62 protein-coding genes, 1 tRNA gene and 1 pseudogene (1 of these 64 cut by a window edge) are annotated in these 56290 nt (G+C 56.1%); 14 read left to right on the forward strand and 50 right to left on the reverse strand.

Annotation, left to right across the window (positions count from 1 at the left end):
* From V1T76_RS08500 to V1T76_RS29040, 30 genes and pseudogenes are all read right to left on the reverse strand, one after another.
* Positions 1-659: calcium-binding protein (locus V1T76_RS08500; RefSeq protein WP_442970099.1), on the reverse strand; the 659-nt coding region annotated here is incomplete at its 3' end.
* 246 nt (positions 660-905) lie between these two features.
* Positions 906-1175, reverse strand: a complete 270-nt coding sequence (locus V1T76_RS08505) for a hypothetical protein (RefSeq protein ID WP_330560234.1) — start codon at positions 1173-1175, stop codon at positions 906-908.
* Positions 1176-1213: 38 nt separating this feature from the next.
* The gene (locus tag V1T76_RS08510; protein ID WP_330560235.1) at positions 1214-1426 is read right to left on the reverse strand and encodes a hypothetical protein; all 213 of its coding nucleotides are present in this window, start codon (positions 1424-1426) and stop codon (positions 1214-1216) included.
* A gap of 21 nt (positions 1427-1447) precedes the next feature.
* Positions 1448-1927: a hypothetical protein gene (locus V1T76_RS08515; protein ID WP_330560236.1), complete on the reverse strand. Its 480-nt coding sequence runs from the start codon at positions 1925-1927 to the stop codon at positions 1448-1450.
* Between the two features lie 274 nt (positions 1928-2201).
* A complete protein-coding gene (locus tag V1T76_RS08520) occupies positions 2202-2639 on the reverse strand; it encodes a hypothetical protein (protein WP_330560237.1) in 438 nt (145 codons plus the stop codon).
* Positions 2636-3463, reverse strand: a complete 828-nt coding sequence (locus tag V1T76_RS08525) for a hypothetical protein (RefSeq protein ID WP_330560238.1) — start codon at positions 3461-3463, stop codon at positions 2636-2638. The genes V1T76_RS08520 and V1T76_RS08525 overlap by 4 nt, the downstream gene beginning before the upstream one ends.
* Positions 3460-8013, reverse strand: a complete 4554-nt coding sequence (locus tag V1T76_RS08530; protein ID WP_330560239.1) for a host specificity factor TipJ family phage tail protein — start codon at positions 8011-8013, stop codon at positions 3460-3462. The genes V1T76_RS08525 and V1T76_RS08530 overlap by 4 nt, the downstream gene beginning before the upstream one ends.
* Positions 7986-8402, reverse strand: a complete 417-nt coding sequence (locus V1T76_RS08535; RefSeq protein WP_330560240.1) for a hypothetical protein — start codon at positions 8400-8402, stop codon at positions 7986-7988. Before V1T76_RS08535 ends, V1T76_RS08530 begins: the two co-directional genes overlap by 28 nt.
* Complete coding sequence (locus tag V1T76_RS08540) at positions 8399-8920, reverse strand: DUF1833 family protein (RefSeq protein WP_330560241.1); 522 nt, start codon at positions 8918-8920, stop codon at positions 8399-8401. Before V1T76_RS08540 ends, V1T76_RS08535 begins: the two co-directional genes overlap by 4 nt.
* Positions 8917-9285, reverse strand: a complete 369-nt coding sequence (locus V1T76_RS08545) for a hypothetical protein (protein WP_330560242.1) — start codon at positions 9283-9285, stop codon at positions 8917-8919. The genes V1T76_RS08540 and V1T76_RS08545 overlap by 4 nt, the downstream gene beginning before the upstream one ends.
* A 3-nt stretch (positions 9286-9288) precedes the next feature.
* Positions 9289-11694: a hypothetical protein gene (locus V1T76_RS08550; RefSeq protein ID WP_330560243.1), complete on the reverse strand. Its 2406-nt coding sequence runs from the start codon at positions 11692-11694 to the stop codon at positions 9289-9291.
* Positions 11684-11881: a hypothetical protein gene (locus V1T76_RS08555; protein WP_330560244.1), complete on the reverse strand. Its 198-nt coding sequence runs from the start codon at positions 11879-11881 to the stop codon at positions 11684-11686. The genes V1T76_RS08550 and V1T76_RS08555 overlap by 11 nt, the downstream gene beginning before the upstream one ends.
* Positions 11882-11997: 116 nt before the next feature.
* Positions 11998-12444 carry a hypothetical protein gene (locus V1T76_RS08560; RefSeq protein ID WP_330560245.1) on the reverse strand — a complete coding sequence of 149 codons (447 nt, stop codon included), beginning with the start codon at positions 12442-12444 and terminating at the stop codon, positions 11998-12000.
* A gap of 1 nt (position 12445) precedes the next feature.
* Complete coding sequence (locus tag V1T76_RS08565; protein WP_330560246.1) at positions 12446-13414, reverse strand: phage tail tube protein; 969 nt, start codon at positions 13412-13414, stop codon at positions 12446-12448.
* 15 nt (positions 13415-13429) lie between these two features.
* On the reverse strand, positions 13430-13612 hold the full coding sequence (locus V1T76_RS08570; protein ID WP_330560247.1) for a hypothetical protein: 183 nt from the start codon (positions 13610-13612) through the stop codon (positions 13430-13432).
* Between the two features lie 13 nt (positions 13613-13625).
* Positions 13626-14075, reverse strand: a complete 450-nt coding sequence (locus V1T76_RS08575; protein ID WP_330560248.1) for a hypothetical protein — start codon at positions 14073-14075, stop codon at positions 13626-13628.
* Complete coding sequence (locus V1T76_RS08580) at positions 14075-14746, reverse strand: DUF6441 family protein (protein ID WP_330560249.1); 672 nt, start codon at positions 14744-14746, stop codon at positions 14075-14077. Before V1T76_RS08580 ends, V1T76_RS08575 begins: the two co-directional genes overlap by 1 nt.
* Positions 14746-15069 carry a head-tail joining protein gene (locus V1T76_RS08585; RefSeq protein WP_330560250.1) on the reverse strand — a complete coding sequence of 108 codons (324 nt, stop codon included), beginning with the start codon at positions 15067-15069 and terminating at the stop codon, positions 14746-14748. The genes V1T76_RS08580 and V1T76_RS08585 overlap by 1 nt, the downstream gene beginning before the upstream one ends.
* 5 nt (positions 15070-15074) lie before the next feature.
* The gene (locus V1T76_RS08590) at positions 15075-16124 is read right to left on the reverse strand and encodes a major capsid protein (protein WP_330560251.1); all 1050 of its coding nucleotides are present in this window, start codon (positions 16122-16124) and stop codon (positions 15075-15077) included.
* 88 nt (positions 16125-16212) lie between these two features.
* Positions 16213-16920 carry a head decoration protein gene (locus V1T76_RS08595; RefSeq protein ID WP_330560252.1) on the reverse strand — a complete coding sequence of 236 codons (708 nt, stop codon included), beginning with the start codon at positions 16918-16920 and terminating at the stop codon, positions 16213-16215.
* Positions 16921-17006: 86 nt separating this feature from the next.
* Entirely contained in the window at positions 17007-18311 is a 1305-nt protein-coding gene (locus V1T76_RS08600) for a S49 family peptidase (protein ID WP_330560253.1), read from the reverse strand.
* A gap of 10 nt (positions 18312-18321) precedes the next feature.
* On the reverse strand, positions 18322-18564 hold the full coding sequence (locus tag V1T76_RS08605) for a hypothetical protein (protein WP_330560254.1): 243 nt from the start codon (positions 18562-18564) through the stop codon (positions 18322-18324).
* Positions 18564-20111: a phage portal protein gene (locus tag V1T76_RS08610; RefSeq protein WP_330560255.1), complete on the reverse strand. Its 1548-nt coding sequence runs from the start codon at positions 20109-20111 to the stop codon at positions 18564-18566. The genes V1T76_RS08605 and V1T76_RS08610 overlap by 1 nt, the downstream gene beginning before the upstream one ends.
* A 56-nt stretch (positions 20112-20167) precedes the next feature.
* The gene (locus V1T76_RS08615) at positions 20168-22117 is read right to left on the reverse strand and encodes a phage terminase large subunit family protein (RefSeq protein WP_330560256.1); all 1950 of its coding nucleotides are present in this window, start codon (positions 22115-22117) and stop codon (positions 20168-20170) included.
* On the reverse strand, positions 22114-22794 hold the full coding sequence (locus V1T76_RS08620) for a hypothetical protein (RefSeq protein ID WP_330560257.1): 681 nt from the start codon (positions 22792-22794) through the stop codon (positions 22114-22116). The genes V1T76_RS08615 and V1T76_RS08620 overlap by 4 nt, the downstream gene beginning before the upstream one ends.
* 155 nt (positions 22795-22949) lie before the next feature.
* On the reverse strand, positions 22950-23150 hold the full coding sequence (locus V1T76_RS08625; protein WP_330560258.1) for a hypothetical protein: 201 nt from the start codon (positions 23148-23150) through the stop codon (positions 22950-22952).
* Between the two features lie 90 nt (positions 23151-23240).
* Positions 23241-24032, reverse strand: a complete 792-nt coding sequence (locus V1T76_RS08630; protein WP_330560259.1) for a hypothetical protein — start codon at positions 24030-24032, stop codon at positions 23241-23243.
* Positions 24033-24366: 334 nt separating this feature from the next.
* On the reverse strand, positions 24367-26028 hold the full coding sequence (locus V1T76_RS08635) for a primase-helicase family protein (protein ID WP_330560260.1): 1662 nt from the start codon (positions 26026-26028) through the stop codon (positions 24367-24369).
* Complete coding sequence (locus V1T76_RS08640) at positions 26025-26966, reverse strand: DUF7146 domain-containing protein (RefSeq protein ID WP_442970110.1); 942 nt, start codon at positions 26964-26966, stop codon at positions 26025-26027. The genes V1T76_RS08635 and V1T76_RS08640 overlap by 4 nt, the downstream gene beginning before the upstream one ends.
* Positions 26966-27173 (reverse strand): annotated as a pseudogene (locus tag V1T76_RS29040) (CHC2 zinc finger domain-containing protein); the annotation flags it as partial. The gene V1T76_RS08640 and the pseudogene V1T76_RS29040, both read right to left, overlap by 1 nt.
* A gap of 104 nt (positions 27174-27277) precedes the next feature.
* Between V1T76_RS29040 and V1T76_RS08645 the strand changes: the two are divergent.
* Positions 27278-28399, forward strand: coding sequence for a pentapeptide repeat-containing protein (locus V1T76_RS08645; protein WP_330560262.1), 1122 nt, complete (start codon positions 27278-27280; stop codon positions 28397-28399).
* 215 nt (positions 28400-28614) lie between these two features.
* Here the strand turns inward: V1T76_RS08645 and V1T76_RS08650 are convergent, their stop codons facing one another.
* The 4 genes from V1T76_RS08650 to V1T76_RS08670 all read right to left on the reverse strand — a co-directional run bounded on the left by V1T76_RS08650 (position 28615) and on the right by V1T76_RS08670 (position 30518).
* Complete coding sequence (locus V1T76_RS08650) at positions 28615-28833, reverse strand: hypothetical protein (protein ID WP_330560263.1); 219 nt, start codon at positions 28831-28833, stop codon at positions 28615-28617.
* Positions 28830-29324, reverse strand: a complete 495-nt coding sequence (locus tag V1T76_RS08655) for a hypothetical protein (RefSeq protein ID WP_330560264.1) — start codon at positions 29322-29324, stop codon at positions 28830-28832. The genes V1T76_RS08650 and V1T76_RS08655 overlap by 4 nt, the downstream gene beginning before the upstream one ends.
* A 28-nt stretch (positions 29325-29352) precedes the next feature.
* The gene (locus V1T76_RS08660; RefSeq protein ID WP_330560265.1) at positions 29353-29835 is read right to left on the reverse strand and encodes a hypothetical protein; all 483 of its coding nucleotides are present in this window, start codon (positions 29833-29835) and stop codon (positions 29353-29355) included.
* A 509-nt stretch (positions 29836-30344) separates the two neighbouring features.
* Positions 30345-30518 carry a hypothetical protein gene (locus V1T76_RS08670; RefSeq protein WP_330560267.1) on the reverse strand — a complete coding sequence of 58 codons (174 nt, stop codon included), beginning with the start codon at positions 30516-30518 and terminating at the stop codon, positions 30345-30347.
* A 284-nt stretch (positions 30519-30802) separates the two neighbouring features.
* On the opposite strand from V1T76_RS08670, the gene V1T76_RS08675 reads away from it, so the two are divergent.
* Positions 30803-31000 carry a hypothetical protein gene (locus tag V1T76_RS08675; protein WP_330560268.1) on the forward strand — a complete coding sequence of 66 codons (198 nt, stop codon included), beginning with the start codon at positions 30803-30805 and terminating at the stop codon, positions 30998-31000.
* Between the two features lie 113 nt (positions 31001-31113).
* Here the strand turns inward: V1T76_RS08675 and V1T76_RS08680 are convergent, their stop codons facing one another.
* From V1T76_RS08680 to V1T76_RS08695, 4 genes are read right to left on the reverse strand one after another with little or no spacing between them, the layout of a single operon-like run.
* Positions 31114-32007 (reverse strand): IS1 family transposase, encoded by an 894-nt coding sequence (locus tag V1T76_RS08680; protein ID WP_330560269.1) that lies wholly within the window; start codon positions 32005-32007, stop codon positions 31114-31116.
* Positions 32008-32050: 43 nt separating this feature from the next.
* Complete coding sequence (locus V1T76_RS08685; protein WP_330560270.1) at positions 32051-32410, reverse strand: hypothetical protein; 360 nt, start codon at positions 32408-32410, stop codon at positions 32051-32053.
* Complete coding sequence (locus tag V1T76_RS08690; RefSeq protein WP_330560271.1) at positions 32397-32909, reverse strand: Panacea domain-containing protein; 513 nt, start codon at positions 32907-32909, stop codon at positions 32397-32399. The genes V1T76_RS08685 and V1T76_RS08690 overlap by 14 nt, the downstream gene beginning before the upstream one ends.
* Positions 32909-33127: an RNA-binding protein gene (locus V1T76_RS08695; RefSeq protein ID WP_330560272.1), complete on the reverse strand. Its 219-nt coding sequence runs from the start codon at positions 33125-33127 to the stop codon at positions 32909-32911. The genes V1T76_RS08690 and V1T76_RS08695 overlap by 1 nt, the downstream gene beginning before the upstream one ends.
* A gap of 965 nt (positions 33128-34092) precedes the next feature.
* Here V1T76_RS08695 and V1T76_RS08700 point away from each other — a divergent pair.
* The 6 genes from V1T76_RS08700 to V1T76_RS08720 all read left to right on the forward strand — a co-directional run bounded on the left by V1T76_RS08700 (position 34093) and on the right by V1T76_RS08720 (position 40191).
* Positions 34093-34401: a DUF2312 domain-containing protein gene (locus V1T76_RS08700; RefSeq protein ID WP_330560273.1), complete on the forward strand. Its 309-nt coding sequence runs from the start codon at positions 34093-34095 to the stop codon at positions 34399-34401.
* Positions 34401-34664, forward strand: coding sequence for a hypothetical protein (locus tag V1T76_RS08705; RefSeq protein ID WP_330560274.1), 264 nt, complete (start codon positions 34401-34403; stop codon positions 34662-34664). The genes V1T76_RS08700 and V1T76_RS08705 overlap by 1 nt, the downstream gene beginning before the upstream one ends.
* The gene (locus V1T76_RS08710; protein ID WP_330560275.1) at positions 34661-35287 is read left to right on the forward strand and encodes a hypothetical protein; all 627 of its coding nucleotides are present in this window, start codon (positions 34661-34663) and stop codon (positions 35285-35287) included. The genes V1T76_RS08705 and V1T76_RS08710 overlap by 4 nt, the downstream gene beginning before the upstream one ends.
* A 232-nt stretch (positions 35288-35519) precedes the next feature.
* Entirely contained in the window at positions 35520-36647 is a 1128-nt protein-coding gene (locus V1T76_RS08715; RefSeq protein ID WP_330560276.1) for a tyrosine-type recombinase/integrase, read from the forward strand.
* 2122 nt (positions 36648-38769) lie between these two features.
* Complete coding sequence (locus V1T76_RS29045; protein WP_442970111.1) at positions 38770-39390, forward strand: JmjC domain-containing protein; 621 nt, start codon at positions 38770-38772, stop codon at positions 39388-39390.
* 15 nt (positions 39391-39405) lie between these two features.
* Positions 39406-40191 (forward strand): DUF6817 domain-containing protein, encoded by a 786-nt coding sequence (locus V1T76_RS08720; protein WP_330560277.1) that lies wholly within the window; start codon positions 39406-39408, stop codon positions 40189-40191.
* Between the two features lie 38 nt (positions 40192-40229).
* Here V1T76_RS08720 and V1T76_RS08725 read toward each other — a convergent pair whose 3' ends face one another.
* The 5 genes from V1T76_RS08725 to V1T76_RS08745 all read right to left on the reverse strand — a co-directional run bounded on the left by V1T76_RS08725 (position 40230) and on the right by V1T76_RS08745 (position 45181).
* Positions 40230-40949 carry a hypothetical protein gene (locus V1T76_RS08725; RefSeq protein WP_330560278.1) on the reverse strand — a complete coding sequence of 240 codons (720 nt, stop codon included), beginning with the start codon at positions 40947-40949 and terminating at the stop codon, positions 40230-40232.
* Between the two features lie 26 nt (positions 40950-40975).
* On the reverse strand, positions 40976-42115 hold the full coding sequence (locus tag V1T76_RS08730) for a hypothetical protein (protein WP_330560279.1): 1140 nt from the start codon (positions 42113-42115) through the stop codon (positions 40976-40978).
* A 915-nt stretch (positions 42116-43030) separates the two neighbouring features.
* Positions 43031-43414 (reverse strand): DUF192 domain-containing protein, encoded by a 384-nt coding sequence (locus V1T76_RS08735; protein WP_330560280.1) that lies wholly within the window; start codon positions 43412-43414, stop codon positions 43031-43033.
* 270 nt (positions 43415-43684) lie between these two features.
* The gene (locus tag V1T76_RS08740) at positions 43685-44266 is read right to left on the reverse strand and encodes a cold-shock protein (protein ID WP_006933008.1); all 582 of its coding nucleotides are present in this window, start codon (positions 44264-44266) and stop codon (positions 43685-43687) included.
* Positions 44267-44419: 153 nt separating this feature from the next.
* Positions 44420-45181 (reverse strand): SIR2 family NAD-dependent protein deacylase, encoded by a 762-nt coding sequence (locus V1T76_RS08745; protein ID WP_330560281.1) that lies wholly within the window; start codon positions 45179-45181, stop codon positions 44420-44422.
* A 54-nt stretch (positions 45182-45235) separates the two neighbouring features.
* Here V1T76_RS08745 and V1T76_RS08750 point away from each other — a divergent pair, with 54 nt between their 5' ends.
* Positions 45236-45676 carry a VOC family protein gene (locus tag V1T76_RS08750; RefSeq protein WP_330560282.1) on the forward strand — a complete coding sequence of 147 codons (441 nt, stop codon included), beginning with the start codon at positions 45236-45238 and terminating at the stop codon, positions 45674-45676.
* 125 nt (positions 45677-45801) lie between these two features.
* Positions 45802-45877, forward strand: a tRNA-Glu gene (locus V1T76_RS08755).
* Between the two features lie 54 nt (positions 45878-45931).
* Here V1T76_RS08755 and V1T76_RS08760 read toward each other — a convergent pair.
* Positions 45932-46843 carry a hypothetical protein gene (locus V1T76_RS08760; protein WP_330560283.1) on the reverse strand — a complete coding sequence of 304 codons (912 nt, stop codon included), beginning with the start codon at positions 46841-46843 and terminating at the stop codon, positions 45932-45934.
* Between the two features lie 412 nt (positions 46844-47255).
* Between V1T76_RS08760 and V1T76_RS08765 the strand changes: the two genes are divergently transcribed.
* Positions 47256-48824: a caspase family protein gene (locus tag V1T76_RS08765; RefSeq protein ID WP_330560284.1), complete on the forward strand. Its 1569-nt coding sequence runs from the start codon at positions 47256-47258 to the stop codon at positions 48822-48824.
* A gap of 124 nt (positions 48825-48948) precedes the next feature.
* Here the strand turns inward: V1T76_RS08765 and V1T76_RS08770 are convergent, their stop codons facing one another.
* Positions 48949-49374: an ExbD/TolR family protein gene (locus V1T76_RS08770; RefSeq protein WP_330560285.1), complete on the reverse strand. Its 426-nt coding sequence runs from the start codon at positions 49372-49374 to the stop codon at positions 48949-48951.
* Between the two features lie 144 nt (positions 49375-49518).
* Here V1T76_RS08770 and V1T76_RS08775 point away from each other — a divergent pair, with 144 nt between their 5' ends.
* From V1T76_RS08775 to V1T76_RS08785, 3 genes are all read left to right on the forward strand, one after another.
* The gene (locus tag V1T76_RS08775; RefSeq protein WP_330560286.1) at positions 49519-49977 is read left to right on the forward strand and encodes a DUF1036 domain-containing protein; all 459 of its coding nucleotides are present in this window, start codon (positions 49519-49521) and stop codon (positions 49975-49977) included.
* A 76-nt stretch (positions 49978-50053) separates the two neighbouring features.
* Positions 50054-50476, forward strand: coding sequence for a hypothetical protein (locus tag V1T76_RS08780; RefSeq protein WP_330560287.1), 423 nt, complete (start codon positions 50054-50056; stop codon positions 50474-50476).
* A 36-nt stretch (positions 50477-50512) separates the two neighbouring features.
* The gene (locus tag V1T76_RS08785) at positions 50513-51184 is read left to right on the forward strand and encodes a MotA/TolQ/ExbB proton channel family protein (protein WP_330560288.1); all 672 of its coding nucleotides are present in this window, start codon (positions 50513-50515) and stop codon (positions 51182-51184) included.
* Here the strand turns inward: V1T76_RS08785 and V1T76_RS08790 are convergent.
* The 5 genes in view from V1T76_RS08790 to tagF are tightly spaced (at most 38 nt apart) and all read right to left on the reverse strand, a layout consistent with a single transcriptional unit that may run on beyond the window.
* Positions 51176-52909: a hypothetical protein gene (locus V1T76_RS08790; RefSeq protein ID WP_330560289.1), complete on the reverse strand. Its 1734-nt coding sequence runs from the start codon at positions 52907-52909 to the stop codon at positions 51176-51178. The two genes, V1T76_RS08785 and V1T76_RS08790, sit on opposite strands and share 9 nt — an antisense overlap.
* Positions 52906-53328, reverse strand: a complete 423-nt coding sequence (locus V1T76_RS08795) for an ExbD/TolR family protein (protein ID WP_330560290.1) — start codon at positions 53326-53328, stop codon at positions 52906-52908. The genes V1T76_RS08790 and V1T76_RS08795 overlap by 4 nt, the downstream gene beginning before the upstream one ends.
* Before the next feature lie 38 nt (positions 53329-53366).
* On the reverse strand, positions 53367-55349 hold the full coding sequence (locus V1T76_RS08800; RefSeq protein WP_330560291.1) for a serine/threonine protein kinase: 1983 nt from the start codon (positions 55347-55349) through the stop codon (positions 53367-53369).
* Positions 55349-56113 (reverse strand): PP2C family protein-serine/threonine phosphatase, encoded by a 765-nt coding sequence (locus V1T76_RS08805; RefSeq protein WP_330560292.1) that lies wholly within the window; start codon positions 56111-56113, stop codon positions 55349-55351. The genes V1T76_RS08800 and V1T76_RS08805 overlap by 1 nt, the downstream gene beginning before the upstream one ends.
* Positions 56110-56290: the final stretch of a type VI secretion system-associated protein TagF gene (tagF, locus tag V1T76_RS08810; protein WP_330560293.1), read on the reverse strand. The gene runs 494 nt beyond the window's last position; only the last 181 of its 675 coding nucleotides appear in the window; its start codon lies off the right edge, out of view; its stop codon occupies positions 56110-56112. The genes V1T76_RS08805 and tagF overlap by 4 nt, the downstream gene beginning before the upstream one ends.

A 56290-nucleotide genomic window follows, 5' to 3' on the forward strand; every position in this document is an offset into this window, starting at 1 on the left:
CCGCCCCGCATGTCGTCAGCGCCAGCACCGCCATTCAAAACATCATTGCCAGCATTACCATAAAGACTATCGTCACCACCCCGCCCCTCAAGCGTGTCGTTGTATGTTGATCCATTGAAATCGTTGGTATCGAATCCACGCAGTAGATCATTCGCATCGGTTCCCGTAATTCGTACGCCGTTGCGCACACTTTCGGTTGTCCCGTTCGCATAGGTGATTGAATTCAGAAAGTACGTACGCGCTAACGGAGATTGTGAAAAAACAATTTCCTCTGCGCCCGTGATCGCTGCAAGGGTACTTCCCAACCCCACAGTCAGAACCGCTTCGTTGCCGTCTTGGCCGATTTGGGAGAGAAGGTCGGCGCTGAATGCCCCGATACCGGAGATCTCGCGGCCGTCTTCGAAGTCCGGTAGATCGAAGGTGTCAGCCCCGATTGTTATTAACAGATTGCCAGCACCATCGTTATTCAAACGAATACTGTCCGAACTGACATTGAAAACGAGCGTTTCCGCATAGGTCTCCGCCGTAATTGACGTGTCATGTCCGCCATTGCCATTTGGGGCAGAAGAAAATGCTGCAACGATCCAAGGATGTACTAATTCGTATCCATATTCTTGTGGAACCCAGAAGTTTTGTGTCTCATCAAAAATGCCCGACATTATACACCTCTAAATTGAATTAATTCGTTCTTAGCAAAATACAAACAATTAGGTCAAACATACTTACATATCATTTTATAGGTTCACGTTTTTGCGCCTTGGATCAACTTTCGCGACAAATGTGCAGTAGCGGGCCACGTTTCCTCAGCACCTTCATGGGGTCGCTAGGCCAAGTAGCGATTGGAAAGGCCAAGGTGTAGACAACATTACCTTTCCGAGGTTCTCCCCACTGAACCACTCGTCAAGTTAACTGGTCGCAATCCCCCCATAGGCCCCGATCGGGACCATCATCTTCTTGCGCAGGGATCTCTCCGGACCGAAGTCTTTGTGCTGGACGGTTAGGACGGCGAGCGAGCCGACCAAGATAAGCGACAATAACCTGGTTTCCACCAAGCCGATGATGAATTTTCCGTCCGTCATGCCGAACTGCGCGACAGCGCCTGGGTCAATCTTTGCCCGCGTTGACCAATTGTTGACTTTCCTTGTGACGTCAAAGTCGGGCGTGTGGCGGATCATGCGCAGCCAGTCAGTGTCCAGAAACTCGTGCTCGGACGCTATTCAGCAGACTGAAGTGTCAGATCTTCATCCTCAACAATCAACCGGGCCGCGTCCAATTCATGCTGTAGCTGAGTTCCTGTTTCTGTCAGGATTCCTATACGTTCCTGCAGCTCTGCGATGTCAGCAGCCTTCTGCACGCATTGATCGCGCAATTCGGTGTTCTGGCGGGTCAGTTCGGCCAGCGCCGCATTGATACGGGTGTCGCTCATAATGGCAGTCCTTTGGGGGGATTACTTGGTTTCGGCGACAGCAGCCGCAAGGGCTATACTGAGTTCGTACACTGCGGCGCTGACGCGGTCCGTGTCTTCGGCTGCCTCGATCGCATTCTTGGCAACGATGGACGCAGTATCAATCGCGAATGCGGCCGATTGCCAAGCAGATGCCTTGACTTCGACAAGAGCGGCGAGATCCGCTGCAGTCGTGCCGCGCGCTGCCGCTTCGGCCGCAAACAGCGCTTCAGCCTCAGCATCGCCGCCAGCCGCAGCAAGCGCGGCTTCCCGTTTCAAGGTATAGGTGCCGATCTTTCCGGGATAGGAAGAAGCGACGGAGGCACGCGTTGTTTCCGCCATTCGGTCGACCGCCCGAACCGCCCGGGCTTTTGCCTCGTCCAGAGTCAACTCGAGTGGTGAAGTGAGGATTACAGGCCACTCATCGGTTTCCGGATCTGCGCTTTCGACAAGTTCACGCTCCGCGGGCAAAAGTTGTTCCAATACATCATCATAGTGAGGAAATCCGAGCTGCTTTGTCATCAACGCTGCCATCGCATGCCAACGTAGTGTCAACCCTGCGATTTGGCCTCGGGAAAGGCTCCAGGCACCGGCAACAGCCCATATGGGAAAGGTTCTATCAATGAGACCTGTTTCATAAGCGTCTTCGACGCTGGCCCGCAGGAGTTCATAGAGATTGTCGATTTTCAAAGTGCTGCCCTTTCAAATGAAAAAGGACCCACATGGGTCCAGTCTTGCGATCAGATGAAATCCGCCGTCAGGTTGCGCTCGCAAATCCAAGCGGAAGTATCCTGAAGTGAAACGTCGCAGATTTAACCGTCGAATAGTTGGAAATGAACTGCCTGCCGCCGACGATCAGGTTGCCGCCGCTGACTGCGCTGTAGACCTGATACTTGGCAGAGAAGCCCCCAGGTCCGCTTTCCTGCCAAACGATCAGGGCGGAACCGCCGAAAGAGAACCACGCACCGGTGAAATACCCAGAGGCAGACAGGTACCCCATACCACTTGCGAAGGTTGCGCGTGCATCCAATCCAGTTGCGACAGTCGTGGTCAAATTCCATGCCCCGGTGCTTGACCCGGTTGATCGCGATGGGAAGGTCAAGCTGCCGGTGTAGGCCCCGAAGGAGAGCATCATACCGATGTCCGTATCGAAGCCACCGATGACTAGCCGGCCGTTCTGATAATCAAAGCTCATGAACTGGATGTCTTTGCTGTGACGGAGCCGGTTCCGATGCCATTAACCTCACCGGAAACAGCACTATGATAGATTGGCCCTTTGGTACCGTTGGGACAGCCCCGGAAATTTGCGCCATTGAAGGTGATTGCCATCGCACGCAGCCCGATGCCTTCATTGGCAAGCGTCAGCCCACCACCTGGGAAATGCACCGCCGCCCCTGCCCCGCCTGCAGCGAAATGGGTATCAAGGGACGAGAACTTGCCGGCAATCGTCACCTCATCCTCATCCATCCGGATCAGGTCCGGATTACTGGGTGGATTTACCGTTCCGGACAGGGCAACGTTCGTGACATAAACCGTGTACTTCAGATTGAAAGCCAGGATGCTGCCGGCCGAGTTGTGCCACATTGTGGTCGCGACAACGTGAGTGCCGTTGACACAGATATTCGTATAGCCGACCTGTCCATTGGTCTGTGCGGCAGGCGGATTAAAGTAATTGCGCGGGCTTGTCCGCCAGTTGGGAAACGACAGATTTGCCGGAATGGCCGGCCAGAAACCTCCGTCGATATCATAGACATTATGCGCTAGCGGAATGATCATCGGCGTATAGCCAAGGCCGTGCGCGAACAGATTGACCTGGGAGTAATAGCCCCACAACGAATTGTTTTGCGGTCCGGGAAGCGCAACCTCACCGGTAACTTTCTGCACGGCTTCAACGTACGGAAGATCGGAATGAAAAATGACCCGGTTCATATGATTGAGCGGGTTGTCCTCAACACTTGCGCTTTCAGAACCGGTATAGATGGCCACGATGTTCTTGTTGCCGTCCGCTACAAACGTCATTGGATCACGATCCTCTTGTTGTCCAGGTCGATGACCATTGTGCCGTCCGCCCTCTGCAGCTTGCCGGCGGTGACTATTCCAAGATTGGCCGTCAGAGCAGAAAGACTGGAAACGCTTAGTTTGTCGGCTGTGATTGTACCTGCCGCGATTTCCGTTGCTGTCACAGCGCCTGCGGCGATCTTGCCTGCCGTAACGGCCTGTGCAGCTATTTTGGTGGCGGTGATTGCCCCATCGACGATCAGCTTTCCAGCCGCCGCGCGGCGCAGATAGACGTTGCGAATGGCAACCGTGCCAGTCACCGTTCCATCAACCGCGTCAGCTGCTCGCCGAAACCAAATGTAGCATTTCGCCGCAAGCGGCGGAGCGGTTGCGATGGTATCAAAGACCTGGTTCGTCTCGTTGCCCATTTCGACTTCGAAATACGTGCTGCCCGACAAGGGGTTGTCAGAGAAATCGACCCACTGCAGATACATCCACATCCGGCCGGTGATCGGTCCGATCGGCAGCATCTGACAACCAACCGCATAGTCCTGTCCGTACTCGACGGGAATGAAGTCAGTGGCAATCGTGGCGACCGTGATAGAGCCGGAAGTTGTTCCGAAGTCACCCTGGAACCTCAAGGCGCGACCATTGGAGCCCGACGAACTGGTAACAAAGCTCCAGCCTGTTTCCCCTGGCCCGTTGACACTCCAGCTTCCCTCCAGATCGGCAAAGGCGTTGTCGGGGATCATGTTCGAAAAGTCCGCAACAACCAGATGTTTTGCTGCGATCGCATTTGCCGCAATCTGATCCGCCCCAACTGCCCCGGCAGCTAACTTCGCAGTCGTCACAGAACTGCTTGCGAGTTGTGTCGCTGTGATGGTGCCTGCCGCGATTTCCGTTGCGGTCACAGCCCCTGCGGCGATCTTGCCCGCTGTAACGGCCTGGGCAGCTATTTTGGTGGCGGTGATTGCCCCATCGACGATCAGCTTTCCGGCCGCCGCGCGGCGCAGATAGACGTTGCGAATGGCAACCGTGCCAGTCACCGTTCCATCAACCGCGTCAGCTGCTCGCCGAAACCAAATGTAGCATTTCACCGCAAGCGGTGGCGCGGTTGCGATGGCATCAAAGACCTGGTTTGTCTCGTTGCCCATTTCGACTTCGAAAGACGTGCTGCCAGGCAAGGGGTTGTCAGAAAAATCCACCCATTGCAGATACATCCACATCCGGCCGGTGATCGGCCCGATCGGCAGCATCTGACAACCAACCGCATAGTCCTGTCCGTACTCGACGGGAATGAAGTCAGTGGCAATCGTGGCGACCGTGATAGAGCCGGAAGTTGTTCCGAAGTCACCCTGGAACCTCAAGGCGCGACCATTGGAGCCCGACGAACTGGTAACAAAGCTCCAGCCTGTTTCCCCTGGCCCGTTGACACTCCAGCTTCCCTCCAGATCGGCAAAGGCGTTGTCGGGGATCATGTTCGAAAAGTCCGCAACAACCAGATGTTTTGCTGCGATCGCATTTGCCGCAACCTGATCCGCCCCAACTGCCCCGGCAAGGATCTTGGCTGCTGTTACCGAGTTATCAGCAAGTTTCGCTGCGGTAACAGCATCATTGACCAGCTTGTCTGAAGAAATTGCGTTCGCAGCTATCTTGGCGGCGATCACAGCACCATCGGCGATTTTCGCCTGTGTGACGGCATTGGTGGCCAGTTTGGCTTCGAGTACCGAATTGTTTGCCAGCTTCGCCGAGGTGACAGCCTCGTTAACCAGCTTGTCTGCCGTGATCGCGGCAGAAGCAATTTTCGTCGCAATCACAGCTCCGTCAGCAATTTTGGAGACGGTAATCGCGTTCTGTGCGACTTTCTGAGCCGTAATAGCAAGATCCGCGATCGTTTCAGCGGTGATAACACCGTTGCCGATTTCTCCGGTCTTGATGGACCCTGAGGGAAGCCGGATCACATCCGCTGCGGCGGCAACGGCAAGCGAAACCCACTCGCTGGGCTGCGTGCCGATCGCCTGAGCACGGACCGTAAGCGCGTCTCGCAACACAGGAAACGTGGCGATCGGCAAAGACCCTGAATAGACTGGCGTCCAGGTTTTTCCATCATAGGAAATTTCAATCGCAAACGAGTCGGCGTTGCCGGTACTGCGCAGAGCAACGCTCAGAAAACTTTCCGTGACGCTGATTTGGCGGGAAGATACCAGACTAAGTATACTCGGCGTGCCGCTGGATGACGGAAGCTGAGACCCAGCCGGATAGTCGGGAACCGTCAAGCCGCCGTCAGCGACATAGACTGAAGCATTGTCCCTAACCACTTCCAGCCGGACGCGCTTTCCTTCTGGAACCATGCCGAGCACGATGCCGTTAAAGGTAAAGTCCACCCCTTCTCCAAGAAGATAGACAGGCGCTTCGCCGCCATTGTCTTCCAGATGCGGCCCCAGCGCCCCGAAGACTATTTCGACGGCGTTGTAGTCGTCGCTGTCCAGAAATGCGACTTTTGTCCCGGGCGTCCACGTGATCTTGCACGGCCCCCATTCCTCCCCGTTCTTCTGGCGGAACCGGATATACGTGTTGCCCGGATCGGTTTCAGGCTCGCGGTCAAGTGTTACCATCAGGCCAGCATAGCCCTTCACGACACCAGACTTTCCCCAGGTCTGCGGCATGTCGGACTGGATGCGGATCATATCACCGCGGGCAACGAGACGACCCTCCAGCTCCGTCCGGAAGGTCGCCTTTTCCCTGCGGAAATAGTTGTCCGCGGCAAGGTGGATACCTTCACGCCATGCTTGGTTCCTGCTGGTCGGGCCAATCATCCGCACGCGGGCCGGAGCCTCGGAAGAGGACTGCGCGATCGTGCAGCGGACTTCCTCCGTCGTCCAGGACGACGCGTCCGTGTATTCCACGATGACATCATCGGCACTGTCGGTCTGATGGAGATCGTAGGTGACCTCCAGTGATCCACGCACGATGTTGCGATCACTGAACACCTGTGAAGGCAGGGATCGCTGTTCGTCGCGCACCATGGAAATCTGGTCGCCGGCAAAACGGACACTGGCGCGGCCAGCAGCCAAGACGGTGTTGATCACGTCGAACCGGGTCTGACGCGTGTCGAAGATGCCGTCGAATGTGTCGCCGCGTGCATCCCAGAGCGTGTCATAGGCCGTGAATGTCGCGAAATCGATCTTGCTGTCAACTTCTCCTGCCCCGTAGAGAGGATTGCGCGCGACATCGATAGCGGCCCAGGCAATCGAACGGGTTTCCTGTTCAACCCAGGCAGAGCCGTTCCAAACCGGCAGGATACGGCACTGAACCAGCCGAAAGTCTTGTGCTGACTGCTGGGTCAGCTGATCGTTCACCTTGACCTTGACTGCCATGGTGGACAGCTCCGGGAAACTCTGCGGCCCATCGAGATAGGCGCGCAGGCCCGCCCATTCGAGACGATCGAAGGTTTGATCGCTGTCAGACCAAGCATTCAACCGCTCTGCGCGGACTTCGTAACGGCCAGCCGGAACGTCGGCCGAGTAAGTGAAACGTCGGGGCGTTGGCGATGTCAGCGTCAAGGTCTTGCTGACAAGCGTCTGCCAGGTGCCGATCGGTGCACCAAGATCGTCAATCTCCCGATAAAGAAAGTGGAACTGAACAGTCGCAGACGACTTCCCACCGCTGTTCTGGATCGTATAAAGACCTTCCGGTAGCAGGATATCAACGCCGAGCTTTTGCGCCGTTTCGCCCGCCGGTACTGCTGCATAAGGACCGATGATCGACCCGAAATCCATAAGCTGCCCACCGACCTCGGAGGAGGTCTCGACTTGCACTGGAAACAAGTCAATTTGTTCGCCAGGATCATAAAAGGCGATTTCAAGGTCATCGATCGCACCGGTGTAGCCTTCGCTGTCGGTCCACACGACCGTCTCGCCGATCCGAACGTCCTTGGGTGCGGAGCGGCCAAGGCCTCGTCCGAACAGCAGAAACAGATATTGATCGTTGCCGGAAAACTCCTGATAGGGGTCGGACACATAGTCCAGAACCATCAGATGTTTGCCGTACTGCACCGGGATGGTCTGGTAAAGGCGCGCCTGATTGCCAGACGGATTGGCGGTATAGGTTGGCGATGCAGCCAAGTCCGTGCTCGCTGTCGTAGCAGGTTTCGGAGCGAGCAGCGTGTTGATCAGGATGCCGCCACCGGCAAGGATCGCTGCGCCGGCAAGACCAGCGACGATGCCGGTGGAACTTGCTCCAAGTGCCCCCGCGATCAAGCCACCTGCCCACGGGGCAAATGCCGAGAGTGCAATCAGCGCAACGATGCCGAGCACGGACTTGCTGTCCTCCCCGCCCCGCGGCAGGACGACGGCCTCGACGATATCGGATGGGGCCGGAACAAGGTCCCAGCCCGTGCGCAGCACCGGTTCTCCGTTGACCGTCACGTAGAACGCGACAGACCTGGCAGGCCCGTGTGCTTTGACGATTTCCGCGAGCGAGGCCCCCATGACCGCAGGCAGTTGCACGGGCGTGCAGGGCGGCAGCGGCGTTGTGATCGGGGTCAGATCGGCAGGTGAAACGTGATGCATCGCCAGGACGCTAGCCTCAAAATTTGCAGGGTTTCGAAAGCGACACCGGTTTCCGGGGTCGCATGAAGAACAGCGTCGCCATTCAGATCCAGCCAGCAGCCGACATGAGTAGCGATCTCTTGCCGCCCCATCAGAACGGCGCAGCCCATGACGGGCTTTTCGATTTCTCGCCAACGCGTCCGCTCCGGATGATCGCGAAGCGCTTTGACGCGGGCGGCCAGGGTTACATTTTCAGGAACGAAGTCCGGCAGGCCGCAATGTCCGAGGATTTCCTGTGCGGCACAGAATGCGCCCCAGCAGTGATACCCGGGCGCTCTGTTTTGTGCATCGTAGGGCGCACCGATCAGGCGGGACAGCCGGCCGATCTGATCTGCGGTCAGTTGGCTCATGTCGACAGTGTCGGGAAGCTTTCGCGGTCATAGACCTTGCCGAAGAGACGATCCGCCCAGTTGCCCGGCTGCGCTGTCGCCGTTGCCCGCAAGGACGTCACCTTCACATTGCGCAGCTCGATGCCATCGACCCTTTGTTGCGGGCCCGCCTGACCGACGAGGTACTCCCGCCAGGTTACAAACACCGGCGAGCGGATAAGGACCGCTTGTTGCAGGTGCTTGTGCACTTCGGAGGAAACGTTATCGATCCAGAATTTGACTTGCGGCACGGAACCTTCTTCGTCGGATGGCGGATCAAGACCGAAGGGCATGGAAAGGAAGGTGACCACCTCCCCCGGGTTCATCGCCGCGTCGGCTTCAAGCAGCAGATTATGATCTGCGCCGTCCGCCACGAACCGGAGTGCAATCGGGCTGCCACCCTTCTGAAACGCCGGGTGCCGCAGCTCGACGGTTTCCAGAATGATATCGCCCTCGCAGGAGGCATAGGCTTCGCGGATAGCTTCTTCGTGTGTCGTCACAACTGCACCTCAAGCCTCATGGAAACCAGCAGCGCCCGACCCTTCGGCGCGACAGTGAACTTGTCGGACCCGGAGAGCTTCACCGTCACAGCCGCCATCGCGTAGCCGTTCCAGACATTCATGGTGAAGCGCAGCGAGCCCTTGGCGAGATCGTCTCGGACGAAGGTCTCAAAGGTTTCGAATTCGCTCTGGGTCATCCGGATTGACTGTTCAACGATCCGGTACTGCACCGTGCCGCGTGGGCGGTCGCGGGAGTTTCCCGCTTCGAATTCGGTTATGTCGTTCTGGTTGAACGGCTGCGGCATCCGGTAGCTGCCGCGCACCGGGCTTTCCGGCACACCGGCCGGCCAGGAAGGAAGTGGCATGGTTTACCCCGCCAGTCCGTTGGCACGGTTCAGCCCGAACCGTTTGCCGATTGCCGTGGAGAGTTTCCCGCCTTCGGCGACCTTGGTTGCAAGCGCCCGCTCGATTGGTCCGAGGATGACATCGAGTTCCGCCGCGCCGTTGGAGCCCTGCCGTTGTTGCGTCGTAACCTCCTGTCCGGCTTGCGGATAGATATTCACGATCGGTACTGCGGCAGCCGAAGGCATGGCGGCTGCCGGACGACTTGCGAGCGCCGCAAGCGACCGGAAGCTGTCAGCCGTGTTTTTCTGCATGGCGAGCGTCAAGACACGCTCATCATCTTCCGCGATGATGGCCCGCTCACGTGGACCGATGAAGCCGCCGGAGTGACGCCGCTCGGCATTGACAAACAACGGTGCCGGCACCTGTCGCGTCCGTCCACCTGGACCGATTTTACCGCCATCGTGGTAGATGCCGGCTGTCGCCGTCATGAGAGCAGAAGACGCGGAACGCCCGCCACCGAAGAGGCTGGCGATGATCGACATCAAACCATTGCCGCCAATACCGCCCCCCAGACCGCCCGTAATCTGCCCGAACAGGTTGCGCAGGTTGGAATTCAGGAAGTCGCGTGCCAACTGGCGAGCGAGCGACTTCATAATGTCTCCGAAATCCTTTGCCTCTTCGCCGGCGTCGAAAATGGCATCGGTGATGCTGTCGGCAACCGTTCCGCCAACTTCCTTCATGGTTTCGCCAAAGGACTTGCCGGCCCGCTCCGCAAGCGCGATCTGTGCTGCCAACGCATCCGCGCCGATACCGTCCTGAGACAGCTGGCGCAACTTCTCCAGCGCTCCGGCTGTGTCTTCAGCCGCCCCCAGGTACTCCCGCATGGCCGTGACGCGCGCCGCATTCGCAGCCGCCTCTCCCTTTCCGCCCGTTGCCTTGTCGAAGACGCCTTCCTTCTGCAGCTCGGCGATCCGCTTCAGGCGGGTTTCCAGTTCCTGCGCTGGCGTCGCGCTGGTCTTCAGCAGCGATTGCACCTCGCGCAGGAGCTTGGCTTCCTCTTGCCGCCCGGATTTGCCCGCTTTCTTCACTGCCGCATTGTAGTCTTCCTGCGCTTTGACACGTGCCCGGCCGGCGTCTTCCGCCGTCAACTGGCCGAGCTTTTCCAGCCGGTCGATTTCCTCAAGGGCCTTTATTCGCTCTTCATCGGCAGTCAAAATACGTTTGCGCCAGGCCTCGGCAGCGGTGCGATCGTCCTCGGTAGCAGTGAGTTTCGGCTTATCGGCTGCCGGCGGTTCGTAGACGTAATCTTCCCTGAAACCACTTCTCCGATCCAACGCCTCCTGAATTCTCGCCGCCTCCTTGTAAAGACGGTCGAGTTCTTTCCTTGCGTTTGCAGCTTCTCGCCGTCCGGGTGTCCCTTCCAGACGGGCGCGCTGGCGTGCGATCTCTTCCGTGATCTCCGCCCCCCGGCTTTGAAGGGCATAGTTGGACTTGTTCTCGATCTCGGAAAAGGCGTCAACGACGGCACGAAACCCCTGCGCAACCTTCAACAACGCGTCACTCGCCGCCAGCGCTATCGGAGTGAACTCCAAGAATGCCTTGGTCATGTTGCTGTCAATTTGCGCCGTGACTTTCCGGAATTCCCGGTCGGCTTCCTCTGCCTTGTCGATCAGGTTCTGATCGAACCCGATACCAAGCTCACGGAATTCTCTGACGAGATCCTGCACGGAGTCCGAGCCACGGTCGATCAACTCGACAAAACGCTCACCACCTGTCCCGCCAGACAATTCGTCCGCGATACGGATCTGTGCAGCCCGATCCAGGTCTTCTGTGCGCTTGATGATCTCCACCAGAAGATCGGCAGGGTTTTGCAGTCGTTGACTAAGTTCGTCCGCACTAAAACCAAGACGCTGAAATGCTTCTGCCCCGGAGCCCTTGCCGGTGATGATAAATTCATCTGCCCGGAGGTTCAGTTCCTTGATCCCGTCAGTCAGGGCATCAATGGAGATTTGATTGACTTCGGCAACGTAACCAAGCTCCTGAAAGTCCTGGACATCCAGACCAGCGCGACGGGCGGCGTTTGCAATTTCCGTGATGCTGGCAACTGCCTCCCGGCTACGTTCTGCAGCAAGCGTAAGACCGAGCGTCAAAGCGCCTATGCCTACTGATGCGGCCAGACCAACAGGTCCGAGCGCAGACAGAGCAGAGCCGAGTGGGCCGATCCGGGCTGACAGCCCTGCAGCGCTCGACTTCATGTCGCTCACCGAGGCATCAACAGCCTTTAAGCTGCGCGAGGCAGGAACCGACGCCTTTTGAATGCGCTGGAACGCGTCTTCACCTTCCTTGCCGAACTTCCGAAATTCACGCTGGACTACCTTGCCATCCAGGGCGGCAAGACGGACGCCGACTTGAGGTGTTCTAGATGCCAATTTCCTCTTCTCCCTCTTTAGCCGCCGCGCGTCCCGTCAACAGGCCACGTTCAAACTCTGTCAGACATTTCATGAGCAGTTTCGGGTCGGCGTCTTCGACAATCCGGGCTTTGGCCTCGGTGATGTCGATGCCGACAGGTTCACCGGAAAACGCATGTATGCGTTGAACGCCGGGCTGTGACGCCACTCTAACGGCGGCCCTGCCCTCACGCGTATTCGGCTTGTGCTTTTCGACAGGACAGGCCTTGCCGCAATTGGCGCCTGTCTTTTTGCAATTCGCGCAGTAATCCAGGCCGCCCCGCCCTATCCATTCAGCGAGGCGGCGGACCCGTTTCCCTCTGAGATCTCCAGATAGAGACGGGCATAGGCTTCTCTGCGGAATTGCCCGCGATAAATCGGATCCAGCAGAAACCGGCCGATATAGAGCCGCGACAACAGCGCGGGGCCGTCATCGTCACCAATCAGGCCGGTCCATGCCGTAACCACACGTTCAAAGACCAGCGCTAGGGTCAGGAATTGAGACAAGCCAAGCGCTTCCTCGACATCGGAAAATCCGACGCAGTCGATTTCGTCGAAACCGAATCCGGAGAAAGCTTCAGCTCCCTCAATGAGACCGGCCACGAGCCGCCCCGCCTCTGCTTCCGCCTCTTCCATGTCTACGGAAGTCGCCCGGCGCATCGTGAGTACGATCCCGTCAGGGAACTCCACCTCAGACGGAACCAGTTTTGTCTTACCGAGACGTACCGCCATCTTAGTAGGCCGCGATCTGGTTGGTGACAGTCACGGTCAGCATGGCAGCGCTATCCGTCTGTTCCGCCCGCCAGTTGAATTCCGCTTCCAGCCCGCCAGGTCCGGAAATCGGTGCGAAAGATGCGCGCTCAAAACGGACAGACGGCATGGCGAACAGGATTTTGGCATTGGCCGAAATCGCAAATTCAAGCTCCAGCGCAACCGGGTCACCGGCAGTCATGATGTCGTAGTAGCTGTCGTTGATGTAGCGAACCCGTTTCGATCCGCTGCAGGCTGCATCCTCATCGAGCGTATAGCCGGAGAGATACTCGGTACCGTTCAACGCTTCATCTGGCGACGGATTGTTCTGGTAGTTGAACGATCCACCGAGGAAGTGCGCGGCGTCAACACTGTCGATCCGCAGAAGGCCTTTGGATGCCGGGATCTGGCTCAAGGCCAATTGCGCTGCAGGGACCCCGCCACCGGTCGCGCCGAGTTTCGCTTGGTTGCGCCCGACCAGGTTGACCGTCGCCTGGCGGAAGCCGCCAGCGCGCGCGCTGTCAAAGGAAAAGCCCGACGCCAACATGCCGATGTTCTGGAAAAACGCAGCACCGGCACGTTTTTCGATTTCGATTGTGCGGTAGGGCAGCACCTCACCGCCGCTGGTGAAGACGTGCTCGTAAGGACCCGCGCCAGTTGTTACCGGCGCACCGAACAGCATTGTCAGCCAGTACGGCAGATGGTTCACATCCATCGGCACGACAATATCGCCGCCCATGGTCACCAGGCCAGGTGCAGGTGCGGTCTGGTCCCGGTTGTTGGTGCGTGCGGTACCAAGCAGCGGATCGGTGTCCAGCGGCTCGGACTCGCCAAGGTTTTCCGAATAGAACGGCGTCGAGATGTAATCGACGGGTGCAGGCGTCGAAAAATCGGCCTGATCGCCAAACAGCAGATTGGCGGTCTTGCCGCGCGGGGTTGCGCTTGTGGGCATCTGTCAGGTCTCCTGTTACGTCTTGCCGGCGATCTCTAGGTCGCGGGAGCTTGCCGGGCGAACCTTGTTGCCAAGTTCGCTGGCATGCTCATCATTGAGGGTCTTGATGCAGCCCCGTTCACCAAAGTCCGGAACGGCTTCGAGCAGCACGAAGGGCTTCCCCGCCGGAACCGGCGCGGTGTCGCGTTTGCGTGTCATGAGGATTTTCCTTTTAGTACGGCACGTCAGAAACGAATTCGCAGGTGATTTCGACCGTGTAGCCAGAGACCTCAGGATCTCCGTCTGTCGCCTGGCCAAGCCGGTCGAGGCCGGTGATTTCCCAATGCGCCACGCCACCGGTTGAAGCCACAAGAGCCGCATGCACCTTTGCCAGAATGACCCCAAGCGCAGCCCGGCGAGCTTCGTCTGTCGCCGCCTTGACGATCAGCTCCAGAAGCGCGAACTGGCGCATTTCATATTGCCCGCCCGGCACCCCGAGCGCTTCAGTGATGCGCTCAAGGTCCCCGTCGACCATGTTGCCATAGGCCTGCGCACCGGCATCGAGCGCTTCGAACGCATCGTCCAGCGTTTCGTTTCGCTTTATCGTTGGAACGGCGGCGTCTGCAGTGGCCAAATCCGTCAGGACCGTATGCAACGCGGTCAAAACTGCATCCGAACTCATCAGGAAAGCCTTTCGGTCAAACGCCGCGTAAGGAGGGCTGGATACTGCCTACGCAAAACAGTCTCGATCGACGACACGTCCAGGCGCTTCGAAAGGCGAACCTGCTTGACGAGCACGAACATAAGAACCCGTTCCGACTTTTGCCGGCCACCTGCCTTGATGCGACGGGACCCGCCACGTTTGCCGCGCGAGCGCCGAAAACCTTCTTCGGCGAAAGCGTAGACAATTGATCCATGCGAGCCAGAACGCGGCCGGAAACTCAGGGCATCCTTGCCGAAGGTTTCCGTGAACTCCCTCAGGCTCATGCGGCGTCCGCGCGAAAGCCGTTCGCGGCTCTTCGGGGCATAGTCTGTCGGGATAGCGAGAAAGCTATTGTTTCTCGGGCGGATCGTCTGGCCTTTGTCGAAGGCCTGAATGATCTCAGGCGCTTTGGTGAAGATCAGCGCCGCAGGTTCCAGCGTTTCGACACCATGCCTTGGATAAACATTGTGCCGCCAGGCTTTGGCAACCTTCCGTCCAAGTCCGGCGGCTGTTGTCTGCTGGCGATACCGCTTCTTACCCAGAACGGCAACGTCTTCGGTCCCGAGCTGCAGGGCAATCGAAACCTCTTTTTGTTCCGCGTCGAGATGCTTTTGCAGGTCCCCGACAAGCGCCAGTCTCAAATCAGGCATCAGATTGCAACCGCCTTGAACTTCCAGACCAACCGCGCCGTATCCGATAATATCGGCTGCGATGAAATCGTGTAAGTTTCACCGATTCCAATGACAGTGACCGTCTGGTCCTTGGCTGGCGTGACTTCGGAAGCCCGGAGTTTCAGGACGCTCACACGCCCGACCGGACGGGACCGGCCGCCAAAATCGACTGCCTCGTCATCGTCAGACGAAAACAGGACTCGGCACGGAATGGGATCGCCCGTCTTGGGCTGATAGAAACCGTTGACGCCGAGCCTCTCGAAGGCGGCGTCAACGGCTTTCTGTGCGATGTCAGCGCGCATCCGGATTAGTCGGAGCTATAGACTTCGACGAGGATGTTCGGCTGCTTGCAGACAGCCAGCCGGTTCGACTGCGACTTCATTTCGACACCGGACCCATGATCCAAAACCTTGGTCGACACATAAATCGGATCATCAACGTTCGGCGCGATGTTGACCATTTCGATGTGATGCGCGGGCGACTGGTAGGTGGTGAACAGGTTCTGTGTGCCTGCCGGATAGGCGTGCCCCTTCCCAGCCTCGACAGCAGGTTCGGAAGTGATCACACCTTGAGCGTTTCGCACTGGGAATGTTCCCTTGTATTCGCGGAAAATGATCTGGCCGAATTCGAAGATGCGGCCCCAATTTCCACCCAGGCGACCTCGTTCCATATTCTGCAGGGTCGGTGCGTTCTGAGTCTGGATCCAGAACTTCTCAACGTTGGCGTGACCAACCAGCTTGTTGAAGAAGGTCGAGTGCACAATGCACTCGATCTGCGTGGATGTTTCGCCCTTGAGATTGCCAAGGATGTGATCAATGACTTCTTCGCACTTCTCCACGACCTTCGTGCCGGCGGTGCCCAACTTGAAATCCACCGTCTTCTTGGTGAGATTAAGTACCGTAAAGAGATTGTAGAGCGTGCGCCCCCTGCCGTCCTTGATCAGACCGCGCAGCATACCCATGCGGATGTATTCGAGCGTCACCGAATGATGGTTGCGGACACGAGACAGGCGACGAGCGGTTTCCGTGTCGAGATTACGGGACTGCAGTACCCCGTTGATGACTTCAAGACCACCTGCAAGATCTTCCGCCTTGATGGTTTCCAGATGCGGGAAATGCGGGATCGTGAGGATCGTGCCGCCAACGTCATCCTGCTCGGACATCTGCCCAGGTGCGCCCGGCTCCTCGGCGGCCAGGACAACGAGCTGGCCGTCCCGATAGTCGATGCGCACAAGACGCGACGCCATCGGTTCACCAGGCGCCAGATTGAGCGCGTTGATAAGACCGAAGAGGTTCGGAATGCGGTTGACCTCGTCGGTCAGTTCCACATTGGTATAGGGAAAGAGAATTTCCGGCATAGCCTTTCACTCCTGATCGTTTCCGGTCCTGCCGGAAATCCAAATGAAAGAGGCCGGCGGTGCCGGCCTCTGGTGTTTCGGTTTCGGGTTAGGCGGCGCGGACCACGACGCCCTGCTTCTCCAAGGCTTCGAGCGCTTCGGCCTTCTGCGCGGCGGTCACGCCGTCCGGCCAAACGATGCCCTTTTCGAAGCACAGCACCTGCCGGCGCAACGCAATCAAACCAAAATCGAGATCGCTGCCATCCTGAGCTTCTGCGGCATTCGCTGCAATCCCCCAGGGATACTGAGAACCGTCCGCGCCTGCCGGGTCCCAGGCGACAGCCTTGCCCGCATTCGGGTTGATATCGCCTTTGGTGACGGTCACCTCAAACCGGTCGCCTGCGATAAAATCGTTTGCGCCATCAGCAATCGTGAACCGGATCTGTTTACCGAAGGCAACGCCGACCTTTGCCGTGCCGACAGATTTGCCTTCAGGATCGGAAACATCGAAGGTGCCGGCGTCGGCTGCGGGGTCGATACAGACGACGGTGTAAACACCTTCTTTCGCAGCCGTGGTCACGGCCGGATCGGCAATGGTCAGTGTGCCATCGCCAGTATTGCCAGCATCGGCCGCTGCAACAGCGCTTACATCAGAGACAGTCGCCAGCAAGGCAATGATATTGCCGAGCTTGATCGTGCGAGCAGCACCGTCACCGGCAAGCAAGGTGACGGGTTCGCGGGAGAAGTCGGGATCGACTTCCCACTTCAAAAGGGATGTAAGCCCTTTGTCCTGGGTAATGGAGTAGTACGGCAGCATGATAAAACCTCTTCAATCGGCCGAGTTGATGTGTTCCCCGGCCCGCATAAGGTCGAGGTCAAATGTCTGGAATGATTGGAAGAGCGTTAGCTCGCGTAGCGATCCACGGCTTTGGAAAGGCCGGACTTCGCTTTTTCGGAGCTTGCAGGCCCGCCAAAATCAAGGGCTGCTCCGGCTGCTGCCTCTTCTTTCAGGGCAGTGAATTCGTCACCCTCGTGGCCCTTCTCCGCCGTGGCCTTGGGTGACTTCGTAAGGGCTGCGTTAGCCGATTCCGGCGTCTGGTCGGTATCGAAAGCAAAGTGACGCGCCAGTTCTTCGCGGCCTTCGGCCTCTTCGCTGTCCAGAATGGCCTTTATACGACCGCGTTCAGCGGCTGCACCTTCGGCAACTCCTTCCCTCTTGGCCGCTGCGACAGCCGTGTCGAGCTGCGCCTGTGTGATGCCCGAGGCGCTTGCATCGGGCCCCTGGTTATTCTCGCTCATGATAAGTCCCTTCTTTTGCGAGATGGTGCGCCCGACGCGGGCGCTGGCAAGGTCCTCCAGGACCTCATCGAATGTGCCGACCTGATCGGCAAGACCTGCTTCAAGCGCGGCATCTGCGCCAAGCATTGAAGCTTCGAGATCGAAGACCACTTTCTCTTCAAGGCCACGGTGTTCTGAAACCAGCCCCACAAACTGGCTCATGATCGCGTTGACACGCGTCTCGATTGACGCTTTGGCGTCCCCTTCCAACGGTCCGAACGGGTGACCGTCGACCTTGCGCGCACCGGCATGAATGATCGTTGCCTTTACGCCTCTGGTCTCCAGCTGCTTGCTCCGGTCAAAGTGAAGCCACAACACACCGATGGAGCCGACTTCACTGCTTTCCGTCATGACAATCTTGGTTGCGCCGCTGATCAGCCCGAATGCAGCGGAAGCCGCCATCGAATTGACCACCGCAATCACAGGCTTGACTTGACTGATCTTGCGAACAAGGCGCGCCGCTTCGATCATGCCGGCGGCTTGACCTCCCGGCGAGTTGACGTCCAACGCGATGGCGCTGACATCTGAAGCTGCACCGGCCCGGTTCATCTGCTCCGTAAAACCCTCAAAGGAGGTCATCCCGGAATAGCTCCCCATCCAGGCACCGCGATTGACCAATTCACCCATCAAGGAGATGCGTGCAACGCTGCCAATCCGCGAATAACCTTGCCATTCAGGGCCGTCAGGACCCTGCTCAAAGGCATCCTCGCCCCGGAACCTGTTCCCCTGCGGCGACGGTGTCGCGACACCAAGCATCCGGCTAGCAAGATATTCGCCGATAAGGAGGCCTTGACTTTCAGCCAAGAGCAATGGGGTATCGAAAACCTGCGTTGCCGCGCGTAGGTAGCTGAGTTCGTTGACGTCTGGCATGGTCGATCCCTTAGTAGCCGCCACGGATCGCAAACCGGCTTCGAATGCCCTGTTTGCGATTGCAGTCGGCCTTGAGTTTCGTGATCATCCGCTCCAGGTCCTTTGTGTTTGCAGGCTGCAGCGTGACATCGAAGTCCTCATGCCGAACCCGAACCTCGACCTCACCAGCCGAAAGCTTGTAGAGCGCTGTCTGCAATAGTGGCCAAACGAGGCACGGGTCGGTGGTATCAACCCCGTCGAAGATGCTAGCCATCAGACTTCGTCCTTGTTTTTGTCGTCTTCGTCTTCCTCATCAAGCGCACGCTCTATATTGCGACCAACGAGCGGTGAGCCCTTCGCGGCATGGGGATCAGGCAGCCCAAGCTCCTCACATCGTTTGGACTCCCGCGCTCTTTGCTCGGCGACCTCTTCCCAATCGTAGCCAAGTTCCGCGCATTCGATTGAAAGACTGGAAACGCCCCGCTCCAAACGCTCTCCCATGGATTTAGCTGACTTAAGGTCATCTGCAGTCGGTTTGGCAGGACCCCGCCATTCCGCTTGTGTAGCGGCGCCGCGTACACGCAGGAACTTCCGGTATCCACCTGGGAAGGCAATCCAGCCTTTGAAGATCTGCTCTTCGAGCCAAGCGTCATAAACCGCCTGATAGAACGGCGCTGACAGATCCTCGCGCCTTGTGATCACCTGCGGCCACAACGAGGCAATGCCCATCCGAACCGACGAATAGGTTGCACCCTCGTAGTCAAAGGCCATGGCCTCATAGGAGACACCAATCGCGCGGGCTATCTCGCGGAGCAAGTTCCGCATAAACGGCAGGTAGTTGTTATGCGGATGATTAGTGTTGTGGAACTGCAGCTCTTCGCCGAAGAACAGGTGCGCGATCTTGCCGTGCGCACCTAAATCGAGTTTCGTGCCCTTTGCCCAATCCTGCTTGGCTTCAAAAAAACCGGCAAGATCACCACTAACAGATACGTTGCCGTCCTCGTCCTTGGTTGTCAGGCCCTCGAAGAGCTCCTCGGATAGCGAGTCCGACTTGATAGTCGCGGCGAAGATCGTCTGCAGGAGAGCAGCCACCAGGGTAGCATCGGCCAGTTGATCAACCTGGCGGAAGACCTTCAGCACTGCGGCGAAGGGAGAGACACCGCGCGTCTGGTCCGCTTCGCCGTCAAACGTATGGATAATCAGTGGACGGCCATGCCTGTCGCGGGCTGGCAAATCAACCGTGCGGTCTAGTCCGCCCTGGACGGTCTTCATGCGATATCCGACCGCCATCCCGTCGCCATCTAGATAGACACCCTGGTAAAGCCGGGCCTCGTCCCGCGTCTCCTGTGTGATCCGAAGAGGGGAAAGAAGCTGGATTTTGGTCTCTGTCAGGGAGTTCCCACGCTTGCGGAGTATCGTCCGGGCGACGCCTTCGCCAAATCCGTAGTGACTACGCAGCTGCCATTTCGCCATGGCTGCAACGGTCATTTTGCCACGTGCATCGCATTCCCGAGGATTGCGGGAATAGGTCTTCCAGCGCTTTGCCGTGTTTCGTGACCAGTCGTCAGCCTCGTCCTGACCGGAAAATCCGCAAGCGACGAAATCCGGAATAGGGTTGAGTTTGAGCCCATTGCCAATTGTGTCGCCGACCGCCTGATCAACAGCGCCTTTCATCCAACCCGAATTGTGTATCGATTCAACCGCACGAGACGCAACCGCTGCCCAAGCCTGACGCACGTCATGCTTCGCCTCGCGCAAGGCGGGACGAGGCCAGCCGGCCAGGAAGCCGCTGCGGTCCGGGCGCAAATATTGCGATTGCACACGCCCGGTCTGAAGCGTTTCACGGCGAGGGATTGTCGGAACCGAAGGAGGCATGATTATCCGTTCAAGGCTTTCGCAAGACTTGCGAAGTTTGACTTTCTCTTGTTTGATTTCCCGGCGGGAGCCGGGGCTGGCGCGAGTGGTAGGTCCTCGAAGTCGAGCTGAGCTTCCGGTACCGGCGCCCAACGCTCTGCTTCCAAGCGGTCCCAGACGGCAGAAGGCATCGAGCGAAGTCCGTATTTCGTAGCCGCGGCTTCCGCCTGGTTCATCGTGTCGAGCGGCTCGTTGTTCTGGGTCGGATCTTTCCTCCACTTCCAGACGTCAAATCCGTCCCGGTTCTTTTCGACAACACGGCGCTCGGCTGTCAGACCCCGGAAATACTCGTCGTCCAATCCACTTGCGAACGAAACGTAGCCTGGCTCTAGAGGGTCGGTTTTTCGGATGTTCTTGTAGAGCCCGAACTTCATGATCGAGCTGTTGAAGTTGTAGAACCGCCGGGAGTATTTCTTCACCTTACCGCTCTTGTCGTCATATTCCTGCTTGACCCGTTGCAGGCGCGGTGCGGTTTCCGACCTGGCACCGCGTACCATGATGACCTTGGATGCCGGATGGCGCTTCGCCCACCCCCAAACATCAGCAGTCGAATAGTTGCCGTCGATAGCAGTCAGGTCCGGCCTCAGCTTGTGCCCGTAGGCGTTTCTCCATTCGCTGACGATCAGTAGGTCAAGCATCCCGCGCGGAGACTTTTCGCTGATATGTCCAGCAATAACTCCATAGTCGATGACGTAGCGGCGCAGATCTCGATCCCAGCCGACGAGTTGCCATTCGACGCGATCATCCTGACAGTCAATACCGAGTGTGATCAGGACCGCACCCGCTGGGATCTGGCCTTTGGAATAATCTGACTCGGACGCTCGGTCCCTCAGTTCTTCCCATGGCGGTGCGTCACCGGCTGCGTTGTAAGCCAGACCGACAACGTCATTCATGAACGTCTGCTCGCTGGCCGGATCGCCCTTGGCCTTCAGCCAAGCCCTTGCAATCCGTTCGAAAGTTTGCAGGACGGAGTAGGCCGACCAGATCCAGAAGGACCGATGCTGGCGCTTCGCCTTCTCGTTCTGTGCGCGCCACTCCAGCTTTTTCAGCATTGCAGGGCGGTGATGTTCCTCGATGACGCCGCCGCATTCCGGGTCCGTACAGGTGAAGTGCGCCCGTTCGGGCCGCTCCTCGTCCAGATTGGCCAGCATGTTGTCCCATTCGAGGACCTGCATGTGACCGCAATGTGGACACGGCACGAAGGGCAGCTCCTGACTGCCGTCTTCGAAGTTCCGCGAGATTCGGCACCCGGGCAGAACCAGAGGTGTCGAAATCTTCGCGATTTTCGCGAATTCGTGTGCCTGGCTGCGGCTGTCGGCTTGTGCTTCCGGATCGCCCGCCGAGTTGGTTTCCCATTTCGCTAGGTCATCCTGCACCTGGTTCTTCATGGTGACCATCGACAGGGACGCCGGCGAATTCGCACCGGAAATCTGGATGGCACCTCGGCCGTCGATCCGCTCCTTGTAGAGGATCGAATCCCCGCCATCCCGACTCTTCTGGGAGAACAGCGCCCGTAGGGACGTGGTGTTCTTCAGCATCGGCGCAAGCTTCTGCTTGGACCAGCGCTGCGCGTTGCCCTCGGTCGGGTGCACATAGAGGAAATCCCCCGGCACCATGGCGAGCGAGCCACAACAGAAGATATTCGCCAAGACCGTTCCGCCAAGTTGAGCGCTTTTCTTCAGCGTCACGATGCGACACGGGTCTTCCGGCGAGAAAGCCCTGAGAACCTCATCGAAGTAGCCGAAGAGATCACGGTTATAGGGACCGGGATAGGGGCTTTCACGCTCGGAAAGCACAATGTTCTCTTCGGCCCACTTCAGATAGTCCACTCGCGGTGGCGGGGTCCATGCTTCCGCCATCGCGTCAAAGGCAAGGCGCTCCGGATTGGCTGTATTGACGACAAGGCAGTTCAATCCAAGTCTTCCTCGTCGTTGGCCGTGATCTCAGTTTCGATGGTCTCAGGTAGGTCTGCGCCCTTCTCGCGCGCCTTTTCAGCCGCCCTCGCCCGCATCTGCGTGAATTCGCCTCGAAGAAGATGCAGCACGTCGCGGACAGGCACTTCGAAGTGCGAGGCAACTGCGGCGGCCATGTTCGGGAGCGACCCTTCGAAGGTCTGGATCATCTCAACAGCGATGCGTCGGTTAGTTGCCGCGACTTCCCGCGTGATCGTGAAGCGGCCCTTCTCCGCTTCCTCTTCGGCCGCTGCCTTTCGGCTGCGGATCTGCTCCTGAAACAACCGCTCACGCTTGAGCTTGTCCTCGACTGAGTCATGACGCGGATCTGGCGCTGGTGTTTGTGTCGCCAAAATCGGTACGGCAAGCGCTTCGAACGGCAATGCTCCAGGTGAAGCTGCGGCACTCAATCTGGTTTCAAGCCCATTACCGAGCATCTGGCCGATATCGAGCGCTAGTCGGAGCTGTTCCCGAGCGACAGCTACGTTTATCTTCGCCCTACGCCCCTCACCGACCAGGGCAGGTCCGCTGATCTTGCCCTCAGAGATGTACTGCGACACCCGACCCGCACTGACACCAATGATATCGGCAAACGCTCCCTTGCTGACAACAGCGTTCTCATCCGCTTGCGTTGTCACGTGCGTCTCTCCGGCTCCAGCCTCTACTTTAGTAATTTAGCTGCGTCTTTAGGTCTTTAGCCAAGTTTAGGCTTCGTTTTTAGGCTCAGACTGGCCACCTTAAACACTAAGCCGCCCCGTATTGGATTTGGCCGGGTACGGTCCCTAAACTTCGATCAGATCAGTGTTTGGATGATAACGCCTTCGTCCAGGTAGATCATGACGTCGGCCATACCGAAGACACCCGGTACGATCTCAATAACTCGAGCGTCTGGGAAGGCGTCACGCAGGAAAACTTTGGCGGAATAGAAGTCCGGGTCTTGATCTACTTGGTGGAAGAGTTGCGCACAGCTATCGACTTGATCCAGTGCACGCATCGCCACCCCAACAAAAAACCCCGCGGGCGTTGCCAGCGGGGTGTGAACCTTTTTCAGTGCGGCTTTTGTATGTCAAGCGCCGTTGTCACGTCAAGAATAAAATCGCAGGTCATTCAGGATGCGGGGGCCACGCCACCCTTCTCCCTCCCAAGGGCAGGCAGTACGTGCTGAAGGTGACAACACCCAGGACATCAGCTTTTCCGCCAGTTCCTCAGTGAGAATATCGAGACACGACCGCCAGATTTGATATTCACCGCGGGCGATAATCAGTCCAGTCGGGTCAGGCTTCAGAAAAAACTTTTGGTATGCACCTACCTTGGGAGCCTTGGTGTTACGATTCCAACCGTCTTCAGTTTCACTCCGGAACTCGACAGCGTTGCCGTCCTCATCGTGCGAGTGAGTGATCCGCTTCTGATACCAGATCGGTGCGCCATTTCCGTTCCGCACCACCTCTCGCGTTGGCACCTCTCCCTCCCAATCAGGATGCCCGCCAAGGATTGCATGCTTGCGGACTATTTCTGCAGGCGTCTTGCGCTGACAACCGATGCCGAACCGGGCGGCGCTGAGCACCTGACCACATTCCGGAAAATCAGCGATTTCCGGTATCGGGTTCCAGTCTGGTGGGAAATCGATTTGAAGCTGGTCGAGATCGCAAACAGCTTCATGCACGCGCAAAGCATCATCATGCGGTTCGCCATCGATCGGGCTCAAAGTCGGAACAACGCCATATTCGTTGTCATCGATCTTTGTGAGCAACTGCATGAAACTCTCAATCGATGCCCAGGCCGAACCAACCCGGTGTGATGATGTCTCACCACCCTTCGGCAGCTCTTCGCAATAGGCCCACTTCAGCAGCTTTTCGATATCGATGCGTTTTTTCATGCCCAAGCCCCGGTTTTGCAGGATTTCAAGTGGTGGTCCATGTGGTCCATAGTGGTCCAGTTAAATAAAAGACTGTATGGACCGGCATTCTCTTTGCCCTTCAATGACTTAGCGCCATGGTCCAGATGGTCCAGGCAAACCAGCCATGGTGAGAGCAGGTGCAAAGGGGTAGATCGCCAAACGGACCTCACGCGCGCGCGGGGCGTGATTTTGTATGGACCACGTGGACCATATGGACCAACCGTTGATTTCATTGGCAAATCCCGGTCCACACTTTGACCGGTGGTCCACACAGAGGGTGGACCAAGGCTGCCGTAAAGCCGTTCTCCCCCTCTCATCCTGTCTCTCTCCATGCGGAGAGCTCGCTTTGAAAGGGCGGCAAGTCGATCTCTACGGGCCAATCGACAGCCTGCCCAACAGCCTCTTCGAAGCTTCGTCGGCACTCTTCCAGGCTCGGAAAGATATAGACCCGTTTCCGCGTACCACCGTCGCGTGGTCGCGCCTCCGGAATCCCAGGAATGAGCTTCAACAATGATTTGCCGAATTGATTCAGGTCTGCGCGCCGCTTGATCCCGACTTTGTCAGCCGAGGCGAGATATTCCTCGTAGAGGATCTGCTTGATGATGCTGCCACCTGGTTGCCAGCTGTCATCTGCCTTGAGCAACGTCCCCTCATAAAGCCGCTCGAAAAAGAACTGATCGACACTGTCCAGTGACCGCAGCTTTTGTTGCAGCAATGCCCCTGTGCGTGGGATCTGACGCAGGTTGACGGAATTCAGATCGAAAGCCAGCAGATCAGCCAGTAGCGCCTGGCGCCCGCCCTCCTCCAGTTCAGCCATCATTTCTCCGAAATAGCCGTGGTTTTCCTTGGCGTTTGGCGCGCAGTCCAACACGCAATACCGGCGCTCATCCTTGCCGGCCGGCACAACCCACTCCTCGTTGGAGGTCATCATGATGCGCACGAAGTTGTCGAGCCGGTACGGGTCAACACCTTTCGACTCGATCATCTGCGTTTTCGAGGTGATCAACCCTTTGAGACGGCCTTCCGCCACCTTGTCACCAGCCCACACCGCTTCTTCGGCCTGAAGCAACAGACACGCGCTCATGTGAGCGTTGAACTGACCGGTAATGTACCGGGGGTCATCCACCTGGAAGAAATGAGGCGCGATCAAACTGCCCATCACTTCGCCCATGATCGATTTGCCGGTTCCCATCAAACCACGGATGACAAGCGCAGTGCCCGGCCGTTCGCGAGGCCGCTGAAGCATATGGGCAAACCAGGCGAACACCCAACGAAACAGCTCGGTGTCCTCGTTGCAGATGTTGGTCAGCATATGGTCTTTCAGAACCGACCATGACCCGGCCTTTGCATCAGGCCGATAGGAAAACCCCTTCCAAAGATTGAGGTACCCGCGCGTTCCCGCCTTCCCTTCCTGGTTCGGAAAGAACTCGATGCCGTCATATTGCCGGCGGTGGCGCTCGCCTTCCCACCGCTTCGACCAGGACACAGTCTTGATCTTGCCGTCTGCCCCCATCACCTGCGTGGGCTTGTTGTTATAAAGCCGGTGGAAGGAATCCACCTGGACAACACGAACGCGGTCCTCTTCCTTGGCATGCGGCTGTTCGCGCACCATCGCAACCTTGGAGCCGATCAGGACGAGCGACCACTCCGCATTCATCTTTTCGAGGGAATAGCCCCACTCTTGCGGCACAGGAGCGTTCGACCCGGTGTCGTTGTCCGTATCCTCTTCCTGATCCGTTAGAACCTCATCGTCATCATCCGTTGTGCCGGGTTGGCTGGCGTTCTCGATCAGTGTGCGGATGTGATCGAGCCCCCTTTTCCCAGCGGTAACAGAACCGTCTGAAGGCGTTCCCCCCCTTTGGCCCTGTTCTCCCTCGACCTCGGTTTCCGTCGCTTTTTGTGCCGACAGCTCATCAAGAAGCTGTCGGTGCTTGTTGGGCTTGCCAGCGGCAGTCGTCTTTTTGTTCTCTGTCACGACGCCCCCATCAAAATATCGTTGTAGTCCTGCCCCTCAGGTGCCCAGGCGTCGAACTGCCGGCGGCCGGGCTTCGCCCACCGTGCATTCGCGCGCGCCATCACCTGTTCGGCGGTAAAGCGGTCACTGTCGCCATCACCGAGACGGACGACTTCCTCAACCTGGTCGGGAATGGTCAGCGCCCTCGGGTCATCCATATCCGGGAAAGGCCCCGGCACCTTGAGCGGCCGGCCAGCCCTGTTCTTCAGGTGCGGGTGCGCGATTGTCTCGATGGCCTTGCCACCCATGGACTGCAGATCGATGGAAACCCAATAGGCCGTCCGGCTGAAAACATCGGTTCCGTACTCGGCCAGGGCGACAGACGCAGTCGTCTCCCATCCCTCGCCCACAACCAGCCGCGTGAAGCCTTCAGGCTGCAACAGCTTTATGGAGGCGTTCCGCTTTGATCCGCGGATCTTCTTTGGCGCGATCAGTGACGGCCTTCCATCGTCGCGCGGCTCGGCATATGGGTCTTCCAGCTCAATCTTCCGCCCTGGTCGGCGCGGGTCGAAATAGGTGATGTGCACACCGGCAAACGAACCATCCAGCCCTGTTATCGGCGCAAGCATTGCCGGCCCGGAAAACAGCACGAAAAACTCCTGCCGTTTCTGTCCCGGCACAGGCCGCGAATGCCAGTATTTGAAATGCGGGTGGAACCGCAGCGGCAGAACGAACGGCAGCGGAGCCAATCCGCGCCCCCGCAGATAGCCAACACCTTCCGTACCGCCTACGCGGCCGCCATAGCCCCAAAGCTTGAGGGCCTTTTTGATTTCGTCCTGGCGGCGGGCTTCGGCAAAAGCCTCCTGCTCTCTCCGCTTGTCCTCCGCCCGCGCCTTGTCTTCGGCGATCTTTTCCGGGCTCAGCGGCTCCGCTTCCGCAGTACCGCCAAGGCGCTCCATGGCTTCAACAAAGGAAAGCCCCTCGACGTTTTGCAGGAACGTGAACTGATCGCCGGTCGCGCCGCAACCGAAACACTTGTAACGATGCTCACGGTCAACGCAGTGGAAGGATGGGCTGTTCTCCGCATGGAACGGACAGCAAGCCCAGAAGTCACCAGCGTTGGCGTTCGTCTTCGACCTGTCCCATGTTACGTGCCGGCCGATGATGGTGGAGACCGGATTGTTCGCCTTGACGCGTTCCTTCTCGGCTTCGGTATAGCGTTTCAAGGGAAGACTCCCATCTGCAACCGGGCCGTGTTATGGGCTTGACTATGTTTGACAAAGAAAAGCTTCACGAAGACTTGGCGCAAGCACAGGAACGCAGAGAACTTCAACGTGTGATAATAGAGGCCATGCTGGGATATGAAACGCTCCAGGCCTCCAAACAATCTCGTCTTCGGCGCTACGCCAATTACCTTCGCGGTTCCCCTTTGGTTGTAGGGTTGGAGGCACTCGGACTGATTGGGCTTCTTGTCGCCGTTGTGCTGTTTTATTTTGAGCTTCAGGAAAGACAGAGCCAGCGAGTTGCTCAGGCTTGGCAAATAATCACGATGTCTGCCCCTGGGAACAGCGGAAAAATCGAAAGCTTGGAATACCTGAATTCGCGCTATGGCTGCTTTTATTGGCCCGGAATCGAATTCGACAACCGCGTTAGGCACGGTGACACTCAACTCGCCCGCTTTGGGGGAACTGTTGTTGTAGCCCGCGAAGACAAAAGTTGGTCGAAGTGCTGGAAAGATAGAATTCCACTCACAAATATCGACCTCTCGATGGTCAAAGGTAAGCCGGTTTTTCTCAGGGGCGTGAACCTTAGTGGCGCGGATGTAACCGGCGCTTCGTTCCGTGGCGCTGATCTTCGTGGCGCGATTTTCGACGGTGCGCAAATTGACGGTACAGACTTCGGTTTGTCTCGTCTCGAGGGAACAACCTTTGTTAGAGCGGCCGGGAATTATGCAAACTTCGCAGGTGCGGTTGTCAAAAACGCAAACTTCAATGAAGCAAAAATGAGAAATTCTAACTTTGCTTTCGCAAAGTTGGACAGTGTCTTGATAAGAGGAGCAAATATACCTGGCGCAATATTTGAAAATGCAGAAATTGACCGAGTTTCGTTCACAAGATCGTATTGCCATGACTGCAATTTCACGAAGGCTAAGCTTGTTGGAGTAAGCTTTCGGAGTACAAATCTTGATGTAGCAAACTTTTCGGGGGCGACGCTCAACGCGATCGAAACAGATCTCAATACCGAAGCTGACACAGCGTTCTATTGGGTGGGCGCTTTCCCTGACCAAACCTACAACACGAGCACTCTCCTTCCAGTGCCTAGAAGGTTGGATGAGAAAGATGCTGAATATTTTATCGACCGGATCATCAGAACCACACCCCCGATACCCTAGAAACGACATTTGCCCGCCCAATCCGATTTCAGTACCGATCCATTGCAAGATCGGTGCAGTACCGGGCTGAATCTGCTCGTTGAAGCTCATGCCTTCAGCAATCGCGCCCGTCCGGATCTCACCGAACAATTCATCTTCAAAACGGCGAAGGATTTGAAGAAGTGCCGGGTACCGAGGGTTGAGTGTCCCCTTGGCGGCGGGTCTGTTTGGCGTGGTCACCCCATCACCTCCGGCTCTTCCGGAAACAGATGCGGATGGGTCTGAACCGCCGTCACCGCACCAAGCTCTTTCAGAACCGTCATGCGCGCCGCGATCTTCTCGTCGCCATCGTACGCCGGCTCATGGATATCCCTCGGGCCTTCAGGGTGGAACACCCACAAGACGACAGCAGCCGGATCCAGCTGCACGATTTGCTCGGCGGTCATGCTTTTCATTCCGGGTCTCCTTCGGTGCGGCCGAGCGGCGTCAGCGCGTAGGCGCGGCCGTCGCGGGTCAAGAGGTCTGCAGAAACAAGGAATTCCAGCGCCTTGCGCACCGCGGTCGGGCCGACGCGCAGATCCATTGCTGCGCCTTCGACAAAGATGCGATCGGGACCGGCCTCCAGGTCGCGCTGCGCCTGGCGCAAAAGGGTCTTTTCCAATCCAGACAGGGGCGGCATGGTGCCTACCCGCCACACAAACAGAATGTCACCGTCCTGGTCGCGCCGGGCTTTCAGCTGGCGGGCACACAAGGCGATCTCGACAATGTCCTGCGCCTCAACGAACAGAAGATCATGATGGCCTGCGATATCGACGACCCGGACACCATCCGGATGCCGCTTGGCGAGATAATCCATCGCAGTCGGGTCAATCACCCGGTTAAACTTGCGCACCAGGTTGGCCATTGGCGCGAGTAAATCGGGAAGGATGCGCGGACTCTGGTTCATGCCAACCTCTCCGCACCAGTGAAGTTACTCATTCCCGTCCCTCCACTGCTTGTGCATGCCGATCGAGAACTGCGAGCGCCTCAATGGCTGCGGAAAGTTTCGCGCGAATATCGAGGTCCTGGATCTCTTCCAGGCTGACCCGGCCGTCATCGCTCAAAGCCTTGCAGATGGATTCCGCAGCTTCAGCACCACTGCGCACCAGCGCCCCCAATTGCTGGGGCCAACAGGCATCATTCGGTCGAACGGCCTGAAGCGGCACAAACACACCACCGGCCAACCTGCACAACGTGCGGACCACTTCAGGGTTGTCCGCATCCATTGTCAGGTCCATCAACACGTCCGCTGGAACGTGATCAGTTTCATGATGCGGCGACCCATATCGAGAAAGCGCCTGCTGACCTACACGAGTTGAACCAGCGGCTTCTGACTGACCACCAGCGTCTCTTAACAGCCTTCGAAAGGCAGCCTTGATTGCCGCACGATCATGTTCCGTGGTCGGGCGAAACGTCATTGCGTAACCTCGGTGGATTTACGCGGTGACGGGTCATGTGAATTTAAGGAAACTGCTGGTGGGTAGAGATCGGGACGAATTAGGTGCCGTGAGATTCCTGTGACGGCCTCTAATTCCACTACCCGCTCTGCAGGGACACGGTTGCCGACCCATCTGGACACGGTCGATTTGCAGACGTGCATCTGCTCACTAACCAATGACAGCGTTAAATCCCGTTCTTGAAACAGGTATCGGAGTGATTTGCCTTGCATAATGACATTTGTTGCGCAACTCGCAACTCCAGTCAAGACGCTCATTTGCGCAACTCGATAACGACTTCAAATCAATCCCGTGACTTTCTAGAAGGCATGGGCAATATCACACAGATCTACCGGAGTAAGCAGCCAAGCAGGCCACACTTCATTCCTGAGTGGGCTGAAAGACGAGGCTTTAACACGCAGGCAAAGCTCATAAATGCCCTGGACGCCGATAAGAGTGTCGTATCTCGTTGGTACAATGGAAGCAGCCCGTCACGAGAGTGGCAGGACAAGCTTGCCGACCTCTTCCAATGCGAACCAGAAGCTCTCTTCCGCCACCCGGATGACGATTGGATGGCAAGATTTCTCCGCAAAAGATCCGACGAAGAAATCAAGCGCGTCAAACAAATCCTTCGCGCCGCATTCCCCGATGATGATGAAGATCAAAAGGCATCTGGATAGGAATTAGATCCATTCCTTTAGTGCGTACGTTTACAGAGCCGCCTGCGCACAACTCTCCCAGCACCTCCTACTAGACGGCTTAGCAATCAACAAATTGCAACCCCGCCCCAAGGCGCACCCACTGTATTTCCAAAAGCTATTTTTGATGCCGGCAAGACAAGCCTGAGCATTCTTGCCAATTTCCGGTAGTGTCTCAGTTTGAAATTTATCGTTTGCCAGCCACACCCTGAGGGTGTGTAATTCCTCTGTTTCTATCGGGAGGAATTGAAATGGCAGATGCTCCGATTGTTCATATTGGCGAAAATTCACCTGAGGAAGTGGCCTTAAAACTTCTCAATCACATTTCCTCTGTTGAGCACCAACCTTTATACCGCACAGAACGCAACACACCGGCAAGTCGCGAGTGGATTCTTGACACCTATGCTGAATGTTTGACGGCTGTCCGCGGCTTCCGGAAGAAGAAATAAAATCAAGAAACTCCCCCGCTACTGACAACGGATCGCCGTTCTTTGATTGAATGGCTAATTCCAAGCAGCGTAAGCGCAGGTCAATCATCTCACTCTCCATCAAAAAGCCCGGCTCACTGGCCGGGCTGGTCTTTCGATCTTTTCTTGTACGTCTTGGGCCTGTTTGGCTTCGGCGCACGCTCGTCAATCAGACCGACAATCCATTCCATATCGCGCAGCGTGTCAGTCAGGCCCGCCGCCATCGCCGGAGAAACTTTCAGGCTCTTGTGTATCCGGCAGAAATTGTAATGCACGAAGTACAGCGCCAGCGCGTGGCAATGGTTGTCGAACTTCTTCGAGAACGCATTGGTCAACCGAGTAAACCGATGCATGCTCATACGCATGGTTAGATTGTGCCGCTCAACATATGAGGTCGAGACGTGCTTTTCGTCCGGCTTGCCCGTGCGAACCGTCTTCTTGATACCCGTGCATTCTGCCAGGCTGTAGCGCGTGGTTTTGCCGGTCGGCTGGTTGCCGTACAGCTTCACCAACTGCGCATAGTCGATATCGTTCTCAAAGGCGTTGTCGATGGCGTTCAGATAAGCCTTGTGGCCGTCCGTGGTCAGTTGAACCCGGTTGTTCAAGCGTGCCGCCAGATCGCTCATGAAGTGGTTCGCAAAATCAGCATCGCGACCACCGACAAACCAATTGCAGATCAGCTTGCTATCCGCGTCGAGTGACGTCCAGGTCCAGACATCCCCAGCAAAGTCCGGCATGGTGGCCGCGTCTGCGTTCTTTTCCTTCGAGTAGCAGAACGACCAAATTTCATCGCACTGGATACGCGTGCTGTTCAGGCCCACAACCTTCTCGTCGTGGAACTCAAGGCAAGCTTCGCCAGCTTCGACGAGCAGTTTTGTTACCGTGTTGATCGATACGCCAACCACGCGGGAGATTGACCGCATGGAAGAACCCTCAACCAGCATGGCGAGGATTTGAACACGTTTCGCGATGGGTAAGACGTTTGCCATACCCTTAATTTAGTTACATATTTTCAGATATCAAGAAAAACGTTCATTTTGATTTTTTATCTCTAAATAGGTGATTTGAAACAATCACCAAAAAGCCAAAAACAGAGGCAGTTGTCGTTGTGACCACGGCTACAAAGGCGGCTGTATCTAAATGGAATTTTGGCAGGATCGGGACTTGCAATTGCATGTATGGGATCGTGACATTCGCCCCGTCTTCGATCCCTTGCGCCATAATCACAAATACCAAGAAGGCCGACCACCAGAGTGCCAGCCTTCTTGCAATCTTATCTATTCTGGTTTTTGCAGCTTCGTCGTCAAAGGGATCGGAACCGCTATACGCTCCTTCGTCCTCGAAATCTCTAAGTTCTTCGTCAAAGGTAGGAGTCGGGTCAAGATCCCGCATATTGCTGTGTTGGGAATCCTCTTTCTTGCGCCAAGTCAGCGAAATATTTCCAATCTGCATCGGTTGGAATTACCTCATTATCTTTGACGCGAAATTTTTCACGTTCAGCAATATTGCGCCATGGCGTTCCGGGCTTGTGCGTCTCATCTGACAGCACTGGACCAGATTTGCTACCATACTCCGACCAGATCCAATCCAGCAACTTTATCGTGTCTACGTCAGTCGTTGGAACTCTGTTCGGCTCGCCACCGAATGGAGATGCTGGCTCCGGTGCATCAATTGCACCACGTCCATACTTTCGGAACGCATGGTAGATCGACTTATAAACTGGTCCATATCGCCAGACTTGCGGCTTCTCTGTCAGCAGCGGCTCGCCCTTTAGCGCCAGCCACCACCCATTAGCAAAATACAAAAGCTTTTGAAGCTTCATCGGGTCGATGCGCTGATCGTGAAACTTCTCAATCAACGTGTTAGCAACTTGGATAGGAAGATAAGCCATCACTCCCACCTCGCATTTGCAGCCTTGCGTGCGATGTCGCTGCGTTCCTGGCTGGTCAGTTTTTCAGCACGAGCTTTCGCCCCGGCCTTTCCGGAACGGACACGACCAGATTTCTTTTCAATCTTGTCTTCGATTTCGCCAGTTGCGATACGCGCCACCATGACCGCATTGCCGATCACATCAGCGGGGCGCTTTTCGCCTCTCGGTCCTTTAGGCATGTTCTAGTCTCCGTTCGAATCTTTCCTCGAACGCCCCCACAGACTTATATGTGGTGACGGTACACAACAGGAACAAATTACGCAAACGATCCATTCGGAAAACGTTTCAGCAGCGTTTCACGTTCCATTGTCTAGGATCAGCAGTTTACTACGGATTTAGATATCCTGAGATCCGTATTCAAGATTGGCTAAATTTCAAACTGAGACACTACCCAATTTCCTCACACAGCCAGAAGCCCAACCAACACAACTTAAAAGCACATCTGCGATTTATTTCTATTTAACCGCACCCATAAGCGCAAAAACCCCGCTTGACAAAAGTTGCATGTTGCGCAACCTTCTACTGACTATGTTCAATTTGTCTCACTTGAGCCCAACCATGCTGGTTAGTTGCGGCCAAGTCATGAACCTAACCACATTGGGTAAGCATGCGTTGGTTTTCCCAGCCTGCGTCGGTGCTGCGAAATGGAGATCCGAATGAGCATCGAAGTTCTTGATCTTATCGCCCACGGCACCCCCTACGCAGCGACAGGGCTTTCCGGCCTTTGCATTGCCGCCGTTTTCTGGATGCAGCACCGCCAGGGCGCAAACAAGCTCCGCTCGCGGTCTTCCAATTCCCTGATTTTCGGCCAATGGCCAAATCTTTCCTGCCACGCAGACCGCAATGCCGACGCCACCTCCCCGTCGCTGCACTCGGGCAGGCCCGGCCGGAGTGTTGGCAGCCCCGCTCCGGCCGGCCCCTTTCCGTTGATCAACCGGGCACAGATCCGGACTGCACCGCCCCATTGGCGAGCCTTTGGTTCATCCCCTCAAACAGAAAGGACAGCCGAATGAAATAGCACTCACAAGGGACGGCGCCCGGACCTGACTACGTACAAATCACTTAAAGGTGCTCCGTCCTGCCAAGCAGATTTTGAAACGCTCAATCTGTTTCGCAGGACTTCCCCAAAACCAAGGAGATCGGAATGAGTGATCCAGGCGGCGTTGCCGGCGACCAGCTGTGCGCTTTTGTCGAGCGTATCGAGCGGCTCGAAGAAGAGAAGAAAGTCATTTCGGATGACATCAAAGACGTCTACGCCGAGGCCAAAGGCAACGGGTTTGACGTGAAAATCCTGCGCACGGTCGTTTCCCTGCGCAAGAAACAGCCGCACGAGCGCGAAGAGGAAGAGGCCGTTCTCGACCTCTATATGCACGCCCTCGGCATGCTTGTCCCGGATCGTGATCCGGGTGCGGGCTCTGCCTCCGAAACTACCACCGGATCCGGAGAAGGCTGATGCCTCAAGTATCCACCCTGCAAGTTGCCGATGCAAAACGTTTGTTGCCGCCGGCCGCTCACAGGGCGGAAGGGTTCCTGACCGATGCCGGCGACCTGATTGCCGAGATCGTCAACTGTGAAAAGGATCTGAAGGCCTGCCTTGAGATCCGCCCGCACGACAAAGCGGAAATCCTCCGCCTGACCGAAACCATCAAGAAACGCGCCATGACGCTGCATGGCCAGGCCGTGCAGGCCTGTCAGAACATCAAGGATGGACGATGACCCAGCATGCCAATCCCGTTTCCGCCCGCTGCATGGCAAACCCGATGCTGATGGCATCCGGCCGCGCAGTCGATCTCGCCAACCTAACGCCCGCGGATATCTTCTGGCCTGACCTGGTCGAGGCGCTTGTGAAGATGCCCCGGTTCAACGGTGCAACACCGCATGTCCACTACAGCGCCGCACAGCATTGCTGCCTAATGTATGACCGGGCGCTCGACGCGCATAAGGCCCACGCCCTCCTGTCTGATTTCCATGTCGCGTTTTCCTGCGAACCGCCCTGGCCGTTTCTGGCCTTCGCCGCAGCAAAGACAGGCTTCACAGAAGCCTTCATGGACGCGATCCGCGAGGCGAAGGGCGAGCTGACCGAGGCCATTTTCGCAGCTGCTGGCCTTCCTGAAGATGACGACGACGAGGTCACGTTCGCCAGGCTCAAGTACCTTCAGATCCTCGACAAGTCCGTGACGGCAACCGAGGTGCGCGATCTCCTGAAGGCTAGCGCCGTCATGGAAACATGGCATCTGCCGAACCCCTTCAAGGAAGTCATCAAACCTTGGGGCCTAGACGAAGCCCGCGCGCAGCTGGAACTGCGCCTTGCCTTCATCGGCATTCGGACGCGGGGCTAAGCGGCAATCCGATGCAGCCCCTGCCCGCAAGCGTTCAACAGTCTTTGGATAACCTCTTTGCCGAGGCCGGCGGACCGTTAGTCGGTCACGCTGCAGCCGCCCGGTTTCTTGGGGTGCATTCGAAGACGTTGACACGCTGGGGTGATGATGGCCAGATTTTCTACAGACTTCGCGGATCGCGGCGCGCCTATGCAATAGAAGACATTGCCGCGCATATGACAGGAAGTGCGACATGTCAGTCTTCAGGGCGCGCAAGCGTGACCGTGAAACAGGGGAATGGGTCTACACGTCCCCGTATTACCACTTCGACTTCGTCCTCACGATCGACGGGACACGTCGTCGATTTCATGGCTCAACTGGCGAAACTACAAAAAGCCGCGCGCAAAAATTCGAAGAACGGGAAAAACGGCGCGTAAGGGATCAAGGCCCGAACGACCACATGACCCTCGGCCAGGCGTGCCTGCGCTATCATGAGGAAGTCATCAAGGGTAAATCCTCCGAGGTCGACGAGCTGATCGCCATCAAACACTGCTGCCGCCTGATTGGCAGCGACCGGCGCCTGACCTCCCTCACAACTAATGACATCGCGATCGCTGTCCGAAAACGCGCGGGCGAAACCAAGGGTAAGAAGAACAAGACCCTCCTCGCGCCGGCAACCGTCAACCGCCAGATCATCGAAATCATGCGCAAGGTGCTGAAACGTGCGAAACGCGTCTGGCACGTGCGGATCGATCTCGACGCCTTCGATTGGGCCAGCATGCGGCTCAAGGAACCCAAAGAACGTGTTCGGGAATTCGTCGGCGACGAGGCAGACCGGTTCTGGGATGTTATGCGAGAGGATTATGGCCCATTCGTCTGGTTCCTTCTCTCCCGCGGTCTCCGCGTCAATGCCGCCGTCGGCATGTCAAAGGATCGCCTGGACGAACCACGCTGCCGTATTCAGATCTGGATCAAGGGCGAAGGATGGGTCTGGGTGCCAGTCACCAAGGAACAGATGTCCGTCATCGTCCAGGAAGCAAAGAAGGCCCCAGGCAAAGCAGTCTGGAGCTACGAAATGCAGCGGCACCCAAACCGCGGTAAACGCCAAGCGATCACCTACACAGGCTTTCGCCGCACTATGACCACAGCTCTGAAAGCCGCCGGTATCACCGACTTCCGCATCCACGACCTGCGCCATGACTTTGCATCCAAGCTCCTGCGTGCGACACGGGATCTCGCCTTGGTCAAGAACGCGCTGAAGCACGCGGATATTTCGTCGACGGTGCGATATGCGCATGTGTTGGATGAGGATGTTCGGGATGGGTTGGAGGCGCTGAATATCCGAGGGCTTGAGCACCTCTGGAAAGGAATACGAAATTGATCGGATTGTGTCCGTATAGCCGGAATTCAAGCTGACGCTTTTCGACTACTTTGGGAACGACTGCATACTGTTAGCTCTTGGAAATTCGCTCACCTATGTCGACGTTCGTTACGACAATTGTTGCGGTGTCTTTCGGCGAAAAGCAGACCTCTAACGGTTTGGCCGCGCTCGACCACTACTGACCCGAAACCGGTGCTAAAGTTTCTATTCGGATGCCGTTTCACTGGAAGCCCGCGCCAACGTTATTCAATTTGAGCGATAATAAGTTCCGAGTTTATTGCTCAGGCTTCGTCCAAATCGAAGTGCATTTCATCGCGCTTAAATCGCGCCTGTTGCTGGAAAGCCTGAAACAGATCTCGAGAGATAAGTCACTGCAAATTCGATTCACCGAAGAACGGAAACGCTCTAGCCAATGAGAACCCATAAGAATTATGATGAATTGGATTACCCGAGCCACGCCCGAGTGCTACCTACATGACAACAGTTCACAAAGTTACCGCAATATGGTCCAAAGTTAAAGGAAAGCGAGGCCAGCTATGATCCCAGATATCGTGCTGACATGCATTGTTTGAATTTTGAACATGAGGCGCGTAGATACCTCGCTCGCTCTCTGTATAAACGGAGCAATGACGACTATAACTTTATTTTCTCAACTGCTAACCGCCTTGATAAACGCGGTTATTTTTCGTTTCTCGTAATACCGACGTACTATCGAGAAAGGATCTCTTGCAATTATCTTCGTCAGTTGAGGACGGCTCTGAATCGCTCACCAATAAGAATTCAAGTAGTTTTTTTTGTTAATGGAAATCTAATCGACGAAACCGTTTCAGATTTTGAAGAAGCTACCTCTGCTCTTGACACGCAGATGGCAGCATGTGGGTTTGAGCCTGAGCAATACATTATCATCTCCCGAATATTCGCCTCCAGACCCGCCATTGGGCGGATCCGCGGGCTCATAAGCGATGCAATTGTTGTATCTATGTTAAGGCGACTTTCGGAATGTGGGGCTGTCCCATTCATAATATTCAATGACGCCGATACACTTGCAATCTCGCCAACGTATTTCACTAGTATCGTTTCGACAATTACTTGTAGTTCGACTTATATATCCGGTCCGGTTCGCTTCGACTCTGCGATTATAGAACCGGAGTACAAGTCGTACCAATATTGTATCCCCGAGCTGTATTTGTTCAATGTGGTTCATCGAACCATCAACAGGTTGTCGCGCCTTGGACGTATAAACTATGAAAGGCGAATCTGGCTTGAGGGCGCGAATTTCTCAGTTGCCTGCGCCGCATATTGTGCAGTCGGAGGATTCGAGTACGAAAAGGTTGCAGGAGAGGACGACGCCATAGGCCGTGCGCTGCATCGCTATAACCCAAATGCATTTCAGCCCCCAAACGTGAATGATGATGTCAAGTTTATTTACGACCCAATCCTTCAGTCGAAGTACCTCTATGACGCTTGGCTCGTTACTGATCCTCGACGAGTACTGAGCGCTATTGTTAAAGGACATTTGGGAATTGACGCATGGACGGAGGAACCGTTCGCAAGCACGAATGGTTCCGATCTTGAGTCACATTCGTTAGCTCGTCTGTATCGGCAAAATGCTGACTTGCTACAGTCGGAGGATATTCTAGCTTCAATAGACGAGCCTTCATCACCGCGATCAATTCGGATCATTGGCGCCATCTTAAAGCGGGTCTATGACTCGGGCCAGTTGGACTTTCGCGTCAGAAATCCACAGCAGCTCCAGTTATACATGCGAGCATGCGGGCTGAGGGCTACAACTGATGATCCTTCCGATTTGGATGGAAATGAATGGCGGACGTGGCCTCTTCTCCGTCGAGCATCGCAAATAGTAAAACGAATTTAGTCCTCATCGGTCAGGGGGAAATGGATGAACTACCGTATAACGGATCTTTTCTCTCCGATGTCCTCAAGAGACATCCTCGATATCCTGTTGGCTCATCAGCCTTGTCACCTAAGGGGTAGTGACACTAAGTTCAATGAGCTATTTTCGCTAGATCAGTTTTGGGACTGTCTGAAGACCGCGCCCTCGATCCGTGCTGTGTTTCCAGGCCTAAAGCAAGCGCATATCAGCTTCGATGATGCCCCAGATATGTACGCAAGCGGCGCGACGATATGCGTAAGCGGCTTAGAGCGCACTTGGTGCACACTTAGGGCACTCGCAGAAAGCGCGCGAAACGAACTGGGCCTCACCGGAGAGGTAGAGATCAAGGCGTACCTATCGCCCGAGGGAGCAGGTTTTGCACAGCATTACGATCCACGGACAGTAACGACTGTGCAAATTTCTGGTTCGAAAGAATGGCGTTTCGGTCGCTCAGTGACCGAGCAATTTCCGCTTGGTAACTCCCCATTTCCTCTCACCGATGACCAGCAGCAGCACCTTGAGCAAGGAGGCGTTGAAACTGTTTCTCTACGTCCTGGCGATCTTCTGTGCCTCCCCCCAGGAACCATACATTGGGCAGCGGCCTCGGATTACTCATTGGCTCTGAACTGCTCATTCGAATACATTGGGGACACTGTTGCAGAACTCGTCGCAGAGTATCTTCTGCGTGAACTGCAAGCTACTCCACAACTAAGACAGACATTCTTTCGAGACGTTGTTCAGAGTCCCGCGGTACGAGAGCACAATAGCCGTTGCATAAAAGCAATCTTGAACGAGATGCCGGACGCAATAAGTCGCTCTTTGGATAAGATCCGTGACATGTATGGCTGAAAGTTGAAAAGTATAATGGACGACGATAATTCACTCCGTTTCATAGAATTCTTGTCAGAAGCACGGTGCCTATCTCACTCCGGCTCGCATTTGCTGGATCACCTACAGGGGACTTATAGGATTCTACAGGCATGGATGGTACCAGAAGCGGTTGCGATTGCTGGATTAATACATTCGGTGTATTCGACGCAGTTTTTCCGCGACGGCCTCTTCACGATAGATGAGCGCGATGACATAAGGGCTGTTTTTGGCCCCGATGCAGAGCGTCTTGCATTCTACTTTTGCTTCCTTGACCGAACCAAACTTTGGTCTGAAGTCGTCCCCAGAACGGCAACGGGTCGCCGAGAATGTGAACGCCACGATCTTTGCGGAAGTCTATCAGTGGACTTCGATGACATTAGAAGTCTCGCCGCGATCGAGTGCGCCAATTTCGTCGAGCAATCTTACCATGACGACCGATCGCCGGCCTTGTGGATGTCGGATGCTATTGAGCAGCAACGAACATTCTCAGACCTCATAGGTAACGCAGTTCTGCGGAAGATTGAACGATTGGACCAAGATTGCGAAATACAAGCCTTGGATATCTATAATCAATGTATCTACAATCAAACACCAGACCTTACTCTTCTGCTGGACTGCATCAGCTTGAATCCTCATATACCCGAGTTGTACTATTTTGCGGCTTGCGAACTTGACAGAAGAGACGATGCTATGGAAGCGAGTAATTTTCGAGCCAAGGCCCTGTCACTAAGAAGAATGTGGGGGCGTGCCTGGGATCGTCGCGTCGAATTTGAAATGTAACGAGTCAGCTGATCACTCCACGCGCAAACCGTCATTCGTCAGTGATAATCCAAAAGCTCTGGCTGAATATCGCAATGCAGAATTTTTTTCTTGTTTTTAAAAACTAAAGGATGAAAGATATTTCCAAGTAATTCTGTCCAGCGCATGGGATAGCGTGAAAGCACTCCGTTAGATAGTCTAGCATTCATGTAATCCTGCGGGTGGCTAGCCGGATTTTCTCTAAGAAGTGGATGTTTTTTATCGAGTAGCGAGGTCGTGAGCGAAATCCACTCCTGCGTGAATAGCGTGTCAGGGCGGAATATATACGCGCAGTTGCCAATTAAACTTCGATAATCTCTTTTCATCGTTCGTTCAATGGTTCCGCTAACAGGAGCTACGTCTTCCGCGCTTATTTCCGTATATCCAACACCGAAAGCATCCGACGCGAGCAATGCGTCGAATGCGAAGTTCCAGTCTTTCGTCGTTTCTTTGATGTCAGTATAACCTCCCCCAAACTGGTGCATAAAGTAGCAGCGAAGATAGTCGGATTTGTGAGTTGCGCTCAAATAATCGTAAGCTGGATGGAGATCGATCACCCGCTTTCTCAGCAGTGCTATTCGATTTGCATCGAGGAATTCAACGTTGCAGCGGGAGTTAGCCGATATCGTTCCTAGGGCCCGAACTCGATTGGCGGACATCGGATTATGTTCGGTCCAGAAGGCGAATATCGTTCGTGCTTCGAGCGCTCGCCGAAAGGGAAGAATCGCATAGCTTGTCACTGTGTTGCTCAATCAAAGTTGAAGCTTCAGTTAGGGAAAATTAATGCTTTAGTCGCTTCTACATTACCAGGGACTACTTCAACCCTTTCCCAAAGGTCTAATAGTGTGGAATAGTCATTTTTTAATTTTACTTCATTGAAATCAATTTGGGCAGCCACATCTGAGTCAAATTTTAGCCGCCCAATTGCTTGAGCAGCCAAATATTTAAATTGATGTCGCGATAGAGACCGTCGTTCAAACCATCGTATTAAAGACATAATATTCGGAAATGAGTTTATATTAAAAAAGCGTGGATCGAGTGAAAATGTGCATTCCGAAAAATTCTGCAGCGGCCAATTGGCGTCTGACAGAGTCGGCATGTTTAGCAAGTGGTAGTCATGATCGACGAACACGCGCCACGTCCAATTAAGAATGTGGTCAAGTAGGAGTCGCGCAGAGCCGCGCTCAGAATCATCAAGTACGACAGGCGCGTCAAAGATGCTCAGAAATCGAGCTGCAGTTTCTACAAAGCGCCCAGCCTGTCTAGCCTCGCGACTAATCCACCCTTGTTGCATTAGAGGATGGTCTTGAAGTGTACGTCGAGAACCAAAGTGGAAGCCATAGAAGCCAAGAAGGAAGATGTAGAAATCGGGGTGCATCACGCTCTGATTAACAGCACCATCAACCTCTGCGTAGTAGTCAGTAGTTAATGGTGTAATGAAAAGCTCGTCATAATATTTTCGCCTAGGTGCATTTAGTTGACAGATGTGCCAGTAATCTAGCCCCACCGTGGCAGAGACTTCAGATAATGAAAGTACAAAAACGGCAAACTCTTTTGAGTGTGGTAGAGTGTGCTTTGTGCGAACATTGCCATACAAAACGGAGAAACATTCCGCCACGACACGAGCGTGAACAAAATCATGTATCGAGTAAAGCAGCTCGTAGCGGAGCCAGTTGGGGCGCCAACCGAGTTCTGCTAATTCAGTTGAAAAAAGATAAGACGATAAGTAAGAAATGCGAGGAATGAATACAGAAAATGTAAGTGGATTAAAGCCACTGATGTTCACTGGAACAGTATCAGAGTAGTTCCAGCGTGCGTCCAAGTTTCGGATAGTAAAGTACTCCCTTTGACCGAAAACGCTCGCGGCCAAAGGGAGCTTATCAATTATCCTGTGATGGTGATCCAATGATTAGCCATCCCGCACCAATTGCGAGGTGCCTCGCTATTGCGGACGGGATGCTCTGGGGTCGCCATCTTTTGGTCGACCGGCGCGGGGATCTCCGTCCTTTGGTCTCTCAGCTCTGGGATCACCATCTTTTGGACGGCCGGCACGGGGATCTCCGTCCTTCGGCCTCTCAGCTCTGGGGTCGCCATCTTTCGGGCGACCGGCGCGGGGATCTCCGTCCTTCGGTCTCTCAGCTCTGGGGTCGCCATCTTTTGGACGGTCGGCGCGGGGTTCTCCGTCTCTCGGGGTATTGCCACCTGATGCCATGGACGTTGCTCCTCCTGCATTTGCCATAAAAGGTAGGCCACTAAAACATTGTAAATCATATCATGCATTTCTCGCATAGGTAAGCATGAATCTTGCGCACAAGCCTAGAGATTGATCGCCATCGCGTCATTCGACTCGCAGCCAGGTGCAACGCGGAAGTGCTATGCGGGTCGAGGATGCGAACGCCGGAAAGGGGGTATGTCGGATATTAATAGTCGGCAGGACTTATCGCGATGTTCAACTTGCAGTCGCAATTCTTACAAGCTGCTTATTTTATGACAAGCCGGACTGCCCATTAAGCCGCATAGGCAGAAGAAGAATGTATCGGTGAAAATGTCCCGGCGTACCGAAATAGTCCCGAACTGGCCTCTTCAGGCACGTCACAAGGCAAATTTTTGTCAGATTTTTCAAAGTACTGCGGGTTTTGGCAGAAAAACTCCCAAACCAGATGCGCTACCAGGCTGCGCTATACCCCGATTGATTTTTGGGGGTGTATCCCCAAGGGCCGCATTCGTCAAGGGAGAAGCAACCGCTTATGCGGATGATTGTGGACAGGCTCATGCCGCGTCGAGCACTGAGCCTCACGTTCTGGACTGATTTCCCACGCACTTATTCCAGCCCCATCGACGGGCTGATGACCCTGTCTCCGGCGGAAATGCCGAGTTTCTCCGCCAGACCGGCATTGATCTCGAACACGAATTGCGCCGGGCCAATGGACGGGATTACATCTTCGGAAAACGGTGTGGTGTTGTCCGCAATGCTGACGATGGCACCACGAGAATCGATGAAAATGATGTCGAGCGGCAGCGGTGTGTTTTTCATCCAGAAATAGCGGTCGCCTTCTCCTTCGAACAAAAACAGCATGCCGCGTTGGTCCGGCATTTCTTTCCGGAACATCAAGCCCATCGAGCGCTGTCTGTCCGTTGCAGCGACTTCGGCCTCGAACCTGAGCTCCTTGTCATCGGACTGGATGACAAGATCTTCTACCGGCAAGTTCGTCTGCGGCTCCTGTGCCAACGCGGGCCCAGTGGACGCCGACAGAAAAATCCAAAGCGTTGCAGCAAAGATCGATAGGAACAGAAAGAGAGGACGCATTCTGGAAACTTCCTGAAAGGCCCGGCCGAACCGGATTGAAAGATTGGCGGTCAATGGTCAGATCTCAATACCATTTTTTACGCCTGCCAAGACAGATCGCCTGAAGGTCGGCAAACAAAAAGGCCGGATCATGTCCGGCCGAGTCGATGCGCAAAATGACGGGAAAAATCAGTGGGAAGCTGGAATGTGGGTGCCCGTGCCCATCGGCCGGATTTCGGCAGCCATACGGCCCTTGGGGCCTTCCCCGAAACGCACCAGAACATCCTGGCCTGGACGCAACTCGGTGATACCGAAACGGCGCAGCGTTTCCATATGGATGAAGATATCTTCCGAACCCTCACCCTGGGTCAGGAACCCAAACCCCTTGACGCGATTGAACCATTTCACGGTCGCTTTTTCGAAACCGCCTTCGGGAACAACCTGCACATGGGTGCGTGATGGCGGTAGCTGCGAGGGGTGCGTCGCCGTGCTCTCGTCCATCGACAGAATGCGAAAGGCCTGAAGCCCGCGTGGCCGGTCGAGCACTTCACACACGACGCGCGCGCCTTCGTAAGCGGTCTGGTACCCGTCCCGTCGGAGGCAGGTGACGTGCAGAAGGATGTCACCGTCACCGCTGTCCGGCACGATGAACCCATATCCTTTTCCGACGTCGAACCACTTAATCGTTCCGGCAATCTCGAGTACATCGACAGCAACTTCGTCCGTCAATGTTTCGAGTGCGCGGGGTTCCCGTGCGGTTTTGACCCCCATAGCCTTTTGTCCCGTCTCTGGTCCGCATCATTAAGCTGAAGGCAAATTCGACTCACCAGCCAGCTGATTCCTAACAAAAGGATAACATTGCGCTTTCTTGCGAGAAGGGAAATTGTCGGACTAACCACAGACCATTTACGGAAATCAGTCTATTTATTCGCCAAATCCAGCAAATGTTTGCGCCAAAGGCGTGCGAACGACTGTTGACGCATAAGAATCGAGCGGTGTCTCCTGTCCGTTGAGAATCACCAGTTCGGCACCCGATTGCGCCGCGATGGCCGGCAGTTGCGCCGCCGGGTGCACGACAAGTGAAGATCCCAGCACCAGAAACAGGTCGCAAGCTGCCGCAGCTTCAGCAGCCCGCTGCAACTCGCGTTCCGGCATCTGCTGGCCGAAACTGATGACTGCCGCCTTCAACATTCCGCCGCATTGAGGACATTTCGGACTTTCCCCCGCATCGACAACCGACCTCTGCGGTTCAAGCTCGGCCCGAACGCCGCAGGACAGGCAGGTAGCGAATGTCGAGTTGCCGTGAATCTCGACAAGCAAGTCCTCCGGAAAACCGGCACGCTGGTGCAGACCATCGACATTTTGCGTGATGAGGCAGACAAGCTTTCCGGACCGCGCCAGTGACGTGAGAGCCAGATGTGCTGCGTTCGGTTTCGCCCTGGCAAAATAGTCCATCATTTCAAAGCGTCTGTCCCAGTCCTCCAGGCGGCTGTCCTCGTCGTCCAGGAAGTCCTGGTATTGAACAGGCTGGCGTTTGGACCATATCCCGCCGGGTGAGCGGAAATCCGGAATTCCTGATTCCGTCGATATTCCCGCCCCGGTCAGGGCAACGATCTGCCGGTAGGAACCGACTTTGAACTGTGCCACAAAGCGTTGAGCTTCGGGCAAGGTGGTAATGCAATTCATCGGCCGGTCCGGTGCCCGTTTGGAAAAAACCTCGAATGAGGAAAAGGATAAGACATGCGTTATTTGCACACGATGGTCCGCGTGACCAACATTGAAGACTCTCTTGATTTTTATTGCAACAAGATGGGCATGACGGAGATCCGCCGCCACGAAAGCGAAAATGGAAGGTTCACATTGATCTTTCTCGCAGGGTCCGACGACGTAGAGGCCGGCAAGGCCAATTCGGCTCCGCTGCTTGAGCTGACCTACAACTGGGATCCTGAAACCTATTCCGGCGGACGCAACTTCGGCCACCTCGCTTATGAGGTCGATAACATCTACGAATTCTGTGAGAGCCTGCAGAAACAGGGCGTCACCATCAACCGGCCTCCGCGCGATGGCCGCATGGCCTTCGTCCGTTCGCCGGACAACATTTCCTTCGAGCTGCTTCAAAAGGGTGAAGCGCTTGAAATCAAAGAACCCTGGGCCTCCATGCCCAACATCGGCGAATGGTAAAACCGGACGGTTTTCAACAGGCGCAGGCCCGGGTTTCCGGGCTTGCAAAAAATTGTCGCAAAGGCTCTTGCGGGCTGATCCAATCCCGCCTATAAGCCTCCCCACGACGCAGCCGCGTCGACCGCGCGCCCATCGTCTAGCGGTCTAGGACGCCGCCCTTTCACGGCGGAAACACGGGTTCGAGTCCCGTTGGGCGTGCCAACTTCTTCCCTTCCGGTTCAGAAGCAGGCATATGACATCAGCGGATGCTGAATGTCATACAGCACCTGGCGAAATGTATCTGCCCTCGATATTCAGCGCAGGCTCATTCTTTCGAAACAATGTCCGCCCCGGAAATTCCTTCTTGTAGAATGCTTCGATATCTGCCGCTGCCGGGCCAGCGTATTCAACGCGTCCGCTCGGGAAGAAGACGTCCAGATCATCGTCCTTGTGCTCCGTTGCGTAGGTCTCCTGTGATCCATGCAGGACCATGGCTGCTCCCAGCCGGCTGTTGACGAAATTCTGCACGTCAAAAAACTTCGGTGAACGCGTGTGTTTGCCGCCCAAACGGTTTTCCCTCACTCGGACGATCTCATGAGGCGCATCCATATCGACGATGCCGTAGAGATCAAAGTCGCCGTGCACGCATTTTGCGGCAGTGATCAGCGAACTGGACGTGAATTTCACACAGGCGAAATACGGGTCTTCCGGGTTGCGCTCGACAAAATACAGTCCGCCGCGTGGAACATACGTCATTGCCTTTTGCTGCTCGAACGTCGCCATTTCCGGTCGCAACTGTTTAATGAAGTCGTTCCAGGCCTCGATGACATCCGCGTATTTGCTTGGTTTGAAGGCTTTTTCACTGGCAAGTTTAGGGTCAACGACCAGGCCGGCAAAACTTTTGCGCTGCGCGTCCGGACATCTGCTGCCCATCGGTTTGACATCGTAATCCGCTGTCTTTGCCTTGCAATCCAGACGCTTGGGTGTCGCGTAGGGCTCACCTATATGATCGAGAGACGCAGTGTTGGTCCGCCGGACAAGAATTGCCACGTTGTACAGTCGGGCTGCGGACTGGAACACGCCTATATGTCTGGCTTTCAGGTGTTTAAGGATATCTGCTCTTCCGGCCATCAATTTTAACTCCGCCACATGCAAGCTTCCTGAGCTTGCTGATCCGCGCATATTCATGGAAAGCAGAGTACCAGAGCGTCACCCATCCGGGGTGATTCAGGTCACAAACCTGTCTTGATGATCGACAGACATTGTTTTTCAAGTTCCGTGGCACCTATAGACCGGTTCTGCCTATCCGCCACCAATCAATTTGATGCAGTGCAAAAGTGGTGACAATCCATCGCTGAAAAGTGGTTTTTTAAGAACCGAGCAGCTATAATGCGAAGCCGATTTTAGTGAAATCATGACCGGCTCGTTCCGGTCTTGCTACAATCGTTGCAGGGGCAGCTTTTTCATTTTGACGTTCGTGTGACGCTTATTACAGAAATATAGTGCCAGCCGGGGTACCTGTTCCTCTCAAGAGGACAAAAAACCTCGTGTAAAGATCGGTGCAACCGACAGGCAACCATGATCTACGAGAGGACAGGACATGTTCAAACGATTGATCGCCGTGCTGACAATAATTCTCGCAGGGACGGCTCCGGCATTGGCTAAGCGCGTTGCCCTCGTACTCGGCAACGGCGCTTACGAGCACACAGTACAACTCCCAAATCCGGCGAACGACGCCGAACAGATGGCCGCAAAACTTAAGGCTCTCGGGTTCGAAGTCGTCGCCGGACAAGACCAGACCTATGGTGAAATGCGCCGATCCGTTATGGATTTCGCCAAAAAGGCATATGGCGCTGATATCGCCATTCTGTTCTACGCTGGCCACGGCCTTCAGGTCGCCGGTCAGAACCACCTAGTTCCGATCGACGCCACTATCGAGGACGAAACGTCACTCGACTTCGAAACGATCACCGTCGATTTCATCATGCGCCAGATGTCCAAGGACGTGAAAGTGCAGATGGTGTTCCTGGATGCCTGCCGTGACAACCCGCTGGCACGTACGCTTGCCCGCCGCATGGGACCGAGCCGATCCGGCAGCGTCGGTGCAGGTCTTGCTGAAATCAAGATCCAGGAAACCGGCGGTGAAGGTTCGGTGATCGCATTCGCAACCAGCCCGGGCGACGTCGCTCTGGACGGTGACGGTGCGAATTCGCCCTTTACCTCTGCGTTGATCCGGCACATCGATACACCGAATGCCTCTATCCAGACCGTCATGACCCGCGTCACCGGCGAAGTATACGAAGAGACGGAAAAGAAGCAGCGCCCTTGGGTGAATGCCTCCTTGATCGGTGAGGTGTTCCTGAACAAGCAGGAAGTGCCTGCTGCGACGACAACCGTCGCTTCGCTTGGCAACACTGCAACTGCCACTCCCCAGCAGCCGGCCGTCAACAATGCCGCCAGCACTTCCCCCAGCCAGTCCGCGATTGCCTGGGAACGTGAAAAGCTGATCTGGGAGACGGCCAAGTCGAGCAATACGGTTGCGGACTACAAGGCTTACCTGGACGCCTACCCGTCTGGCCTGTTCGCGGATTTCGCGCGCAACTCCATCAAGCGGCTTGAGGCCGGCAGTCAGGTCGCTTCGGTCAATCCGACCGTCGTCCCGGGTGCGACAACGGCTCCTGCCGCAAGCTCTGCCGGTGTTGTTGCAACCCTTCCGGATCCGCAAAAGGCGGTTCCCGGCACTGAGGCAACCGAAGCCTCCCTCGGATGGAACCGGACTGCCCGCCGCGAAGTTCAGACCCGCCTGAACCTGGCTGGCCAGGATGTCGGCCGCCCGGATGGTGCCTTCGGACCTAAGACCCGCGCTGGTGTTAGTGCCTGGCAGGCTGCTAACGGCATCGTCGCCACCGGTTACTTCACTGCCGCCCAATACGCCTTGCTGACAGCACAGACGGCAACGCAATATTCGGTTTATCAGGCTGAAGTGAACCGCAAGCAGCAGGCCGCCGCAAGCGCCTCACGCAGTGCGACCTCCACCCGCCGCACGAATAACACCACGACCCGCCGTGCGAACAACAACAATAACAACGGTGGTAACTTCAACCCGGCTGGTGCAGCCTTCATTGGTGGTGTTGTGGGTGGCATCATCGGCGGTGCTATAGGCCGCTGATCGCACACCACAGTACCATCTGCAAAATCAGAACGGCCTGGTCTCAAAGACCGGGCCGTTTTGTTTATTGGCGCGAGACGTTGCTTATTCAGGCTTGTTCCGTTTCGGAGGGAACCAGCCACTGTCAGTCCAGGTGCAGACGAACACTTGTCAGTCTTGAACTGCGGGCCTCGTCCAATATGCGCACAACCTGCTGGAAATCCGTTCCCTTGGCTGGCAAGAGAATGGCGTCCCTGGCCCCAGCGTCTGCCAGGCGGTTCAATTCCTCCGCCAGCCCCGCGAGAGTCAGATCACGGCCATTGACCGTGAGAGCTGTTCCATCGGAACCTGGTCTTGCCTTCACGACAATCAGAACAGCGACCACGCTAGCAGGCTTTTGAGCCTCGGTGCCGCCGGCTGGAGCACCGCCACGAAGAGCCACATCCAACGGATGCCAGACACCAAAGGTAGACGACAGCAGGAAGAACATGATCAGGATGAAAATGACATCGATCAGCGGTGTCAGCGGAATGCGCTTCCGTCTCGCAAGCGGTGTTTCGATCGAGATCATGGATCACGCATTTCCGGTACTGCTGGTTGTCAACACATCGAGTTTTGCCGAAAAACAACGTCAGCTCAATCGTCTTTCCGAAATTGACCGTGGGCGCGCAATTCCTTAGCGTATTTTGCAGGTTGGCAAAATGGAACCACGACTATGAAAACCGTCCGCGACAGCGGCATGACCATGAGAAGACGCCGGGCACATTCGCGCAGCATCGCGTTCATCGGAGCAGCGGCTCTTGCTGGCATTTTGTCGGCCTCCAGTGCCCATGCTGGACTGCGCGTATGTAATGGCTCCGTCGATCTCGTGAATGTTGCGCTCGGATATGAAACCGATGAAGGCATGCGCACTGAAGGCTGGTGGACCATCACAGCCAATGCCTGCAGCCAGGTGCTGCAGGAACCGCTCAAGAAAGCGCGCTATTATCTGCATGTTGCCGACGGGTTTGGCGAAAGCCGTCTTGGGGGCGATATCACGCTTTGCATTCGCGAAGAAAAATTCGTTCTTTATGACGGCGATCAGTGCTGGCAACGCGGCTTGATCGAGGCAGACTTCTTTCAGGTGGAAACCGAAGGTAAACAGGATTGGACGGTTCTGTTGTCCTATGACTAGGAACCGCGCCAACTGGCGACCACAGGCCCTTTCCAACAATCATTGACGCATTAACCGGGGGAACAAGATGCGGATATTGGTTCAGCAAGTTTTTTTAGCGATTACGGTTGCCGTTTTTGCGACGCCGGTTCAGGCACAGGAAATAACGGGCAAGATCAGCCTTGAGCTCAATCAGTTGCAGCCAACGGCTGATGGCGGCTGCAGGCTATCGATCATCGCAACCAACGGGCTTGAACGCCCGATGGACAAGCTCGGCCTTGAAATGGTCGCCTTCAACAAAGAGGGGCTTGTCGACCAGTTTCTGCGGTTGCAGTTCTCCCGCATTTCCGCCGGAAAAACCAAGATCCTCCAGTTCGACCTTGCCGGAAAGGCTTGCGACAGTCTCTCCAGGCTGCACATAAACGATGTCATGAATTGTGTGCCGCCCAGCATCACCGATGTCTATTGCCCGGATCTGCTCGATCTGAGCAATCGCACCCCCATCGAGTTTGGCGACTGATCCTTCCCTTTCAACGTCTGATGGAGCGTCTTGCGCATGGTCGAGACATCTTCCTCCCTTCTGGAACTTGGCGGGCCGGTCGTGCTCATCCTGCTCGCAATCTCCATTGCCGCAGTCGCTGTCATCCTTGCGAAAGCCGTCCAGTTCTCAACGGCCCGCGTCGGCCGACACGGACTTGTCCGTCAGGCGGTATCCCAATGGCGTAGCGGCGAACGAACCAAAGCGTCCCAGAACCTTTTGAAGGACAGGTCTCTGTCTGGAGCTCTGGTGCGCAGTGCGATGGACGCCATCCAGATGCTGGATCAACAGCCGCTGTCGTCCCAGGTTCGGGACATCAGGGAAGAACGCCTGCGAGAAGAAATCTCCGCACGCGCTGCCGACCGGCTTTTCGGACTCGCCAGTTGGCTGAAGGCGCTCGATCTTGTGACGCAAATCTCTCCTTTGCTCGGTTTGTTCGGTACCGTGCTCGGGATGATCGAAACGTTTCAGACCCTTCAGGAATCGGGAGCTTCTGCCAACCCGGCAACACTTGCCGGCGGCATATGGGTTGCGCTCCTGACAACAGCTTGCGGCCTTGCGGTTGCCATGCCGGTGTCGATTGCAGTCACCTGGTTTGAAACACGACTGGAAAAGGAACGCGCCGCGTTGGAAGTTCTCCTGACCGGAGTTTTCACAGCCGGGGCTTCAGCGTCGCAAGGTTCAGCGTGATACCTTGAACGCGGTCAGCGAGTAGACGCCAGGCTCCGCCAATATCTCTGCGACCCGTTCTGCCGGGAGCCGTCCGAAACGGGCTGGTTGACGGTTAGCGGGTCGGTTCCAAATGGCCAATACAAGCGCAGTCTCATCAGTCTCGTCACTGGCTGTCATGGTGACCGGCACTCTGAAACGCCAGCCGCCTGCCGTTTGGCTGTTCGATGCGGGTAGAAGAAACTCCCGGCCATCATGGATCTGTCCGATATTGTCGATCAGATAAAGCTCAGGTGGTCCCCTCCCGCTGAGATCCAGTCCGGACTGCTCTGCACTTGCGATCCGCTCCAGCGGAAGATCACGCTGGATCACGCCCGATACCTGGGTTCCGCTTCGCACAACCGTCCGGTCCAGATCGACAAGACCTGCAGTCTCGAGCCCTTCGGAAATGCCGAGCGCATTCAGCAAGGCACATTGCTTGCGCGTCACCAGCCTGACCTCGATCCTTGCCTCGAATCCCTGATCGGCCTTGAACCGCTGATCGAAAATCGCAAAAGGAGCAATGCCCGAACCAAATGCCGTGACTTCCGCGCTATCTGTCCCCGCCGACAGAACAGACATGTGCGTACAGTCGCCAAACGCATAGTTGGTGACATAGTCCGTCACCTTTGCCAGCGGATCGATGGAAGCAACGGCGACCGGAGCCACATTCTCCGTCATTTCCCCTTGCGGCTGTGTCGCGGGAACTGTCGAGGAGACGGGCGCGCTGGGTGCGATTTCCGGCGTTTCGGTCTCGGTCGGTTGAAGAGCAGCGATCTGTTGTTCAGCTTGCAACACCGCCTCCGTGTCTGTCGTACCCACCGGATCCACGGCAATGCCGGTGTGAGGTGTTATATTGATCAGACCGCCTTCGGGCACTTGAGATTGTGGTACGGGAACCTCCGGCACGCCCTCGACGCCTACAGCCTGGGCAGGCGTCTGATCTACCGAGAGCGGGGCAAGTATCGGGCGTTCCTCTTCGTTTGAAGTTAATGCCACTGGCTCACCTGCGATGACAACCTCACCAATATCCGTTGCAACCGGCACTGACGGAGCGACCTGAACAACAGTGGGAACCTGAACGCTGGTCACCGGGAGGTCCGGTTGCACAATCTCATTCGGCTCAATTGGTGTTACCGCAACAACTGCGTCCGGAACAGGCGTGGCCGTGACCACGTTAGACGCTATTTCCGGAACGTTTGATGGCTGCAGGACTTGTACCTGCTCCGGCGCGGCTGCCGGAGGAGGTTCCGTCGTAACGGGGGCAGGGTCCAGGGCTTCAATGACGGGTGAATTGTCGGAAACAGATTGTTCCACAAGATCGACCGGCGCTAATTCGACCAGCGAGCTCTGCTCTTTTTCCGTCAGGACCGGCTGTGCTGTCACCGGTTCCACGACAGCCGCGTTGCTGGAACCTGGAACGACTTCCACCTGGGTATCCGCAAAAGCCACCAGGGGTGTTTTCGCCTCGAGCGGCTGCGTTATTTCCGTCTCAACACTTGCCAGATCTTCAAACGGCAAACCGCCGCTTTCCAGGATCACCTCGGTCTCGACAGGCGGCAAAGGCTCTTCCTTTACCCAGGGCACAGCCGGCAAACCATAAACCAGCGCCGAAATGTGCAGAGCTGCCGAAACACCCAGAACAGCCGGCCACACATATCCCGGAATATCCCAATGCCGGTCCTGGTTGTAGGCAACCACCGTCAAGGTGAACCTGCCTCAACGGTCATCAGTGTCAGACGTTTTACACCGCCAGCCTTCAACCGTTCGGCAAGAGCGGAAACAGCCTCCATTCGGGTCCGCCTGTCGACCTGAACCACGATGCGGCCCTCGTCAGACTGCCGGGCATCCAAAAAGGAGCCGAGGTCAACATCCGAAAGAATGTTGCCGTCGAGCCAGACTGTCCCTTCCCTGTCCAGAACAAGGCTGCCCTCCAGCTTGCCGCTTCCGTCTTCTTGCTGCGTTTCAGCCCAGTCGAACCCCTCCGGCAATGGTGGCCGAAGCGTTCCGGAAACCAAAAGGAAAAGAAGCAGCAGGAACACCACGTTGATCAGCGCGAGGGAACTGTCCGCCCTGCGGTGCGGCTTCAACTCCTGCAAGTGGATCGGTTTGGTGTAGCGTTTCATGGTTGGCCGGAAGGTCCGCTGCGCCAGGTCTTCCCCGGTTATGGAACCACTTTGACCGTGGTTGCCGTCGCCCGCAAGACCGGAATATCCTGCATTAGCTTTTCGAAATAATCTGCCGGATCTTTTTCACGGCGTTCGGCGAGCGTTTTCGCAATGTCAGGCCCAACCATCGCAATAATCAAACCGGTTTCTTCCGTAGACGTTTTCAGCGTCAGAGGAACAACGAAGCCGGCTCCACGATCTTCCATCTGCAGATAGGGCGACAGGTTGACCGCTTCGCCCTTGCTGTTGACAAATATCAGCCCTAGCCCGCCAGATGAAGGTTCATAACCGGAAATACGGCCTGCCATGTTGCTGCCATTCGGGACGACCGTCCGCTGCATTTCGAGATGCAGTTCGGTTTTCGCGTTCCCCTGGGGCGTCCCCCTCAGGAACGAAATTGCCGGACATTGGGCATCACTGACCAGATTGACCTGGATCTTCGCCTCGAACCCCTGAGATTGCGTGAAATCGCTGTCGAAGCTGATGAATGGCGGCGTTCGCGAGGCGAAGCCCTCAATCCTTGCAGACTGGCTCGCGATCTCCACCGGCTGCAAATACATGCAGTCGCCTGCCTGATAGCTGCTAATGAAGTTCCGAATACGGGCTTCAGGACTGACGTCTTCAGAAGCCTGTTGGGTGTCGGTTGACACGGGCGGGCGGGTAACAGTTTCAGTCGGTTCGGGTTTTGGCTCGACCGGTTGTTGTACGGGCGTGGTCGGGATCTCCGGTACGGTCGAACTTGGCTGTGTAGAGGGCTTTTGGGTTTCTGTCGCTTGTGAGGAAGACGACTGCTGTGTGGGTGTTGGCGTCGTGACCGGTGGCTGGGCCGTCTGTTGTTGGGTTGCCTGTTGTTGGGGCGCCGCTGTCTGAGTAGACGGTTTCAGATTTGTCTGCTGTGAGGGGGCGTCAGGCGCATTCGGCCGCGGCGGCGCAACGAGCACGGGTTTCTGGTCTTGCTCCGGCACGGATTGCCCTACCAGGAAATAGACTCCGCCGGCACCAACACCAGCGAACCCAAGAAGGGACAGGGCGACAAGGATGCGTTTGCCCCAATTTGCCTGGGGTGGCGGTTGATCAAGTGCAGATTGTTCTGGCGGCGGAGCGGACGACGGGCGGATGATTGTCCGGTCCTGATCCTGCCGCCCCATGGGAGCACCAAGGGTCCAGTCCGCGATTTCCTTCATGCTGGCCGGACGGTTCGCGGGGTCGGGCTGCAGCATCGCTTCCAGCAACGGGCGGAAACGATTGTCTATGCCTTCCAGCGGCGGTGTCTGCCGGCGCTTGTCGACGATCTGCACCTGTGTGCCGCCCATGTCGATCTGCTTGCCGGTCAGCGCTTCCGCGATGACGAGACCCAGCGAATAGATATCACTGCGCGCTGTCACCTTTGCGTCAAAGATACCAACCTGTTCGGGCGAAACATAATTCACCTTCCCGGCAAATCCATCGCCGATAATCGTCGGGCCACCGGTATTGGCCCGGGAAATACCGAAATCGATGATCTTGGCCTGGGCGACATCCCCATTTTGAAGAATGACATTATCCGGTGAAAGGTCCCGGTGGATCACCTCACGGTCGTGCACCGCCTGCAAGGCTTCGGCAAGGCGCTTGATCAGCCGGAACACAGCTTCCGGTTCCAGCGGCCCGGATTCTAGCCGTGTACTCAGCGACGGGCCACTGACGAATTCCATGGCAAGATAGTAGATGCCGAGCGTCGGCTCCTTGGCAAAGACGTAGTATTGCGTCAGGGCATCATGCTTGAGTTTGCGAAGGATCTTAGCTTCGCGCTTGAACAGATCCAGGATCATCGGGTCACGCGAGAAGCTTGCAAGAAGGACCTTGATGGCAACCGGATCGCCGCTTTCCACGTCCCTGGCCTTATAAACCGTCCCGATACCGCCATCGGCAAGATGTTCTTCAATCTCATAGAGATTGTTTAGCCGGGTTCCGGCGGGCAGCAGGTGGTTACCAACGTTCATCAGTTGCGAACTCCTTCGCGCGCAGACATTGCATCGATATCGACAATCACGACGGTCACGTTGTCGGACCCTCCCCCTTCGAGCGCTCCATTGATAAGGCTTTGTGCTGTCGACGTCGGCGCACCGTTCATTAAAAAGGTTCCGATCACACTATCGTCCAGGTGACCGGTCAGACCATCGGAGCACAGCAAAAATCGATCGCCCTGACGCAGATTTCCCGAAACGAGTTCAAGCTCAAGTTCTATCCCGGACCCGATGGCACGGGTAATGACATGCCGGCGAGCAAATGTCCTGGCCTCTTCAGGTGTCAGAACATTCTGATCCACCAGTTCCTGAGCCTCGGTATGGTCCGTCGTCAACTGTTCGAGCCGTCCATTGCGCAGCCGGTAGACCCTGCTATCCCCTGCCCACAGGCACGCGAAGTTCGATCCGGAAATCAAAAGCGCGGCAATCGTCGTGCCCATGGCAGCCCCATTCGCTTTGGCTGCGGCCTGTTCAATCCGGTCTTTCGCGGTAATCAGCCTGCTTTCAAACTGTTCCAACAGGTCCTCTGCACTGCGCGGTTGCGTAATGCTGGTCAGGGCTTCGCGGACAAGAGCGGACGCCATTGCGCCGTTGTGCATGCCGCCGGCCCCATCCATCACTGCGAAAATTCCCTTGCCTTCGTCGATGAAGAACGTGTCCTCATTCTGCTGCCTTACCCGGCCGACATGAGTCAGTCCAATCGCAAAGCCACGCATAGAGGCGTCCATTTGCTCCATCATGTTCGATGATCCTCCGGAAGAAGTCGCCCATGAATATTCCCTGCCACTTCCTGTGGAGTTTCCGTCCCAGCAAAAGCCTCCGGCAGCAGCAGCCATCGAAAAGCGCCTGCCTCTGGCAGGCCTGCACACGAAAACTCAAATCCCACATCGCCAGCCCGGCACCAGAACCTGGACATG

The organism is Roseibium sp. FZY0029 (assembly GCF_036350355.1).
In the GTDB taxonomy this organism is placed as follows: Bacteria; Pseudomonadota; Alphaproteobacteria; order Rhizobiales; family Stappiaceae; genus Roseibium.

Bases quoted from the DNA above. Each gene is read 5' to 3' on its own strand.
- V1T76_RS08760 (WP_330560283.1), bottom strand. From the start codon at position 46,843: ATGAATATGCGCGGATCAGCAAGCTCAGGAAGCTTGCATGTGGCGGAG.
- V1T76_RS08715 (WP_330560276.1), top strand. From the start codon at position 35,520: ATGTCAGTCTTCAGGGCGCGCAAGCGTGACCGTGAAACAGGGGAATGG.
- V1T76_RS08600 (WP_330560253.1), bottom strand. From the start codon at position 18,311: ATGCCAGACGTCAACGAACTCAGCTACCTACGCGCGGCAACGCAGGTT.
- V1T76_RS08505 (WP_330560234.1), bottom strand. From the start codon at position 1,175: ATGATCCGCCACACGCCCGACTTTGACGTCACAAGGAAAGTCAACAAT.
- V1T76_RS08525 (WP_330560238.1), bottom strand. From the start codon at position 3,463: ATGACGTTTGTAGCGGACGGCAACAAGAACATCGTGGCCATCTATACC.
- V1T76_RS08745 (WP_330560281.1), bottom strand. From the start codon at position 45,181: ATGAATTGCATTACCACCTTGCCCGAAGCTCAACGCTTTGTGGCACAG.
- V1T76_RS08510 (WP_330560235.1), bottom strand. From the start codon at position 1,426: ATGAGCGACACCCGTATCAATGCGGCGCTGGCCGAACTGACCCGCCAG.
- V1T76_RS08805 (WP_330560292.1), bottom strand. From the start codon at position 56,113: ATGATGGAGCAAATGGACGCCTCTATGCGTGGCTTTGCGATTGGACTG.
- V1T76_RS08575 (WP_330560248.1), bottom strand. From the start codon at position 14,075: ATGAGTTCGGATGCAGTTTTGACCGCGTTGCATACGGTCCTGACGGAT.
- V1T76_RS08645 (WP_330560262.1), top strand. From the start codon at position 27,278: ATGTTTGACAAAGAAAAGCTTCACGAAGACTTGGCGCAAGCACAGGAA.
- V1T76_RS08710 (WP_330560275.1), top strand. From the start codon at position 34,661: ATGACCCAGCATGCCAATCCCGTTTCCGCCCGCTGCATGGCAAACCCG.
- V1T76_RS08765 (WP_330560284.1), top strand. From the start codon at position 47,256: ATGTTCAAACGATTGATCGCCGTGCTGACAATAATTCTCGCAGGGACG.
- V1T76_RS08795 (WP_330560290.1), bottom strand. From the start codon at position 53,328: ATGAAACGCTACACCAAACCGATCCACTTGCAGGAGTTGAAGCCGCAC.
- V1T76_RS08520 (WP_330560237.1), bottom strand. From the start codon at position 2,639: ATGAGCTTTGATTATCAGAACGGCCGGCTAGTCATCGGTGGCTTCGAT.
- V1T76_RS08625 (WP_330560258.1), bottom strand. From the start codon at position 23,150: ATGCGTGCACTGGATCAAGTCGATAGCTGTGCGCAACTCTTCCACCAA.
- V1T76_RS08560 (WP_330560245.1), bottom strand. From the start codon at position 12,444: ATGGCGGTACGTCTCGGTAAGACAAAACTGGTTCCGTCTGAGGTGGAG.
- V1T76_RS08720 (WP_330560277.1), top strand. From the start codon at position 39,406: ATGGACGACGATAATTCACTCCGTTTCATAGAATTCTTGTCAGAAGCA.
- V1T76_RS08595 (WP_330560252.1), bottom strand. From the start codon at position 16,920: ATGCTGCCGTACTACTCCATTACCCAGGACAAAGGGCTTACATCCCTT.
- V1T76_RS08695 (WP_330560272.1), bottom strand. From the start codon at position 33,127: ATGCCTAAAGGACCGAGAGGCGAAAAGCGCCCCGCTGATGTGATCGGC.
- V1T76_RS08565 (WP_330560246.1), bottom strand. From the start codon at position 13,414: ATGCCCACAAGCGCAACCCCGCGCGGCAAGACCGCCAATCTGCTGTTT.
- V1T76_RS08630 (WP_330560259.1), bottom strand. From the start codon at position 24,032: ATGAAAAAACGCATCGATATCGAAAAGCTGCTGAAGTGGGCCTATTGC.
- V1T76_RS08785 (WP_330560288.1), top strand. From the start codon at position 50,513: ATGGTCGAGACATCTTCCTCCCTTCTGGAACTTGGCGGGCCGGTCGTG.
- V1T76_RS08545 (WP_330560242.1), bottom strand. From the start codon at position 9,285: ATGCCACTTCCTTCCTGGCCGGCCGGTGTGCCGGAAAGCCCGGTGCGC.
- V1T76_RS08640 (WP_442970110.1), bottom strand. From the start codon at position 26,966: ATGGAGCGCCTTGGCGGTACTGCGGAAGCGGAGCCGCTGAGCCCGGAA.
- V1T76_RS08800 (WP_330560291.1), bottom strand. From the start codon at position 55,349: ATGAACGTTGGTAACCACCTGCTGCCCGCCGGAACCCGGCTAAACAAT.
- V1T76_RS08590 (WP_330560251.1), bottom strand. From the start codon at position 16,124: ATGCCGGAAATTCTCTTTCCCTATACCAATGTGGAACTGACCGACGAG.
- V1T76_RS29045 (WP_442970111.1), top strand. From the start codon at position 38,770: ATGTACGCAAGCGGCGCGACGATATGCGTAAGCGGCTTAGAGCGCACT.
- V1T76_RS08660 (WP_330560265.1), bottom strand. From the start codon at position 29,835: ATGACGTTTCGCCCGACCACGGAACATGATCGTGCGGCAATCAAGGCT.
- V1T76_RS08750 (WP_330560282.1), top strand. From the start codon at position 45,236: ATGCGTTATTTGCACACGATGGTCCGCGTGACCAACATTGAAGACTCT.
- V1T76_RS08680 (WP_330560269.1), bottom strand. From the start codon at position 32,007: ATGGCAAACGTCTTACCCATCGCGAAACGTGTTCAAATCCTCGCCATG.
- V1T76_RS08585 (WP_330560250.1), bottom strand. From the start codon at position 15,069: ATGCGCGCTGACATCGCACAGAAAGCCGTTGACGCCGCCTTCGAGAGG.
- V1T76_RS08700 (WP_330560273.1), top strand. From the start codon at position 34,093: ATGAGTGATCCAGGCGGCGTTGCCGGCGACCAGCTGTGCGCTTTTGTC.
- V1T76_RS08605 (WP_330560254.1), bottom strand. From the start codon at position 18,564: ATGGCTAGCATCTTCGACGGGGTTGATACCACCGACCCGTGCCTCGTT.
- V1T76_RS08690 (WP_330560271.1), bottom strand. From the start codon at position 32,909: ATGGCTTATCTTCCTATCCAAGTTGCTAACACGTTGATTGAGAAGTTT.
- V1T76_RS08770 (WP_330560285.1), bottom strand. From the start codon at position 49,374: ATGATCTCGATCGAAACACCGCTTGCGAGACGGAAGCGCATTCCGCTG.
- V1T76_RS08740 (WP_006933008.1), bottom strand. From the start codon at position 44,266: ATGGGGGTCAAAACCGCACGGGAACCCCGCGCACTCGAAACATTGACG.
- V1T76_RS08705 (WP_330560274.1), top strand. From the start codon at position 34,401: ATGCCTCAAGTATCCACCCTGCAAGTTGCCGATGCAAAACGTTTGTTG.
- V1T76_RS08650 (WP_330560263.1), bottom strand. From the start codon at position 28,833: ATGAAAAGCATGACCGCCGAGCAAATCGTGCAGCTGGATCCGGCTGCT.
- V1T76_RS08655 (WP_330560264.1), bottom strand. From the start codon at position 29,324: ATGAACCAGAGTCCGCGCATCCTTCCCGATTTACTCGCGCCAATGGCC.
- V1T76_RS08675 (WP_330560268.1), top strand. From the start codon at position 30,803: ATGGCAGATGCTCCGATTGTTCATATTGGCGAAAATTCACCTGAGGAA.
- V1T76_RS08775 (WP_330560286.1), top strand. From the start codon at position 49,519: ATGAAAACCGTCCGCGACAGCGGCATGACCATGAGAAGACGCCGGGCA.
- V1T76_RS08530 (WP_330560239.1), bottom strand. From the start codon at position 8,013: ATGCATCACGTTTCACCTGCCGATCTGACCCCGATCACAACGCCGCTG.
- V1T76_RS08535 (WP_330560240.1), bottom strand. From the start codon at position 8,402: ATGAGCCAACTGACCGCAGATCAGATCGGCCGGCTGTCCCGCCTGATC.
- V1T76_RS08580 (WP_330560249.1), bottom strand. From the start codon at position 14,746: ATGCCTGATTTGAGACTGGCGCTTGTCGGGGACCTGCAAAAGCATCTC.
- V1T76_RS08685 (WP_330560270.1), bottom strand. From the start codon at position 32,410: ATGCGGGATCTTGACCCGACTCCTACCTTTGACGAAGAACTTAGAGAT.
- V1T76_RS08570 (WP_330560247.1), bottom strand. From the start codon at position 13,612: ATGACACGCAAACGCGACACCGCGCCGGTTCCGGCGGGGAAGCCCTTC.